The following is a 57,671-nucleotide window of genomic DNA, read 5'->3' as shown; positions in this document are numbered from 1 at the left end:
CCGCTGTCTTTGCTCGGGCCCGATGAAGCGCCTTACCTCGGGAAGTATGATGAGTTCATTCCCCATGATCTGCTGCGCAAAGCCTTTTCACTGGACGGGCTGGATGTTCCCGGACTGCTGAGTGTCTTGAAGGGGTGGCAGCGGGGACAATAACAATAGCATTAACTATTTCACTGGGTTAGTTATACGTATGAACTGTAGGGTTTGGTTCCGATTGTTAGAGGTGGTTTTATTGGATGATTGCACTTCGTGCAATAGATTTCTCAATAAATCGGAGACAAATCACTTGTAGGAACGGTAGCGTCCGCCTAAAAGCTTTTCGAAGGAAAGCTACCATCGAAAGCATAAGCACTTCACACTTTCCAACCGCTATTTAGCGGTTCAAATCAAGGAATCAGTGAATAACAGCGGCTGGAACAAACTTAACAGTTTCACACATGGAAATCACATGGCAGAAGCGGTAGCTATAAAGGGGCTTTCCCTGTTGGCTGCCGCTGTTTTGCATTCTTTAAATTTTGGATGCAGCCGAAATATCTGCGCAACGGTTTTTCGAAGTTTTTATTTTATATATAGAAAAAACAAACCTTTATTCTGTAGTTCGCACCTTGTTGGAAGCGCTTAATCAGATGATAATAAGCCTATCACGAGTTAGGGGGCATTAAACAAATGGTCAAAACAAAAATGCAAAAGTCATTTGCCATCGGATTAACCGCAGTGATGGCACTCAGCCTGGCAGCTTGCGGCAACTCGGACAACAAGAGCAATGAAGGCGCAGCCACTAACGCACCGAAGAGCACTGACAGCGGCAACACGGCTACAGCAACTACGGACAGCGGCAAAAAGGTAACGATCACCTTCCAGAACATCTATCCTGACCCTGCGACACCCGCTTACAAAATGATTCATGAACTGACTAACCAGTACATGAAGGAACATCCAAATGTGAAAATTGAGCTGGATACCCTGAATACTGACCAGCAAAAAGTGAAACTCAAAACACAGGCGGCTTCCAAAGAAGTACCCGATATTACGATTGTTAACCCGGCTGCACAAATGAAGCCTTTCGTTGACGCCGGATTGTTCGCACCGCTGAACGATATGCTTGACCAGGACGGCCTGAAGGACACTTATCAGGAAGGTCTGCTGGACTACTACAGCTTTGACAACAATGTGTACGCGCTTCCTGACGGTAACAATATCGAAGTAGTGTACTACAACAAGGAACTCTTCGAGCAAGCCGGAATTAAGAACACACCAACTACCTTCGAAGAATTGCTGCAGGATGTCAAAATCCTGAAAGATAAAGGTATTACCCCAATGGCCATCGGTGAAAAGGATTCCTGGACCGGTTCATTCCTGTTCATGAATATTCTGCTCCGTACCAACGGCGGCCCCGGATTCCTGAAGGATGTGCTTGACGGCAAGAAAACCTTTGAAGATCCTGCTTTCGTTGAAGCAGTAGACGCGTTCCAGCAGCTTGTTCAGGCAGGCGCATTCCCGGACGGTGCAACTTCCATTGACGCCAATGCCGGAGGTAACATCTTCAAAACCGGTAAAGCCGCCATGTGGTCGATCGGATCTTGGGAAACAGGCGCAATCGATGCTTCTTCTGTAGCTGGTAAAGTTGGAGCCTTCCAGTTCCCTACCGTTAATGGCAAGGGTGACCCTAATGAATTCATGCTGGCACCAGGCAGTGCATTTGCCGTATCGGCTAACAGCGAGCACCTGCAGGAAACCAAGGATTTCCTCCACTTCTTCGCTTCGGAATATCCTAAGAAACAATTTGAACTTAAGAATGCTGTAGGTATCGGTCAAAAGGTAGACGGCGATTTGAAAGCTGCCGGTTACTCGGATCTGGCTGTAAACATTGCCGGTCTGTTCAACCAGGTTAAGGGCGGAGATCTGGCATTCGATAACACCATGAATCCGGCCACAGCTCAAGTACACCTTAGCAGTATCCAAAACCTGTTCGTCCAAAAAGTCGATTCCGCGGCTGTAGCTAAAGAACACCAAACCGCTTTTGAAGCAAATAAAGAATAGTTTCTAATAAATACAGCTACCATTACCGGTGCGAAGTGAGCCCCAAAAAGGCTGCTTCGCACCGGGTTCTAATGGATATAGACAAAGAATCTGCTTGTTTAGGAGGCGGGAAAGATGAAAGTACTTAAGGTGCCAGCGCGTACAATAGCCGTCTTCGTATTGCCATGTCTGCTCTTGTATGTGTGCCTTGTGTTTGTTCCCATTATAGTGTCCGTATACACAGGTCTGCTCAAATGGGATGGCTTAACGGCTTCAACCTTTATTGGCCTCGGCAATTTCAAGGATATGTTCTTTAATGATCCGGTGTTCTGGCCGTCCGTAAGAAGAACCCTGCTATATGCGGTTGCTTCTATGATCGAAATTCCGCTATGTCTGTTCATGGCGATTTTGCTTAACCGTTATTTGAGAAAAGGAAATACCCTGGTGTCTATTTACTTTACACCGGTCATTCTGTCCGTCGTTATTATTGGACAATTGTGGAAAACTGTGTACAACCCTACATCGATGGGCGGTATGCTTAACGGCGTATTGGTCTCCCTGGGACTGGACAGCTGGACACATAACTGGCTGACTGAGCCCAAAATTGCGATGTTCGCGCTCTATTTTGTATCCCTGTGGCAGTACTTCGGTTATCATTTGCTGATTCAGTATACCGGGGTACAGAATATTCCGGATGAGCTCTATGAGGCGGCAAAAATAGACGGGGCAGACGGCTTCAAAGCGGACCGTTACATTACCCTCCCGCTGATTGTCCCGATCTTTAAAATATCTATTGTACTTGCATTTATCGGTTCCCTGCAGGCATTTGATCTGGTGATGGTTATGACCGGCGGCGGTCCGGCACATGCAACGGATGTAATCTCCACACACATGTACACCAGCTCATTCGGCTCCTTCAAGTACGGCTATGGCAGTGCGATTGCGACCTTCCTGGTTGTGGTCTGCCTGGTCTTTACCGGATTCATCAATACGATCTTTAACCGGATTGAACGAAAGTTTAATTAGAAAAGGAGTGCGCGGTCATGCAAAAATTTAAAAAAGGAATCGTGTATCTTCTTTTCGCCATTCCTGTAGTCACCCAGCTGTACCCTCTGTTATGGTTAGTACTCTACTCCCTGAAGACTAACGAAGAAATTATGGACGGCAGCTTCTTTTCCTTGCCGAAATCATTCCAATGGCATAACTACAGTGAGGCTTACACATCCGGCAGTTATCTGAAATACTTGAGCAACAGCATATTTGTTACCGCAACAACGATGGTATGCGTCATTGTGCTGGCTTCGATGGTGGCTTATGCGATCTCACGGTTCCGCTGGAAATACGGTAATCTCGTGATGACAATTTTCCTGATGGGGATGATGATCCCGATGCAGGCCACACTGCTGCCGCTGATGATTATTTTCAAACATATTCATGTGCTGAACACGCATTGGTCGCTGATTCTGCCGTACATTGCGTTCTCCACTCCAATCGCCGTCTTTATTCTCTCAGGCTTCATGCGGGACATTCCCCACGAAATTGAGGAATCCGCCTTCATTGACGGGGCCAGTGTATACCGGATTTTCCGCAGCATTATTCTTCCGGTGTCAATTCCTCCGGTAATGACGGTATGCATCCTGACCTTCATCAATATCTGGAACGAGTATATTCTCGCAGCCACCTTCATCTCATCCGAGAAGCTGAAAACATTGCCATTCGGGGTGTATACCTTCGTTAGCCAGTATTCAGTCAACTACGGGGATATCGGCGCATTTCTCGTCATGGGCGCGCTACCGGTTATCCTGATCTACTTCTTCCTGTCTAACCGGATTACGAAGGGCATGGTAGCAGGGGCGGTCAAGGGTTAATTGGCGTTGCTTTTAAAAAAGCATTGGATTTATAATAGGGAACGGCAGGACAGGGTGCTAAGAAGGAGGAGAGTCCTATGCGAAACGGCTTTCATTCCATCCATCATCGGTTGTTTCTGCTGTTTCTTTTTTGCATGTCCAGCATTCTGCTCATAGTCAGCCTGCTGTACTATAATCGGACTACGGTTCAATTGCATGAAAAGATCAGCGATTTGTCGCAGAAGAATGTGGCTCAAACGGCGGGGCTGTTCACCTTGCTTTATAAAGGGTATGACGCCTTGTCGAAATCACTAAGCAATAACTTTGAGATGATTCGCCTGCTCAATGAAACAACGGATGAACCGGCAGTGGCATTTATCAATGAACAGACCATCACGAATATAATCGGCTCTATCTTTTATTCACGCGATGATCTGGTTGGGATTCATGTCATTACCGATAAGGGGAAAATCTATAATTACGGCAACTATATGAATGTGGTGGACCCGGATTACAAGACAGAGGACTGGTACAAACAGCTGCGTGCTTCTTCAGGAAAAATGGTCTGGCTGGGGGTATACGAGCATTCGCTGATCGACCAGGTCGAGGACAGTCCTGTATTCGCTTTCGGGCGGCAAATCTTTGACCTCAATGAGCATAAACCGATTGGTATTGTCCTCTATGAGACTAATCCCCAGCCGGTTCTGGACGCATTAGACAACCTGAAGCTCGGTGCGCACAGCCAGGTCTATTTGATGTCACAGGACGGCCGGTTTGTCTCATCCGCTACGGATCCGTCACCGGTGGTTGAGAATCTGCCTTCCCTGCAGACCTCAGAGGACGTAATGGTCCAGCAGGAAGCAGACCGCCTGATCGTCGCCTCCAAGCTCTCCTTCTCGGGCTGGTGGGTTATGAGTATTACGCCGGACAAAGATCTGAATGTGGAACTGATTGAGATGAAGAGATATCTGCTGATTGTTATATCGATTCTGATTATTGTATCCACGCTGATCGCTTTCATTGTATCGCGGAGTATATCCTCCCCTTTGAAGAAGATGATACGCGAAATGCGGCAGGTAGAAATCGGTAATTTCCGGGGCATGGTGAATGTCTCCTCATATCAGGAGATCAACATCCTCGTCGCTTCGTTTAACCGGATGGTGCGGCGGATCGAAGAGCTGATCGAACGGGTGAAGCTGTCGTCGGTCAGCGAGAAGAACGCGGAGCTGCATGCACTCCAGTCTCAGGTAAATCCGCATTTCCTGTACAATACCCTAGACATGATCTACTGGATGCTCGATGAGGAAGGGAATGAGCAGCTGGGTGAGCTGGTGTTGTCACTGTCTTCCATGTTCCGTTACAGCAGTCAATGGGAGGACGGGGCAGAGGTCGCGCTTGAGGAAGAGCTGGAGCAGATCGGCCACTACTTGAAGATTATTTCGATCCGGCTGGAAGGCAGGCTGCAGATTGTTACAGGCATCGATGAACAATGGCTGCCTATCCGGGTTCCCAAGATGACAGTGCAGCCGGTCATAGAAAATGCGGTCAAACATGGTTTGGAATCTCTTGGCCGCCAGGGGATCCTTAAGGTGTATACCCGCGAGGAAGGGAATATTCTGAAATTAATCGTGGAAGACAACGGGAACGGAATGGATGAAGTACAGCTTCAGCGGCTGCTTCATTCTCTCGAGGGCAGAAGCCCGAAGGAAGCCGGCAAAAGCGGCATCGGACTTCAGAATCTGCACCGCCGTCTGCAGCATATGTTCGGTGAGACGTATGGCCTGCAAATCCAGAGCTTTCCCGGAGTAGGAACGCAGGTTGCGATCCTGCTGCCGATTAATGTGGAAGGAGACACGCTTACGTGAACATTCTCATCGCCGATGATGAACGGGTAATCCGCGAAGGCATCATGCGCACAATCGAGAATATATACCCTGAATATCAGGTTTATGTTGCAGCCAGAGCCGAGGAGGCGGTTAAGGTGATGGAGGAGCAGCATATCCACATTGTCCTGACGGATATCCTCATGCCGGGTATGAACGGACTGGAATTTATGAAGATTTCAAAGCGCAGATATCCGTATGTGAAATGGGTTGTGATCTCAGCACACAGCGAGTTTTCATATGCGCAGGAGGCGGTTCGCCTCGGGGCGAAGGATTATCTGCTGAAGCCTATCGGCAAGAACAAGCTGCAGGAGATTATACACAATCTCACTGACGAGATTCAGAAGGACAGTGACATTTCCAGGCAAGGGGAGCGGCTGAGGGCAAGCCTGCGGTTTTTGCGTGAGGGAGTGTTCCAGCGGCTGGCATCAGGGCTTGATATCGGCAATCTCGACATTGGCCCCTTTATCGAAGACTTCAGTAATTATTATCTGGTGATGGTGCAGATGGATCCCGGGGACAGAAGCGTCAGGCTGGAGCACTTTATTGTGGAAAATGTGCTGTCCGAACTGGTCGAGCGTCATGGACGGGGCTTTGTGGTCAGCTATGACCGGCAGAGTCTGCTGGGTCTGGTAACTTTGCGGGAGAACGCGGTGATCGAGGAGTTTCAGCAGGAGGTCCGTGAGCATCTTATCCATTATCTGAAAGTCCCTTTTCAGATCCTGCATTCCGGCCTAAGCTACGACTTCAGTACGGTTCCCCAGGTGGTAAAACGGATGAGGGAGGCTTCGGCCTCTCAGGCTTTTGAGCTGGAGCCGCTTAAGGGAAGCGGTGAGAAGGCGATCGATGTCGCCCTGCATTATATTAAGGAGCACTACGCCGAGGATTTGTCGCTTGAGAAAATGGCCTCGGTGGTATTCCTCAATCCGGCGTATTTCAGCCAGCTGTTCAAGCACAAAACCGGCCAGGGATATAAGGAGTATGTCACCTCCCTGCGGCTGGAGCAGGCGAAGCTGCTGCTGCTGAATCCGAAGCTGAAGCTGGCAGAGATTGCTGAGCGTGTGGGGTATCAGGATATGAAGCATTTCACGCAGATGTTCCGTAAGAAGTTCCTGCTCACTCCTACGGAATACCGCCAAGCGGAGAATATCAACATTCTGATGTCCAAAGGGACCCCGCCGCAGTAAACAAAAGGAAGCTGATACCGGATATCGAAACCGGTGTCAGCTTCCTTTTGTTAAGAGGAAAATTCAGTTCTATCCTCATCAGCCGGACGATTAGATGTTGTTCGTGCTGAAGTTGAAGGTGTTGATTGCATCGTTGCCCGCTCCGGCAGCAAATAAAATAATAATAATAAATAGCAAAATTAGCAGTGCATAGATAATCGTTCCGATAATGCCGCAGACCAGCCCTGCGATGGCCAGCCCTCTGCCTCCTTCATAACGGTTGCGGATCTCTTTCAGGGAGATGGCTGACATAATAATGGCAATGATCCCGAATAAGAGGCCAATATAAGGGGTTACGATTGAAAGTATCCCCAGTACCAGTGCAGCAATGGATTTACCATTGGTGTGAGCCGGCGGGGAAGGAGGAGGCGGGTAATAATCTTGTTGTCCAAAGGGTTGATAGCTCATGAGTAAACTCCTTTAAGTGTATTGTTGTCGCTGAACATCTTACAAGCTCATACGAACATTATATTATAGAAGTTCCACATATAGGAGAAGCGCTTTAACTTATTTCGGCTGAACACTGTAATTCATCCAGTGCTCAAGCTTCACAGCAAGAGTTAGACCCACTGCTTCAGCCAGCCGGATGGAGGCCGTATTGGTATCCTGTACCTGATATCGTGGGATGTAGCCTCTTTGCAGTGTGTGATGTAAGGCTGTGCGGACTACACGTGCTGCCAGCCCCTTTCTCCGGCCTGCTTCGGCTGTATGTACAGCTCCGATCTCCCAGATCTGTTCCTCGTTACGGAATATGATACAAGTGCTGAGCGGATTATGTCCATCATACAGGGCCACTGAAAATGCTCCATCTTGAAAATAATGCCTGATTTCTTCCTGGGTATAACCGTTACTGTACCATAACGGAAGCAGCCGCTCATCAATCTGATCACTTAGTACGGCGGCTTCATCCGGAATGAAGCTTTGGCCCGGCACGCTAGAGTAGGAATAGAAGCAGCGGACCGGATGCAGCGGGAAATATTCCTGAATGGCTATCCGCGCTTCCTGCTGCAGCTTGAATACCAGCTTAGCTTCTCTTGGAATACGTTCTACGATTGCCGGTACCACTTCCGTACTGCTGTAATCCATCAGCACAATTACATCGGCTTCGGGATAGGTCTTCTGATCAAAAGAATAGCTGCAAGCCGGTAATAACAGCAGAATTCCCCATTGCTCCCCTTGTTCGATCAGGCAGCTGTCTATTACCTCATGATAGGCGGTCATCATTTTGAGTGGAGTAACATTTTTCAGCGGATTGCTGCGCAAGCGGCGCATAATGGCATCATAGTGGCTCAATGCTTAATCACTCCTGTTCGCTCTTCATCCTTCTTGTTTCCCAATGCAAATTAGTTTACTACAAAACCAGCGGCCAGACTTCATTTATATTTACGGATATGTTCAAGCTTAACAACAGAAACGAGTCCGAATAGACTTAGCAGCAGACCCGCGGTGAACATTACCGAAGCTACACCAAACTCATCTGCACCAGCCGAAAATAGCGCCAGCCCCAAAGGCGGGGCCACACTCATCAGTGAACCGAGCACACCGAACATCCGGCCCTGCAGCTCCTCCGGTACCTCCAGCCTTAGGATAATATTGATAAGAAGCGTACTGAAAGAGAAGGTGAACCCGATCACCAGAATGATAGGGAGTGCAGCATTCATTGATTCGGTGACGGAGAGGAGCATGTATAACGGGCCTAACAGCAGCAGGCTTGCAGAGACCACAAGGCCGCGGTGTTTGATCCGGCTTCCGGCGAGGAGGATCATCCCTGAGCCCAGCATATACCCCAGCGGAATACTCCCTTCGAGCAGTCCAAACTGAAAGGGAGCCGCCTTCCATACTTGTACAGCCATCACTTGGGTAAGCATTAGGGAGGAAAGGAAAAATAAGGCGAGCACGGGTAGCAGGATCGTAATCGCTCTGGCAAAAGAGTGGCCCCAGATGTAGCGGAAGCCGCCGGCAACGTCTTGTTTGAATGATTTGGCCGGTTTCCCAGCCGCGGATTTACTTGACCAGGAGCCGGCAACCAGAATCAGCAGGAAGGCCATAAGAAAGGTCATTCCGTCCACAAATACCGCCCAGGCTCCGCCTACAGCAGCGACAAATATACCGCCGAGGGCATAGCCCAGCGTACGTGAGATATTCTCGGACAAAGTCATCCAGCCTGCAGCCTGCTGAATATGTTCCTTGCCGACAATCGTGAGCAGCGAAGCCTGAAATGCCGGAGCCTGAAATTGGCCGGCAGCCGTAACAACTCCGGTAAGGCAAACGATGAGGAGAAAGGAGGGAGAGGACTGTGTCAGCGTGAAAGCAATGCTCAGTACCGTGAGACTCTGAACGAAATAGGAGCACAGAATCAGTGTTCTGCGGTTGGCACGATCGGCAAGGGTACCGGTAACGCTGCCCAGCAGGGAACACAGGATCAGGTTACTGATCGTCATGATACTCATCATTTTTGCGCTGCCGGTGGACTGCAGCACCCAGAGGCTTAACGCCAGACTGTGAAAAGCATTTCCCAGAATGGACAAGGTACTTGCTGAGAACAACAGCAGGAATACTCTGTTTTTGTGCAGACTCGGATACTTCGAAGGAGCCGCAGACAACGGCTTATCAGCACCGGCAGTAGTAGGAATCATCGTAACAGCCTCCTAATCTAACTAAACTTAAACGTTTAAGTTATTATAGAAAATTTACGGGAGAACTTCAACCAAAAATTGATTGCCGGCCAAAATCCTTGGATCCTCCTGAATATGCTTCAGTGACATCATCAATTCAAAGGCCGTCTCCGCCCGGTTGTTCTGAAATCGGATGACTCGGGTGCCGGAATCGACAATCTCGGGTATGCCGCAGGTACACAGTGCTGTAATGGAGGAGGCGAGTCCGGTATGCTCAACCGATTTTGCCAGAAATTCATTCATTACAATGACATGCTTACCACGGTTCTGCTGCAAGAAATCCTCCAGTGTGCCCGGTGCTCCTGCGGGATCAGCAGCAATGTAGATATTCTCTTTACTCAATCCGGAGCTGTCTGTAATCCAGGTTGTAAGCGCCTGGTTGTGAAAGCTCTCCATCACCAGACAGGAAGGCGCGTCAGCGGCAGATACAGCGGATTTTAGGGCAAGCGGATAATTATAGTTCACCTGATTAAACATCCGGTCATCGATCAGGCTGTCGATCAGAATCAGCGGCACGCCATCTACGAAATTAGCAGAAATCCGGTAAAACATCTTCTCCATGACATCCACAACGAAGACGGCATCCAGCTTCCGTTCGCGGATCACATCCATCGCCGGATTCTGGGGATCCAGACTGATCAGCAGCGTATGGTACCCGGACTCCGTAAGCTTTGATTCAAGACTGTCCACCAGCGTCATATAGCTCTGCCGCTTCCAGAAGGGGAGCCGGGGAGATTTGTTGATTAATATGCCGACCATTCCTGTCCGCTGAACAACCAAGGAACGCGCAGCGAGATTCGGGACATAATTCAGCTCCTTGGCGATCTGCAGAATGCTCTGGCGGGTGGGATCGGGAATCGTCTGGTTTTTGACATTATTCAGTACATAGCTGACCGTAGCTACAGATACATTCGCCAGGCGGGCGATATCCTTCATCGTTGCTTTTTTCATCCTGAATTCTCCTTTATTTGACCCTAGAAGAACAGACTATCATCCGCAGCCCGGACAAGTCAATCCGCTGCAGATTCAATATCTAAAAAGGCTGCTCTTGTCCTGATTAGACAAAGAGCAGCCCGGCGGCAATGATATTATGTTTCGTTTTTGGTAACCCCGTTCAGACTCGGGACATAATCGGCAGCTTTATCATTCGTCAGCATTTGCGGTTCTTCAGTAATGGAAGCGTGATTCTGCTGATTGTGTTTCTTGTCTGCATGATTATTGTCTCGGTCGTGCTTGGGATCGGCACTGTTTTTAGGCATAGATTTCACCTCCGTTTGCTTAGGGATAGTATGAGACGGCTGGTAGCATTTTATCCCAGTGGACGGGTTTTGCTATAATATAGCTGACAACCGGAAGGAGACTTTTCAGTGAAGAAGGTTGATGTTATCGCAAATTCCGTTATCCCAGTTGAAGTGGTTCCCTATAACCCCGGATGGAAAACAGAGTTTAACAAGATTAAAGAGCGGATGCTGGAGATGGTCGGCGATCTGATCCTCTCTGTGGAACATGTTGGAAGTACTTCTGTTGAAGGCTTATCCGCCAAACCGATCATTGATCTGGATCTGGTGATGGAGAGCTATACCGTATTGCCGGAAATCATTGAACGGTTTCAGCAGTATGGTTATAGGCATCGCGGAAATCAGGGAATCGAAGGCAGGGAGGTTTTTGAGCGCACGGCGGATGACGGATTCATGAACTACCATCTCTATGTATGCCCGCAGGACGGTAAAGGCTATCTGGAGCATATCGCCTTTCGTGACTATCTTCGGACCCATCCTTCTGCGGTGGAAGAATACGAACAGGTAAAGCTCTCCCTGGCACGGCAATACCGATATGACAGAGAGGCCTACACAGAAGGTAAAACGGAGTTTGTCCGTTCTATTTTAGACAAAGCAATGCATTAAAGAGCTTGGGATTTTGTCCCCGGATTGTCTGTTTATTCTGTCGATACAAAACCCCTGCGGAAGTCCGGCAGGGGTTTTGTGTTCAGGGAATCCGCCGCTTAATTGTTGCTCCGCAGGGCTGCCCGGTATTCACTTGGCGGTATGCCGAAATATTTACGGAACTGCTTGGAGAAATATAGGGCGTCGTTAAAGCCGACAGAGGAAGCGACCTGATCGATGCTTAGCGTACCTTCTAGCAGCCCTTTCGCTTTGTCCATCCGCATTTTGAGCAAATACTGCTTAGGAGACAGGCCAGTCCTTTGCTTAAAAGCCTTGGATAGATGTGCCCGGTGGTAACCGAGTGTTACGGCGATCTGGTCGATGCTGATCTGCTGGTGGAATTGCAGCGAGATCCAGCGGATAGCCTGGTCAATCTGCCGGTCAATCATCTCCGGCATCTCTTGAGGGCGGGCCGGCAGCACCTCCAGATTGCTGAGCCCGAATTGATGGAGCAGCAGGCGTGCCCAGCCTGAAGCCTCCAGGCTCTCCAGACGCGGATAGGGGGATTGCTGGAAGGACTGGCGGGTCCGTTCGTATAGACTGGTCAGTTCATCTACATTCTCAGCATGCAGCAGCGGCCGTTCCTTGGTAATTCCGGCATCGGAGAGCAGAGCGGCTACGGAGTTGCCTTGCAGGGCAATCCAGACATAGTGCCAAGGTACAGTGTCATCCGCCTGGTAGCTGAACAGAGCACCTGGGAAAATGACAAAGGTGTCGCCACTGCGGCATTTTTGCGAGATATTACCGCACTGAAAGAAGCCCTCTCCTGCCAATACCGTATGGATCAGATAGTAATCATGCACCGCCGGTCCCATTTTATGCCCCGGGTAAGGTTTACCTTCCCCGCTGAACAGTACAGCGAGATCAAGCTCATCCGGTACCGAATTGAATCCTGCGGCGAAATAATAATGCTCAAAATTCATGAGCGCCTCCTGTGAAAACATGCTTTGCCCAAAAATAACTACTATCACGCTACAATAGTCCGCAAGGAAAAGCAAGATACGGATTAGTTCAATCTCTTTCCAGGTATCGGGAGATGTGTGGGACAAAAATCACATACTATTTCATTCGCGCTTGCAGTGATTCTGATCCTTGTTGTATCGAACTTCTGGGGAGGACTGAATCTGCCCTCCGGTGTGGTCAGCCATGAGGGAAGTACGCTGGCAGTAATTCTTAGCGGGCTGCGTTTGCTGAGATGATATAACAACCAATAACCCCCCTCAGGTACTCTGCGGGGGTTATTGGTCTAATAACTAATGGTCTCCGTTACTTTAATCAAGAAGCTGCTGTCTCGGCTGCGCCCAAATCAGATGAACCATGCCCATCCAGTAGCTGTCCACCTTATGAATGATGAGACCTGACTCTTGAATCAGTCCGACAATATTTCTTGTATGGTGACATCCATAAACACGGTATAAAAGCGGATTAAATACTTTTTGAACAGTAGATACTGCAGGATTCGAGCTGACCCCATGTTCCAGGAAAAGGATTTGCCCATCCGGTTTACACCAGCGGCTGATTTTTTCCAACACCATTAATGGGTGATTATAACTGCAAAAGGATAATGTTGAAACAATTGTATCGAATGATTGATCCGGAAAGCTCATTTCTTCAATATCCGAACAGATGAAATCACTATCTATCTGATAATGTTTTGCCGCCTGTTTTGCTTTTTCCAGCATCGCTTCGCTGAAATCAGTTGCGGTAACCTTAATCCCCCGGGGATAGTATGGGAAATTTGCGCCTGCTCCTACAGCAAGCTCAAGCACCTCGCCCTTTGCATGACTTATAAGATGCTGGCGCCAACGCTTCTGATTGGCATCTTCTCTTTTTTTCTCATATTGGTTTGCTTGCTTATCAAAGATACGGATTAACTTTTGCTTCTCCATGTGTCCCCCGCCTTAAGAGTAAGTGAATTTCAAACTACATCATCCCTCTACTACAATAATAAATCCTAATGTCTAATTTACGGAATTTTGGAATTGTAGGAGCGTAGCGTTGGCTTTATAGATTTCCAAGTGAGAGAAGACAGACCAGATTGATTGATGGAATGCACAATGTCATAGGCGCTATGCCTTAAATATGATATTTTTATGCAAATTTCATCACAAGGGGGATAATCTATGATTACATCTGATAATCTGGAAGAGTATTACATAAGGATCGGCAGGTTGAAGCAGCGTTATTTGCCGGAGCGCTTTGAGCAGGATCTCCCTAAGTTTAGTTCCCATCCGGAGGCAGCGGACTGGTTCCGCACATTGTTCCTGGATAACTTTATCTTTGTCGAGGTGATGGAAGCAGCGGGCACCGAAAACTATTACCAGTACGACATTATTCATGACCGGGAGATCTGGGAACGCCGGCAAAGGGATATCCGTGAAAAAGGGACAGCGAACGGGCTAGGGATGCTGCTCTGCGCGCAAAGAGTGGATATCTACGAGGATGGATCCGTGCATCTGGCGGTATAGCTGGATTTAACAATAAAAAGGCGGCAGGATGGACGAAACTTTTCGTCTGGTCCTGCCGCATTTGTAATGGAGAAATACTCCAGCTTATTTGGCGTAATAACCGCCATCGATCGGCAGTTCAACACCTGTAATGTATGAGGAATCATCTGAAGCCAGGAACAGTACACCTTTGGCGATATCATCCGCTGTACCTAGCCGCATCAACGGAGTCTGTGCGTAGAACCACTGCTTCATTGTCTCATCCTTCAGCAGATCCTCAGTCATTGGCGTTTCAATATAACCGGGATGGATCGAGTTCGCGCGGATGTTATGCTTAGCATAGTCGACTGCCGTAGCTTTGGTCAGCATACGGACAGCACCTTTGCTGGCAGTGTAAGGTCCTGCACCGCTGCCGCCGGTCAGTCCGGCGATCGAAGAGATGTTAACAATGGAGCCGCCTCCGGCTGCGATCATGTGCGGGATCACCGCTTTTTGACCGATGAAAATACTGGTAACATTAATACTCATCGTCCGCTCCCAGCGCTCTACGGTCTGGTCCATGAATGTTGTAGGGTCGGAGACGCCGGCATTGTTGACCAGAATATTGATCTGGCCGTAAGCGCGAAGTGTTTCCTCTACGACCAGGGCCCAATCCTCTTCAGAGGTGACATTTTGCTTCAGCCCGATGGCCTTGCCACCGTTAGCCCTAATCTCCGACACGACCTCCTGAAGCTTCACTTCCTGAAGGTCTGTAACGACAACCTTAGCGCCTTCTTTGGCGAATAGCAGGGCGTCTGCTTTCCCCATACCGCCAGCTGCTCCAGTGATAATTGCTACCTTATGTTCTAATCTTCCCATGACATTATTCCCCCTGAGGTTGTAATTTGGTTCCATTTATCGTGTGTTCCAGATGCGCAATCATCTTTTGATAGGAGCTAATCATCAGATCCAGTTCTGTTTCATTCAATTCATCCCATAACCCTGCGGTCAGCTGACGGTAGCGGTCCATCATGCTCTGTTCGACTTCACGGCCTTGTTCGGTAATCTTCAGCAGTACCTGGCGCCTGTCCGTTTCAGAAATGACCCGCTCAATATAACCTTTCTGAACCAGCTTGCTGCTTAGGTTGGTAATGGCTGAGAGGGTTACATCCAGTGCTCCGGCAAAATAGGAGCTGGTCTGCAGATCTTGCTTCGCCAGTGTCTGCAGAATGAAATACTGCGGGGCTGTCAGGTTGTTATCCAGCAGCTTCGCGTAGCTTGCCACCAGTGTCATCATGTGCCGGCTGATTAAATCAGAGAGCTGATCGTGTTTATCCAGTAGGTATCACCTCAGTAATTATAAAAAATACTTTAAATATTTTAATGGTTAATACATATTAACAATTTAAATTTAAACTTTAATGCAGGAACAGTCAACCCATGGAGTGTTGGTTAGTATTTCCATTCTTCGGAAAGATTATATGCAACAGCCCAAAAAGAGCCGCAGGTATGGCGGCTCTTTCGTTAAGATGTGAAAATTAAATTCTAAATTTTGAGGACAACTCCTGCAATTCTTCGGCCATCCCCGAAAGTGACTTCACAGCACCTTCTACCTCTAACATCGTCGCCAGCTGCTGCTCGGAAGCGGCTGCGACATTTTGCGTTTTATTTAAGGAAGAACCTGCGATTTCACTAGTGACCTGAAGGGAGGCGCTAACTTCTTCAGAGCTTGCTGAGATTTGCTGGGAAGCGGCTGATACTTCCTCTAGCTGCTGGTTTAATTCCTGAATGTAGCCGACAATCTGCTCAAACGTCTGCTTCGCTTCGTGCATGCCCGTAAGACCTGCCTGGATCTCTGTGCTTTCCTTGTCCATCATTTGGGCGGCTTCCAGTACCAGCGTCTGAATTTCCGTCAAAATAGAGGCAATTTGACCAGAGGATTGATTAGACTGTTCAGCTAATTTACGCACTTCTGTAGCCACAACAGCAAACCCACGTCCATGCTCTCCGGCGCGTGCAGCTTCAATGGAAGCATTAAGCGCCAGGAGATTCGTCTGCCCAGCAATCCCGCTGATCAGGCCCACGATTGTACCGATCTCCTGTGAATGACTATCCAATTTCTTGATCACGGCCGCAGATGCCTGGGAGGTGCTCAGAATGGTGTCCAGCTGGCCGCTGACCGTGGTGATTTTCCCGCTGCCCAGCACGGCCTGTTCAGTGGTATAGCTGGCAATGCTGGAAACATCAGATGCGGATTCGGCAACCCGTTGAATTCCGGTAGCAACCTCATCCATGGCCCGGCTGCATTCCTGTGAACCGCTGAGCTGCATAACCGAGCCATCTGCTACCGCTTGAATTTCTTCAGCGATATGGCTGCTGGCGGCACTGGTCTGCATGGAGCTGGCGAGCAGCTCCTCAGAGCTTGCCGAGAGCATCTGGGAATGTTCGCCGATCCTCGCTATAATTGCCCGGAGTCCGGCAATCATATCATTGAAGCCGATAGTCAACACGCCAATCTCATCCGTGGATTTATAGCTGCCTTTTACAGAAAGATTCCCGTTCTGGGCGTCCTGCATCAGCGATTTCAGTCTGTTCAAGGGGCGGGTAATCATGCGGGAGAGCAGCAAACTAATGGTTCCGCATACCGCTACAGATGCAGCCAACAGTACGAACAAATTGAGTTGACTCGCTGAAGCATCATTTTTATTGTTATGATTAAGCTCGGCAGCAGAGGCCTGATTCAGCTTCTTGATGGATATTAGGATATTCATAATGTCGGTGCGGATAGGTGACAACTGCTTAGCAAATACAGTGTAAGCCTCTGCCGTCTGGTTAGCTTCAAGCTTGCCCAACATCTGATCGCGGGCTTCGTTGCTCTTGGCAATCATGCCTTTGAAGGTATCATATTGCTGCTTCACATCGCCAGCCATACCGATGCCTTCAATCTGCTTCTGGGCGGCAATACTGCCGGTGATGATGGAGCCAATCGAGTCATTGATTTCCTTTTGCCTGGCGACAGTTTGGTTAGAGGGTATCATCAGTTCCAGCTGTAGAGCGTTAATCTGGGCGTTGTTGATAATAATCTGATTTAGCAGCTCATTTGGAACCATATAGTGCTGGTACATCTGCTTTGCGTTACCATTAATCTTATTAAGGTAGTGAAGTCCTGAATATCCGATCAGAATCATAAAAAAAATCGACAACCCGACTAAACCCATAATTTTCACTGATACTTTCTGATTCGCCAAGTAGCTCATCACGACAACAACTCTCTCTCATCTCTGGATGTTTAAAATCTACGTTATTTATATCGTAAATTATAAGGCTAATCTAAAGAGACAAATTAAAATTTGAACAAATATCCGGAAAAGAGATAATAGATTGCTCAGTAATCCTTCTGCACAAAGACGATGTTGTGATTTTATTGCAAAGAACATGGGAATACCTATCTTTTTCGTAGAAATACCTCTTATAGCCGGGACTGATCAGTCTCTATAATGAGTGTGTATTTCATGGAAAGGAGGATCGGTAGTTACTTCTAACCCATTACTATCCATACATTGCTGAGGAGGATTATAATGCGCAACAAGTATGTCGTATGGTCTCTAATAGCGGCTATGCTGATCTCAAGCTTGTATCTCGCTGCCGGAACCTTCGGAAACGTGTTTGCAGCCGGCGGGCCGAATCTGACACTGGGTAAAAGTATCACTGCAAGCGGCCAATCACAGACGTATGAACCGAATAATGTAAAAGACGGTAATCAAGGCACCTACTGGGAGAGTACGAACAGCGCGTTTCCCCAGTGGATTCAGGTTGATCTGGGAGCGAATACAAGCATCGACCAGATCGTATTAAAGCTGCCGGCCGCCTGGGAATCGCGGACACAAACACTGGCAGTTCAAGGCAGTACAGACGGCTCGTCTTTCACCAATATTGTCGGCAGCTCAGCCTACGTGTTTAACCCTTCGGTTGGAGGGAACACCGTCACCATTAATTTCAGCGCAGCAAGCACCCGCTATGTCCGGCTGAACGTGACAGCCAATACAGGCTGGCCGGCGGCGCAGTTCTCTGAAATTGAGATCTATGGTACTTCCGCAGCGACACCGACACCAGTGCCGACAGCAACTCCGACAGCCACTCCAACGGTAACTCCAACTCCAACAACGGCTCCATCCCCGACACCGACTGCAACTGTCACACCGACACCTTCGGCATCTCCAACAGCTTCACCAGGCGGAAACATCGCTATCGGCGCTACTATCACAGCTTCCTCGTATACTCAGACCTACGTCGCCACGAACGCGAATGACAACAACACCGCCACTTATTGGGAGGGCAGTGCAAACCCAAGTACGTTACTCCTTGATTTTGGGGCCAATCAGAATATTTCATCCATAGTCCTGAAGCTGAATCCGGCAACCGAATGGGGAACGCGTACTCAAACCATTCAAGTGCTCGGCCATAACCAGACGACAACAACCTTTAGCAATCTGGTATCCGCACAGGTGTATACCTTTAATCCGGGCACTGGCAACACAGTTACTATTCCGGTAACGGCAACTGTGAAACGACTGCAGCTGAACATTACTTCGAACAGCGGGGCTCCGGCCGGCCAAATCGCCGAATTCCAGGTTTATGGCACCCCGGCATCCAATCCTGACTTGACGATTACCGGGATGTCCTGGACACCGTCAGCTCCGGATGAATCCAGTGCAATGACGCTGAATGCAGTTGTCAAAAATAGCGGTAGCGCAGCATCTCCAGCGACCACCGTTAATTTCTACTTGAACAGTGAACTCGCAGGCTCGGCTTCCGTGGGCACACTTGCTGCCGGGGCATCTGCAACGGTATCGCTGAATGCCGGGACTAAAGCCGCAGCCAGCTATTCGATCACTGCCAAGGTGGATGAGAACAACTCGGTTATCGAACAGAACGATGCCAATAACAGCTACAACCACACCTCTTCGCTAGTAGTGAGTCCGGTAGCAAGCTCCGATCTGGTGGGGACAACATCCTGGAGCCCCGGGACCCCGGTGGCCAATAACAGTGTAAGCTTTACGGTAAACCTCAAAAATCAGGGTACCGTTGCCTCTGCCGGCGGTGCTCATGCCATTACTGTAGTCCTTAAAAATTCTGCGGGAACAGTCCTGCAGACATTTAACGGTGCATATAACGGTACAATTGCAGCGGGTGCATCGGTTAACGTTGCTATCCCTGGAACATGGACAGCGGTGAATGGGAACTACACGGTGACTACGACCGTTACAGCAGATACCAACGAAGTAGCCTCAAAACAGAGCAATAATGTAAATACCACAAATCTGGTGGTCTACGCTTTGCGTGGAGCAAGTGTGCCTTACAGCCGGTATGATACCGATGATGCCGTAAGAGGCGGAGCGGCAACACTCCGAACAGCACCCACCTTCGACCAGTCACTGACCGCTTCGGAAGCTTCCGGGCAGAAGTATATCGCGCTCCCGTCAAACGGCGCTTACGCTGAATGGACGGTAAGATCCGGTCAGGGCGGGGCAGGGGTTACCATGCGCTACACGATGCCGGATTCGGCAGACGGAATGGGCCTGAATGGTTCGCTGGATGTGTATGTTAACGGCAGTAAGGTTAAAACCGTATCTCTGACTTCATACTACAGCTGGCAGTATTTCTCGGGCGATATGCCGGGTGATGCTCCAAGTGCCGGACGTCCGCTGTTCCGTTTTGATGAAATACACTTCAAGCTGGATACTGCACTCAAAGCCGGCGATACCATCCGCATCCAGAAGAACAATGGGGACAGCAACGAATATGGGGTAGATTTCCTGGAGATCGAACCGGTTCCTGCGGCAACTGTCCGTCCGGCAAATTCGGTATCCGTGACTGACCACGGTGCTGTTGCGAACGATGGACAGGATGATCTGGCTGCCTTCAGAGCAGCCGTTACTGCAGCGGTTGCAGCCGGTAAAAGTCTTTATATCCCGGAGGGCACCTTCAACTTAAGCGGCATGTGGGAAATCGGCTCGGTCAGCAATAAAATCAATAACATCACAATTACCGGAGCCGGGTTTTGGCACACCAATATTCAATTTACAAATCCTAATGCGGCGGGTGGAGGTATCTCACTGCGGGTTACCGGCAAGCTGGATTTCAGCAACGTCTACATGAACTCGAACCTACGTTCCCGTTACGGACAAAATGCAATCTATAAAGGCTTTATGGACAATTTCGGGACCAATTCGGTTATCCATGATGTCTGGGTGGAGCATTTTGAATGTGGAATGTGGGTCGGGGACTATGCGCATACCCCGGCGATTTATGCCAGCGGGTTGGTTGTTGAGAACAGCCGTATCCGTAATAATCTGGCCGACGGCATCAACTTTTCCCAGGGTACCAGCAACTCGGTTGTGCGTAACAGCAGCATCCGTAACAATGGAGATGATGGGCTTGCAGTTTGGACCAGTAACACTAACGGTGCACCGGCGGGAGTAAACAACATATTTTCGTATAACACGATTGAAAATAACTGGCGTGCAGCAGCCATAGCTTTTTTTGGCGGAAGCGGCCACAAGGCAGACCATAACTACATTATTGATACGGTAGGCGGTTCCGGCATCCGGATGAACACGGTCTTCCCGGGCTATCATTTCCAGAATAATACCGGTGTTGTGTTCTCGGATACGACGATCATAAACAGCGGCACCAGCAAGGACCTGTACGGCGGTGAACGCGGTGCGATAGACCTGGAAGCTTCCAATGATGCCATCAAAAATGTAACCTTCAGCAATATTGATATCATCAATACCCAGCGTGATGCAATTCAGTTCGGATACGGAGGCGGTTTTGAGAATATTGTATTTAACAACATTAATATTAATGGTACAGGACTTGACGGTATCACCACATCACGTTTCTCCGGGCCGCATAAAGGTGCCGCTATCTACACCTACACCGGAAATGGATCAGCTGCCTTTAATAATCTCATCACCAGCAACATTGCTTATCCGGGTCTGAATTACATTCAGTCAGGGTTTAGTCTGACGATCAACAATTGATTTGCTTGGGCGTTAAATAGGAAGAACGGAGGGGTTCAATAGAACTCCTCTTTTAGTTAAATGACAAGGATTATAACGTTATATTGCTATATACCAGACGACTATTTTCTGCGGAAATGTATGTACTTCAAAGTTTTTCTGAAAAAAACAGGAAACCGGTTTCTACGTGCCTAATCATTAGAATGAGTGAGTATTATCTAGATAAATAATTGTGATTATAGCTCAAAAGATCCATTGACCGGGAAAAGGCGGGAGACTATAATCAGAATCAAGAAAAATTCATTGGACAAGATGAAGCGTCTTATCACCTTATGTAAATCTTGTTTTGTAAACGCATACAATGAATCTTTTCCGTCGGACCCTGGGGGTGGTTATACTACAACGTCAATGCGTAATTGTTCTTTTGTTCTTATTTTTGCAAACGTTTGCGCAATTAAAATCGATTCACATTCGATGAGGAGGTAGTTTATTTGGTGAGAAATAAAACGAGGCGGTTTCTTTCTTGGTTGATTATTTTTGCACTGTGCTTCGGCTTGTTCGGGACATCCGGAGGAGCTTCGGCCAATAATACTAATTATACAGTCACATACACCAATACCACAGCAACTGCTGTAACTTTGCATTGGACTACAAGCAACTGGACGACGCTTACGGATACAGTCATGACCAAGAGCGGGACAACCTTCACGGCCAACATCACTGTTGCCGAAGGTGCTACATTAACGTATTGCTATCATATTACTGCTCCGACTGACAGCTGGGACAATAACAGCGGGAAGAACTGGTCTGTCATTATCCCTTCCGCCGGGAAGTACGAAGCGGAAAGTGCAGCTCTGTCAGGCGGCGCCAAAGTAAATACTAATCATACCGGTTATTCCGGAACCGGCTTTGTGGACGGATACACAGCAAGCGGAGCGTCTTCCACCTTCAATGTGCAGGCTTCAGCAGCAGGAGTATATAATGCAACCCTGCACTACGCTAACGCTTCTGGCAGTGCCAGGACTCTATCTGTTTATGTTAACGGCACAAAGGTAAAACAAACCACCTTGGCTAATCTGGCCAATTGGGATACCTGGTCTGACCAGACGGAAGCACTTACCCTGCTGGCAGGCAATAATACGATTGCCTATAAATACGATACTGCCGACAGCGGAAATATTAATATTGATTATGTAATTGTTCTGCCCGGAACTTCTCCAACACCTACACCAACAGCAACTGTAACTCCAACTGTAACTCCTACACCTACACCCACAATCACACCAACTGTAACTCCAACAGCCACTCCAACAGCCACACCAACTGCGACACCTACTGTGACACCGACAGCTACCGTATCACCGACGCCAACATCCACGGCGACCGGCATTACGGTTCATTTTAAAAAGCCTTCAACATGGAATTCAGCGGTCCGCATTCATTACTGGAATTTGAATCCGGCAACGGTGCCGGTCAGTGGGGCATGGCCGGGAATTCTCATGAATGTAGACGGAAATGACTGGTACAGCTACACGATAGCCGGCGCAGCAGGCACAAGCCTAATTTTCAACGACAGCAATGGCAAACAGACAGCCGACTTGGCGCGGACGATTAAGGAGAGCTGGTATTACACAGATAATGTCTGGTATGACACCAATCCGGAAGCGCCTAAGATACCGGTAATTACAGTTTCACCTGCTCCAAAAACATACGATTCCGCACAAACGGTTGCACTTTCCAGCAGCAACAGCGGAGATAAAATATACTATACAACCGATGGTACTACCCCGACGACAGCATCAGCTTTGTACACAGCACCTATTCAAGTGTCCTCCTCCTTGACGATCAAGGCTTTTGGGGTGAATATCAGTGGCCAAGCAGGCAGCGTGGCGTCTTTTGCCTATGTAATTGATCTGAATGCCGACCTGCAGGCTCCAACCATTACAGCGAATTTGCCGGTAGGGCAATCCACCTCAGCAGTTACCGTCTCTTTCAATATCAAAGACAACAAAGCTGCCACTACTACAGCATATTATACTGATAATGGTACAGAACCGACTTCGGGCTCTAAAGTATATATTTCCGGGAATGCGTTGGCTGGTTTGACCGGACCATCAATTCTGATTTCCAAGACCACAACCTTAAAGTTCCTTGTAATCGACGCAGCCGGTAACCGTACCAACCAAAGCTTTGTGTACAGTATCGGCAATAAAGGGGACTTCCGGGAAGATTCCATTTACTTCGTGATCACTTCCCGCTTCTACGATGGTGATACCAGTAATAACGTACATGCCTGGGATGATGCCAAAGCAGGGAATCCGGATTCGGATCCGGCCTGGAGAGGGGATTTCAAAGGGCTGATTCAAAAGCTCGATTACATCAAAGCGCTCGGCTTCAGCGCCATATGGATTACTCCGGTAGTTCAGAATGCCAGCGGTTATGATTATCATGGCTACCATGCGATCAATTTTGCCAAAGTCGATCCAAGATATGAGTCGGCCGGAGCGTCCTACCAGGATCTGATCACCGCCGCCCATGCCCGAGGAATTAAGGTCATCCAGGACATTGTCGTCAATCATACCGGTAACTTCGGAGAAGAGAATCTGTTCCCGATGTTCAAGAAGGATGCCACTAAGGCAGATACGATCGCTAATCTGCTCAAAATTACGGATAAGCTGCCGGCCAATTACGACACTATGACACCCGACCAGCAGTATCAGGCGAGACTAGCACTTATGAAAACGGCAGAGGCCAACAATAACATCTACCACACCGAGAAAAGCCTCTCCTGGGAATCATATACGGTACAGACCGGGCAGATTGCTGGTGACTGTGTGGATCTCAACACCGAGAACCCTGTTGTAAATCAGTATCTGATCGACAGCTATAACCAGTATATCGACATGGGCGTAGATGCCTTCCGCGTGGATACCGTGAAGCATGTAAGCCGTTATATATTCAATAAGTATTTCGTACCTGCCTGGAAAGCCAGAGGCGGTTCCAACTTCTTCATCTTCGGTGAAGTGGCTACCCGGTATAGAGATGTCTGGAACAGTGGAATTCCGGCGATTTCAACGCCATTCTATACCTGGAAATCTGCGAAATCGTACCCTGGCGACGGTCAAAATGATTACGCTTCCAACAAGCTGTCTGTCGAGCAGGAATGGGCGGACAATTCAACAACCGCAGGGCAGCCAATCTCAAACAATGCTTTTCTGATCGGCAATATGTATCATGCTCCGGATTTTTCCATGAAATCAGGCATGGATGTCATAGATTTCCCGATGCACTGGGCATTCAAGTCTGCGCAGGAAGCCTTCAGTATGCGGAGCGGTGATCAATATTATAACGATGCTACCTGGAATGTGACCTATGTGGACTCCCATGACTATGCACCTGACCAGGCACCGGAGAATCAAAGATTCGCCGGAACGCAGGACACTTGGGCCGAGAATCTGGCGCTGATGTTCACCTTCCGGGGCATCCCGGCCATATTCTATGGATCCGAAATCGAATTCCAGAAAGGTAAAGTTATTGATCCTGGCCCGAATGCGCCGCTCAGCACAACCGGCCGTGCATACTATGGCGACCACATTGAAGGCAGTGTGACGGTACAGGATTTCGGAAAATTCACAAACGCAACTGGTACGCTAGCTGAATCGCTCAATTATCCGCTGGCCAAGCACATCCGGCAGCTTAATCTGATCCGTAGAGCCGTGCCGGCGCTGCAAAAGGGCCAATATTCCACGGAGAACGTTAGTGGTGAATTAGCTTTTAAAAGAAGATATACAGATACCTCCAAAGGTATAGACAGCTTTGCGCTTGTTACCATTTCGGGCAATGCCACATTTAGCGGTATTCCGAACGGAACCTATGTGGATGCAGTGACAGGTGACAGTAAGACGGTTACCAACGGCACAATTACATTGACCTGCTCCGGAAAAGGGAATGCACGGGTGTATGTTCTAAATGGCAGCGGCGGAATAGGTGAGACCGGAACGTATTTGAAATAAGGGTAATACAATAAGAGAGACAGCAAAGCAGCAATCACTCTGCCTATCAGGGTATTTGCTGCTTTGACTACTTTAGGCACTGAAAATGGTACAGACAACAGCAACATGTTAAAATAGAACACACAACATATAGAGAAGAGTGAAATGATGCGGATAGGATTTTTTGATTCCGGGATCGGTGGAATTACTGTACTTCATCAAGCGTTGCAGCTCCTGCCTAATGAGGATTACATCTTTTATGCAGATACCGTGCATCTGCCTTATGGGGAGAAACCCAAGGAAGAAGTAAAAGATTATATATTTAATGCTGTTGATTTTATTGCTGCGCAGGGTGTAAAGGCTCAGGTGATTGCTTGTAATACTGCGACCAGTATTGCGATAGAGGAGCTCCGTGAGAAATATGACTTTCCGATTCTGGGTATAGAGCCTGCCGTCAAACCCGCTGTGCAAAAGTGGGAGCTTAACCGGAAAAAAGTGCTGGTACTGGCAACGAACCTTACACTGAAAGAGGAGAAATTCAATAATCTGGTGAAGCGTCTGGATCATCAGGATATCGTCGACTGTCTGGCACTTCCGGGGCTGGTAGAGTTTGCTGAGAAATATGAGTTTAACGAAGAGCAGGTTATCGGCTATCTAAAGGATGAATTATCCAGGTTTGAATTATGCCAGTACGGGACTGTTGTATTAGGCTGTACGCATTTTCCGTATTTCACCAATGAACTTATAAAACTGTTTCCTGAGAATACAGATTTTATTTCAGGCAGTGTTGGAACCGCAAAGAACCTGAAACGGATCCTTGAAGCGAACGATCAGCTGGATCATGGCACGGGGGATATCATATTTTATAAATCCGGTTTTAGAGTAGAAGATAAGGAGACCATAGATCAATACCAGAAGCTGCTGGGGATGCTGGATGGATTGTCCACTTAAATTGCGGTATGAAAGTCTATTGTTCACTAAAAAAACGGGTACACTCCTATGTAAGGACAATGTATCCGTTTTTGTTTGAAGCATTATGCTTTGCATTTCACGTTTATGCTCCCGGTTTCTTGGAGTTCATGACATTGCCGCGAACCATATCACCCCACTGATGCTGTTTGCCGCGTATCCCTTGGAACAGTCCCTTAAAACGCCAGGCTGTCATGAGGGGGCGGAACCAAAATGCCTCAGAGAGGGCATAAATGAACATGCGGAATAAATCAGCGACCTTATTGTACCGGCCAACGATCCACTGCTCAAATAAGACAGCCCCGACGGATAACAGCGAGCCGTAAATTACCATCACCAGGAACAAAGCCAGACTAATTTGGGTGTTAACTACATGGAGAAAAATACCCAGCACTACTGTAAGCATTCCGAGCACCTCAACCACCGGACCCAGCAATTCAACGAATACAAAATACGGCATGGCGACCATTCCGATTCTTCCGTAGCGCGGATTCAAAAGCATCACTTTGTGCTTCCACAGGCTTTCAAAAAGGCCCCTGTGCCAGCGTGTACGCTGGCGGTGAAGAACCTTAACGCTCTCCGGTGCTTCCGTCCAGCAGACGGGGTCCGGTACATATACGATTCTTGCTTTACTTTTCTTCTCCTTAATACGCCGGTGCAGCCGAACAATCAGCTCCATATCTTCACCGATCGTCCCCGGTTCATAGCCGCCAGCTTCAATGACCCAGTCTTTCTTGAATACGCCAAAAGCACCGGAAACGATAAGCAGAAGGTTGAACCGGCTTAGTCCGACCCGACCCATTAAAAAAGCCCGCAAATATTCGATAACCTGCATGATAACCAGCGGTTTCCTGGAAAGAAGGACATTATCGCTGCTGAGATGCCCGCTGTCGACATAACTCCCGTTAGCAATGCCGACGCTGCCTCCGGTGGCGACTATTTCTTCTCCCGGGAGTGCGTCCATCACTGGCTTCATTATCTTGATGAAGGCATCTGTATCCAGCACGGTATCGCCGTCCAGGGATGCAAAATACGGATATTGGCATACATTGATGCCCACATTGAGAGCATCCGCCTTTCCGCCGTTTTCCTTGTCGACAAGCACCAGATTATGATGCTGGAGGGAACGGTAGATGCCGCGGATAGGCTTGGTTTCCCGTCCGAGGCCTGACCACTGCACCTTGCTTTTAACTTCCACCATTTGAAATTCTGAGATTAAGCTTTGTGCCGTTGAATCCTTAGAACCATCATTAATGACAATGATTTCAAACTGCTTGTAATTTATTCCGAGGAGTGACCGGACGCTCCAGACAATATTTAATTCTTCGTTATAAGCGGGAACCAGGATGGAAAGGGGAGGCGCCAGCTCGCTGCTTAGAAGCTTGTCGTATTGTATCGGCTTGATATCTTTCTCCCGGAACAGCTTTCCAGCGGCTATAAAAAACAGTGTGATGTAGACCAGGGTTATAAAAGCAACATAGAACACCAGCCCGTAGGATAAGCTGTCCAGCATTTTATAAACTACCTCAATGAAAGACTCCTTCATATCGTTTCCTTTCCAGCGTTTCTTCCGCCATTTCTCTCGCAAAACGGTCCGGATGATGAAGAGCGGCGCTCTGCAGCTGTTCTTCTCCTGATTTGTAACGGGAAAGCGAATCACTGGCCGTCTGCCGGACAGGATACGACTCATCACCCAGGAACTTCAGCAGAATCGGAATAAAATGTTCCTCGCGAATGCTGCCCATCAGCCGGGCCAGCGCTTGCCGCTCATTCCAGGAATAATCGGTTTGCGGTTGCAGGATAGACGCTACCAGCTTGCTTTCGCTTTCAGGACTAATGTATCCAAAGTTCGCAATCGCATTGATTGCACGCAGGCGAAGGGTAGGCTCCTCACTGCCGAGTAGTGACTCCAGAAGAGTAAGTACCGGAGCCGAGCGCTCATTACGCAGACGAAGAGCATCAACCATGGCACACTGCAATCTTAAGGGATAAGCCGAGAATTCAGTCAGGATTACTTCTTGCATAGAGGACTGAAGCGGTAAAAGCAGCTGAAGCAGCTGCGACTCCGACAAGGAAGAAGCTTCATCTTGTAGAAAGGGCAGAAGCTCTTTCATCTGAAAGCTGGCGAAAATCCGCAGGATCAGAAATTTCTCGGTATCTGAAAGCTTTCGTTTGCCTAGCAGCTCCACAAGCTCTTCCCGCAGGGAATCCATGCGAAAGAGCTCCAGCTCCAGCAGTGCGTTGACACGTGTACTCCACCGGCGCTTCTTCAGCAGTATTGCATAATAATCATGAAAATGATTGCGTGCGTATTCGTAAATCCGGGATCTTTCAAGCTCCGTTCTGCTTATGGACAGGCGTACACGCAGCGCTTCGAAAATAGGTGAGCGGCGGTTCACACTGACATTAAGCAGGCGAGGTTCTACACCCGTTTCCAGAAAAACCTGCAAGCCAGAATCTGTTCCCAGCAGTTGTTGAAGACGGCGGTTATAACGGGCGTTATGCTTGTTATTCATTGCTTTGCGTATGGATAAGTACATTAGTAGACCAACCAGTATGATTAAAAGCACGAGTCCGGTAATTTGAATAAACTGGAGGAGATAACTAAAACGGCCGTTCATCACTTCTTCCCCCGCAAAAGCCTAACAACGCGGGCTTCAAGTTCTACAAGACTGAAGGGCTTGGTCAAATAATCATCTGTCCCGGCCTGAATTGCTTCGGCAATCTCGCGTTCCTCATTTACACCGGTCAGCATTAGTATCGTATATTCGCCTCGGCCCGCACCGCTGCGAAGTTTGCGCAGAACCTCCATGCCATTCATCCGCGGCATCATCCGGTCCAGCACAAGGAGATACCGGCCTCCCATGGAATGCCAGGGATCACTGAAAAATTCTTCTCCGTCCTTGAATTTGCGGATCTCCATATTATGGTTCCCGGAGAGATCGGATAGCTGTTTTGTCAGCAGGTTGCGGATCAGATCATCATCGTCAATCACCGCAAGACGCAGCGGCTGTTCCTGCACGATGCCTGATTGGTCTTCGGTATATCGGGTACAAATTCCCCCGCCGGCAGCCTTGGAGGCCGCAATGGCCATAGCTGCCTGTTCTAGAATTTTTTCGCTGGGCACCCCGCTGCTGACTGCCGTCACACCGGCTGAGTAGGTCGCGGCAAGGGGCAGCTGCGGGTCCTTTTGATACTGAAATCCGGCAAACTGTTGAACCAGACGCTGAGCCACATGCTCGGCTTCCTCTTCTGTCAGACCAGGCTGCAGCAGCAAAAAACGGTCAGCACGTTCTCTTGCCCAGATATCCTGATCCCGCAGATGGGAGCGGATATAAGAAGAGAACAACCGGAGAAGCTGGTCCCCTTCATCATAATTGCCGTCGGCGTTCCATTTACGGAACTGATCGATATCGAGAACCGCCAGACTAAGTGGCGAACCTGTAGTTGATGAAGCACTGCGCCAGCGCTCCAGCTCCTGTCTGAAGAAACGGCTGTTATACGCCCCTGTAAGCTCATCGAGCATGAGCATGGAAGTCAACTTTAGCCTTCTGGAGAGCTGCCGGCCGATGCGTGCCGCGAATTCGTCAAGTTCGAACGGTTTGGATATGAAATCATCCGCTCCTGAGGCATAGCTCCTCATCCGCGTTGCTTTGTCGTTTCTGGCGCTCATGAGCAGGGTGGGAATCAGTCGCTCCTCGCAGCGGCTGCGAATATTGTCCAGTAATTCAAAACCGCTGCTGTTCTCCAGAACGATATCTAAAACCACACAATCCGGCTCCAGATCATAACACCATTCCAGTGCTTTAGAGGGCAGGGGGGTGGCCAGAACCATCCAGCCATAATCTTCTAACGTTTCTTTAAGCACTCTGAGCATTCCCGGGTCGTCATCTACAATCACAATTAAGCTTTTTTTCATTGGATCACTGGAGGTCGACTCATGAAAAGTAGGCTCAACCAGCTTTATATCCATTTCTTCTGCTACACCGTCAGCTTCAGCTTCGTCATCGGGTAGAAGGGTGTATAAAGGCTGGAGATACACTTCCAGTTCGGCATCTGACCAATCACGTACCGAATCATCCCTCAGCTGTCCGATCAACTGCTCTGCGGCATCTGACCATTCTGAGAGTCCAATCGTTCCGGCTGTACCTTTGATTGAATGAATCAGACGGTAGATTTCGCCTTCAGGTACAAGCGGGGCGGAAGCTAATACCCCAAGTTTTTCTTTCATATTCCTTAAAAATAATTGTTGAAACTTGTCCATGCTAAAAATCGTTCTCCTCTCTTTCTGTGTTACCCTTGGTAACGGGTCCAAGATCCACCTTTATAAAGTCCTCCGAGGTGTTCAACTCAGCAACTTCAATCCCGTTCTGCTCCAGGGAAGCCTTGACTTCTTCTTCGTTATGGACAGGCAGGATCAGCCGGGGCGAGCCGTTAGATTGCTTAATCAGCTGCTCCCCAAGCTCGAGAAGCCGTTCAACGGTAAACGGCTTCTGGAGATAAGCCCCATATTGATATTCCGAGTAGCTGATGTCCGGCCGCTCCAACACCGAGGAGACAATGACAGGTGTAGAACGGAAGAACTCATGATTCAGCAGACCCGAAACGAAGTCCCAGCCGGATTTCTCGCCTTTAAGCTGCACATCTACGATGCACAGAAGAGGAGGGAGGCCTACTGTATAATTCAGATGCAGCAGGGCCTCTTCGGCCGTATCCATAAGATACACTTCATAATTCCGTTCCTCGAAAGGTGCGGCAATCAGCTTGCCCAAGGTATCGTCATCTTCCACCACTACAATTTTTCCGCTAAGCGGTACCAGCTGGAAGGTGTTGAAGCTGACACTGAACGTGCTGCCTTGGCCGAGTTTGGATTGGAAGGATACGGCTCCGCCCATACCTTCTACCATTTCCTTGACGATTGCCAAACCCAGACCCGTTCCGCCAATCTGCCGCCGGTCGGAGTTGTCAACCCGATAGAATTTGTTAAACAACTGATCCTTGGACTCATCGGGGATGCCGAGGCCGTAATCCTGTATATCTATCACCCAATCCCCATTCTCCGGGCGAATCCGCAGATTGACGAGATCTGCACCAGGTGAATATTTAACTGCATTACTGATCAAATTGTGCAGGACCTGAATGATACGGTCAGTATCTCCTTTTATATAACATGGCTCGTCAGGGAAGTCGGTAACAATGCGATGAGTTTGCGTATTTTTCCACTGAGCCGCGACTTTGTCCGCAACGTTCCGCAGGTCCAGTGGTATAGGAATATAATTCTGCTTTCCTGACTCCATGCGCTGCAGATCAAGAAAAGTGGTAATCAGGCTCGACAGACGGATGGATTCATTGTGAATTGTTTCCAGATACTTTATCCGTTTGGCGGGCTGAACTTCTCTTTTCAATAGAATTTCTACAAACCCCATGATACTCGCGAGAGGAGTCCGAAGTTCGTGGGATACAATGCTTACGAATTCATTTTTCAAGCGATCCGCAGCCTCTTCCTCCGTGCGGTCACGGAAGACGAATAAAAATTGATCTTTTTCGTTCAGCTCATTCAAATTATTAAGATAAATTTCAAAATGCTTGTCACTGCCGATGGAGAAAAATTCCCGGAATTCCCGGAAGTCACTCATTGAACCGCCCAAAGCAAGTGTAATCTGATTGCGCAGCACTGTCCGGACGGAGAAATTAATATCGGGATTCTCATACAACCATTCTATATTGGAACCGACTTTGACCTCCTCGGATAGAAGCTTGGTAATCGGTTTGTTAACAAAAGATATTTCCCCTGAATAATCACAAATTATAATCCCCTCATGCAGTGAATCGACAATCCGGCGGAAACGGTCCCGTTGCTCACCCAGAAGCATCTTTTCCCTACCAAGCTGTTTGTTCAGAATTTCAAGCTCCTCGGCCTGTTTCCGCCGTTTCTCATTAGCGACCTGAGCGACAAACGCAAGAAAGAATTGATTGACAAGACCTTCGGCTGTATCCAGACTGCCTTGCGAGGGCTCTTTAACACCATAGGTGGTCAGCAGCAGGAAGCCCTCGATCTCTTGTGTGTCATCATACAAGGGATAATACTGGTCGCAAGCGTATTCATATCCACCGTGAACCCCGCGTTCTGTTCCGGATAAAGGTCTTGTTCTTACGATTGGTTTTTTTTCATGTATAACACGCCGGGCGGGGCCAAATAACTGGTCACTCATGATCTGGTTTCTCGGCTTAGGGTAACCCAGCGTGTAGAGGCATTCATAGGTATCATTGCTTATGCCCATCATCAGCTGTACAGCATCGAGACGCAGTGCCTTAACTAAGGAGGTGAGGGAATTGTTCAGGAATGTATCTATTTCCGCAAACCCGGTCAGATGCTCTTGATAAGAGGTGATCGTCTCAAGCTTCGCTTCCCGTTCTGTCAATAAATCAAGTGTACGCTGGCGTTCCATTTGCTGGGTCATGATTTCTTCATTCAAGGCTTCCAGTTCATCATGCTGCTCGGATAATTTACTCAGATGATGATCCAGCTCCTCCTGACGGTTCTGCAGCTGTGAGATCATGATATTGATCCCTGTGACTAGCCGCCCGACTTCGTCCTTACGCCCGCTTTCCTCCAGGTAATTGAACTGACCTCCGCCAATCTCCCGGACCACAGACTCCATCTCCTGAATAGGGGATATGACTGTTCTGCGCAGATGATTCCGGAGCCTATAGACGAATAAAACAGCTGCAGCCAGCATAATGAGAGGAGCCCACAGCAGCAGCGTATTCAATCTCTTGTTTTTATCTGTCAGCTTTGTGAGGTTCTCCCGCTCTGAATGAACCAATGTCTCAAACTGTTTATCGATTGTCTCTACCAGTGGAGTGATTTTGGTGATAGAAAGTTCATTGATCTGTGCCATCTGATTGGCCTGCTTAAGCGAAAGACCGGTTTCCAGAAGATTAAAGTATTCGTCACCGAGGGTATGGAGATCAGTGTATTTCCCTGAACCCTGTGATTCAATTGAGCTGTCGGTGATCAGCTGTGACAGATAATCATGATACCGGGTCTTGTACGTCTGTATATCAACAAGAAATTCATCTCTTCCGTAAGCCAAATGAGCTCTAAAGCTGGAAACAACCGAGCGGAAGTTCGTTTCTGCATCCTGCAGCCGGTTTAGCTCATCCAGCTTATGCTCCATGGAAGCTCCATTTTGCTGGACTTGATAATTAACGAATAAGCTGGTGGATATCATTATAAATGCTAAAGTGTACACTAAGCGGTATACTGCCCGGGTTAGGTTGACAGCTAATCCTTTTTCCATAGACCTTTTCATCATACGTCTATACCAGTCACTTCCGGCATCATATAATCCAGGATGACAAGATCAAAGGAAGTTTCATTAATCACTTGAATTGCTTCTTTACCGTCAGACGCTTCAGTAATGGTATAACCTTCATTTTCCAGTGTTTCACTTATCAAAAAGCGGAGAACGGCTTCGTCGTCAGCGATCAGAAGGTGGGGTTCAGTCATGGTTGTCAGCTCCCAGTTTGCAGATTGTAAATTTTTAACTCCACTATACGACAAAAGGCGATTTTATACATGTGTATTCGTGCCTATTTGCTATAAATAATAGAAAATATGAAAACTTCCGAGCCGAAACTTAATGGATATCTACTCGTTTTTGAAGAGCTCCTGAATTACATAATATGATTGCTTCAGTCTTTCTTTCGACTGTGGAAGATCCCAGGATTCCCATTGGTACCGGGACATGCTGGCGAGTTTGCCGCTCATATCGGCTGCCGGAAAAGAGTCTGCCACCCGCAATGTGCCGGAAGAAGTCTCCAGAGGTGCCGCATTCCCGTCAGAGCCGGGCTTATAAGTGATCACAGCAATATCTATGCCATCAATAAGGCTGCTGCTCTGCATTCCTCCATTCCAGACATCTCCATGAATTTCGCGAGTGCTCGGGTCCTTGATATTAAGCAGGGACCAGGGCAGCCGCAGCTCGATCATAGCCTTATCCCGGTTCACATAGAAATCAGCCAGTGAATTATAATCCTCAGCCTCCGGGTTACCGTTGCCGTACATAAGCTTTCCTGTCTCGTAGAAGGTGAACGGCAACTCTTGCCCGTTGGAGGGAATGGTTGTTTTTTTATTCAGCGGGAGCCGGATCGGGTGGAAGCGGCCGCTATTTTTCGCAATAGGGTAAGATAGCGCCTCAGTGAGCTGGTCTCCATACTGGAACTGGAACAGATCATAGTAACTGTCAACAACAATCCGTGATGAATCTTCCCCTTGAAACTGAACCACGAAGTCTATGCCTTCTTCAGCCCTGGCTCCGGTATGCTTCGGCAGATCCATGTTACCTTGCCCTTGAAGAGTATTGAATGCGATCATTGTATTCATAGCCTTAAAGGGATTGTCTTTATCCATATCCTTGTAATCCAGCCGTAAATAAAGATAACGTTCGTCATGAGCGGCGAATACCTTGCTTAATGTGCGCTGATCATCCTGTCCGTCACCACCTGATTGAATCGGTCCTGACTCCTTCTCATAAAGAGTTGCAGTTTCACTTGCTTCCCAATCCTCCGTGCTGCCGTCCACCAGGATTTTGAGCCTGTCGAAGCTTAATAGGCCGAATTGCTGCTCGTTTGTCTGCGCGTTGGACCAATAGGGCCGTCTGTCCGGGTTGTCCAAATCCATCGTGTTCCAGGTTCGCTTAAACCATTCATCCTGCCAGGTGAAGACCAGTCCGCCCATCATACCTGCGTAGACAATATCCTCATACAAGCCGGCATTGATTCTGCCCTGGTCATCTTCGGAGAGGAACCCCTGGTTCTTACCAAAGGGGTTCTCATGCGTTAACCCTCTGGAGCTTGGCACACCGAATTCGGCAATAAGGACGGGAAGAGAGTTGGCGTTCTTGAGATTTTTCAGGTAAGCTGCGTAATTATTCAGTTCCCCGCGGTGATCTTTGTATTTCAGATAAGCAGGCTCATAGTTCATAAATTCCGGATAATACGGATACACATGATAGGAAGCGAACTGGCCGGTATGAATGTCCTCTTTTAAATGAATCACATCGGGGTTCACCGACACCATATCCTCTGTGTCAGAGGGCTCAGCCGGATGATCCAGAGGATCTGTCGTCACCCAGTTGGTGAAGCTAATGGGCCGCTGCCAATGATAATTAGCCAGTTCATAATCCAAAGTATGATCAAATATACTAGCCAGCCAGTTTTCAAAAGGAGCTGCACGCTCCGTATAAACATATTTCCCCGCATAATCCCCGATACTTGCATTCACAAGATTCGTTTGGTTTACCATGGCAGGATCCCACTCGATTCCCAGGATCCAGGCGGCCACATAGGGAGATATATCAGCCTTATAGCTGCCGCTCGCGTGTCCGGGTCTGGGCGGAAGCTCCGCATTTCCATGGATCACATGAATAACATTTTCGATTTCTTGTTTAAAAGGCTCCAGACTGTCCGGCTGGAAGGCATCCATTGTGGAATTCAGCGTTTCTTCATCTATCCATACACCCTGCATCACATATAGCTTCGACTCATGCGAGTCATTAAACCGTTTCAGGGCGTTATAAAATCCGGGAGGATGCAGTGTATATACCCGTATCACGTTGGCGTTCATAGCTGAGATCATTTCCAGCCAGCGGTAATATTCCTCCTCCGTAATTCCGCCTTCGCCGGGCCATGTTCCGGGCTTGGCCATCCCGATATTGACTCCTTTGATCTGCATATCCTTCCAAGCATTCTTTTCATAAACCTGGAGACGGTTACCAGTAATTTGGGCAGTGTAGAAGTTACCTGCATTCTTATAAGGTGTGATTACTTGCATATTATCGTTGGTATCCTCCATCACGGTTGTTTTTCTGTCGCGCATAAGCACAAAGGCTACAACGATAATGAGCAGAAGGAGTGTTCCCGCTACTGCTAGTTTTTTCAATTTTCATAATCCCTCCCAAAATTCAACAATATCAGTATAAAACTAACATGATAATACTTGGCCAGCAACAACTACACGATAATAAAAGGCAGGTTCAATCTCTTAACCGCATGTTTATACTCCAAAATGTGCAAACTTTGTACAATATGAATTCATATGAGGAGAAATGAAGGATGAGCGAATCATTAATTATGGAATCTATACACCAGCTGGCTATACCCTTTGGAACCCAAGAATCGATGGACAAGCTGATTATGCATGCGGAAAAAGCCAAGTATGTGCTATTAGGTGAAGCTTCGCATGGAACCTCGGAGTTTTATTCAGTCCGCGCAGAGCTGTCAAAACGCCTGATTGCAGAGCACGGATTCCGTTTCATTGCAGTAGAAGGGGATTGGCCTTCCTGTTACACCTTAAACCGTTATATCAAAGGTTATCCCGATGCCGCAGATGATGCGAGAGCAGCACTGAACGACTTTAACCGCTGGCCAACCTGGATGTGGGCTAACAAGGAGATTCAGGAGCTTGCCGAGTGGCTTCGTGATTTCAATAAGGATAAACCTGATAAGGAAAAGGTCGGTTTTTACGGGATTGATGTATACAGCCTGTGGGAGTCCATGGATGAAATTCTGAAATATCTGGCTACACAGGACCAAGCAGATCTTGAAGCAGCCCGGAAGGCTTTTGAGTGCTTCGAACCTTTTAGCAGAGATGAGCAATCTTACGGGATTTCTGCTTCCTTGTATGGGGAGGGCTGTGAGGATGATGTCATTACCCTGCTTGGCAAGCTACAGGACAAATGGAAGGAAGCTCATCCGGATGATCAGGAGAATGCGCTTAGTGCCGAATTAAATGCAATGGCTGTAAAAGGTGCGGAATCGTATTATCGTACAATGATCCGCCACGACTCAGATTCCTGGAATATCCGTGACCGGCACATGGTGTCGGCACTGGAGAAGCTGATGGATTTTCACGGGGAGAATGCGCGGGTGCTGGTCTGGGAGCACAATACACATATCGGAGATGCCCGGGCAACGGATATGGCGAGTGAAGGTATGGTGAATGTTGGACAGCTTCTGCGGGAACAATATGGCAGCCAAGTGTACGCTATCGGTTTCGGAACTTATGAGGGGACTGTCATTGCCGGCAAAAGCTGGGGTGCACCCATGGAGGAAATGAAGGTGCCACCCGCAATCAAGAACAGCTGGGAAGAACTTCTGCATAGAAATGGAGCTCGGGATCAGCTGCTATTAATGGACGCGGAGAATCATGCGCTTGATGAGATGATGGTAGGGCATCGTGCTATCGGTGTGGTGTATCATCCTGAACGGGAAAGAGGTAACTATGTACCAACAGTGATCTCAAAGCGTTATGACGCTTTCATCTACTTAAATCACACCAAAGCATTGAGACCCTTAACCCTAGAATTATCAGGTGGAATTGAACGGGGCAGCCGATGAAGCTAAACCGAGTATTAGTGATTCGATTCGATTGCTGAAACGATTAATTCAGCAATCTTTGGGCGTTGTTTGGAATTTTCGGAAAAAAATACGCCGGCAATGGTTCACCACTTGCAACAACCGCCATAACAATGGCAGTAGGTGTCGTGTTCTTTCTGCCTTACTCTTCTTTTTCAACGGGGGAAGCCACTTCAACTAAGATCATGGAAGCCTGGCTAGCTGTGATTTTCATGGCTTTATTTGCTCAGTACTGCCTTATTTATGGTGGAATCAAGGTATATCTCTTAGCGGTGCTAATAAAACGTCTTTATTCTTTAATATCGTTCCCATATCAGCGATGGCTATATCTGCCTTATCAGGGGAAAGCATAGTATGGCTCAATTCGTTGGCGCTCTTGTGACTATATCTGGAATTATTTGGTCGACTGGGACTTCAAATGTACGACGATCCGAATGTTTCTCGCGAAACAGTCATGAATGAGAAGAGTCATGTATAGAGGAGACGAAACGGATGCAGCTAGCAGAATCCTCTAAACTGTAGTTATAACTATAAAATATCATCTAGAATACCACAAGTTATAATAAGCCCGAGCTGGTTAACGGAGAATATGGAATATTATAGCCTGATGAATGAACGGATTAATTGAATCTTGCTGTGTAGATCAAATAAGTGTAGATTTCATGCATCAAATCCAAATCAAGCAGCTGGAGCTACAGGATCAAGATAAATCAATTCCGGAGACATTCATTGGATGATTCAAGCGATTCAAGGTACAAAGCCAAGAAAAAGTCTTTTACAAAATTCAAAAGAATAATTATATGAACGAAATAATTAGAGAAAAAGAGCAGAAAATATCATTAAATATAATTACAAGCAAAAGAAACGAATTATCCGAAAAAAGGCTTGAGTTAGGCTATTCAAGTTTATTCACCCGGTTCTTCTTCACAAAACCCGTATTTTGTACATATGTATGTAGCTCGAAATCCACCCTTGTATTTGGATAAAGTTTTGTTGTCGGAGGACAAGAACATATATCCTTAAAGGACAAGAACATGTATCTATTGTCGTAAGTATGCCACCTTGCAGATGAACAAGGCCTGTATAGCCGTTTTTCAGTAGAATTCTTGCCGCATTCTTGCTTCTTATCCCACTACGGCAGTATAGAAAAACATCTTTTTCCTTAGGGATTTCCCCTAAGCGACCCGACAGTTGGGATAATGGGATGTTCTTCGCCCCGCTGATATATCCAGTCTTATACTCTCCCGGCTCCCGTACATCTATGAGCATCCGTTTCTCAGTGCTCTCCAGCACATTTTGGAAATCGTTAGTGCCCAGTGCCTTTAATCCTTTGGCCGGTCTTACACGGGAATAGACAAACCAGAGCAACAATATAATCACTGCTATATTAATGATTGAACCTGTGTTCACAATGCCTTCCTCCTTTTGAGGGTGTTTTTTGAAAGCATGCTTGTGTAGACAAAACATCACCTTGTATTGCATATAGACTACGGAATCCATGCTTACGGAGGATTCTTGCTGCTTTGTTGTTTTGGTACCAATTGTTGGACAGAATTAGTACATTATCATCAGGAAATAGATCTTGTTGCCATACATAAAGAAGACGCCCTAAAGATATATTTATCGACCCGGAAATATGTCCTTCCAAATAATCCGAAGCATCCCTGACATCGAGCATTTTCAAATTTAAACTTTCCTTAGCTTGGACCCAGTGGTGAACATTTATATAGGAAAGTGAACGAACGGGCCACAACTGGCGCAATAACCATAAGATCACTGCTCCAGTCAAAAAGTACAAAAGTGTTATCATGTTGTCCTGTCCTTTCAATAGCGCTGCAGCTGCTGATTATGCCTCCAGTTACTGCAGTACTGTCCTGTAAGGCTTTATTCACAAACCAATACATCCGTCCAGGCATTAAGCCCACCGGTCATATTCACGACATTATATCCTTTTTCATTTAGCAGTTCGCAAGCCAGACCGCTCCGGCTTCCGCTTCGACAGATGACAATGGTTTCTTGTGCAGGATCCAGCTCCTGTTGCCGTTCCAAAAGCTGTCCAAGCGGAATATGCTTGGCAGCGGCGATGTGTCCCTCTGCCCATTCTCCTAGTTCGCGAACATCCAGCATAATAAGGGACTCCCCTTTCTTGAGCTGCGCTGCTACCTTCTGGGGTGTGATTTCTTTTGAAATTTTGAATGCCATGTTAATCTCTCCTTTATTCTTTTTATTATTAATGTTAAAGCTATCCGTTAATGACTTTTGACTAAAAGCGCGATGGCTTCCTTGACCATTTTCTCGGTATTTTGGTTACCCTCAGCTTGTTTAGCTAAAATACATTGATGCAGATTCTCCGCGACGATTTGGGCAATAGCTTTATCGGATGCATTGCGTACGGCAGACAATTGAGCGACAACTTCTTTGCACGACTTTCCTTCTTCCATCATTCGCAGCACACCCCGAACCTGGCCCTCGATTCTGCGTAAACGTGATTTCATTTCATTCAGATAATTGTAATCCATTATTAAGATCACCCTTCTAATTTGATACTTATACCCCTATAGGTATTATAACGCGAAAAATCATTAAAACAACACTCTTTAAGGAAATTCACTGAATACTATAAAATGGAAGACCAGATTTTTACTGCCGTGAGGGCAATTAAGATGACTAATCCGTAACGCAACACATTAACATTAATTTTGGAGCTTATCCTGGATCCAAGAGGTGCTCCCAGTAGACTTCCGATTACAGTATAGATTGTAGGTTCCAGAGGAATACCCCCAGCCGAGATTTTACCGATTAACCCACCGATTGCTGATATAAAGACGATAGCAAGCGAGGAGGCTATGTTTGTACGAGTGGGTATTTTGAGAACGGTAAGCATAATAGGAATAAGAATAAATGCGCCGCCTGCTCCTACGATTCCTGAAACGATCCCTACCAATATAGCCGCGCCTATTGCAATGACTTTATTGAATGTTAGATGATCCGACTGTTCTTCGAGACTGACTTCATGTATAACCCACCGTCTTTTCATTAGGATTTGCTTTTAATTTATGGAAAAAAAGATCGGTTATGACGGAAAATGCAATGGACTGCATAAGAAAAGGCCAATCAGTCTTAAACTGATTAGCCTCTCGTTGATATTGTTTAGTTCCCTGCATATTTCGTAATAGCTGCCGTAAACCGTTCTAGCGGTTGTACCCCGACGAAGGTTTCAACTTCGGTTCCGTTATGAAACAGCTTTAAGGTCGGGATCCCCTGGATTCTATACTTCGTTGCTCCAACCGGATTCTCATCCACGTTCAGCTTCGCAATAATGGCTTGATCTCCAACCTTTTCGGCTAAATTCTCCAATATGGGTGCAATCATTCGGCACGGTCCACACCAAGGTGCCCAAAAATCAACTAGAACCAGATTGTTATTCTGAATAACCTGTTCCATTGTACCGTCAGTCACTTTCATTGTTGCCATGCGGTTCTCCTCCTCTATTTTAAACTTATACCCCTATAGGTATATATTATGATTACCGGAGCTCTTTGTCAATTGCCAATTTTAACTTCATAGTGTGCGGATAAACTGAAGATTTACTTTCTGGATTCCGAAGTGTCCTAAAGTGTATAACACCGCTATTTGCATTTTCTCGACTGCCATCGATGAACCAGAGCTGTGCACTTGAATTTTTATAGTTGCCTTGTGATCTGCGAAGTCAATTTCCAGTAACTCTGAATTTGGAGGAAAAGGATTCTCTAGTCCCTCCTTCTTTGCGGCCAGCAATTGACGTATCGCTGTAATTCTTGGTGCGACCACTGCCGTCTTATTGGTATATGTCATTTCGACCGGAACAGGTTTGTTTCCTTTAAACAGATAAACCGTATATCTTTCCTGCCTTACTAGCGCGTTCTGTATATTATGTGTTGCAGTTAACTCTCCCGAATCAATATGTTGAATGATATCGATGATTTTTTGCGTCTCTTTAAAGCCTTCCACCCGATAACACTCCCTCTCCTGTTCATCCAAGAAAACAAGAGTCGGATTATGAGTGACACCATATTGATTCGTGATTTCTTCCTGGACATCAGCATACACCAGCTTATATTCCATCCTCTCCATCTGGTTTACGACCTCTTGAACCACCGTCTTCATAGATCTCCCCATTGGGCAAGCCGTCACAGTGAACAGGAGTAAATTACGAACAGACTGTCTCATCCTGATTTCCCTTCCTTCTAAAAAGCATCAACCGTCTTTTGCATGATCTCGTAATTGATAGCTCCACGGAATACTTCACGAATAACGCCTTGTTCATCGAGGACATAGGTGGTGGGATAGGCTATCACCATATAGTCTGTCATAAGAGTCCCTTCTTCATCCATAACGATGGGGAAGGTTAATCCAAACTCTTCGATAAACGGTTTAACGTCTTTGGGGCTATCTTCGGTGGCTGTCAAATTAACTCCTAAAATGACGGTGTCTTTCTGGTAGTCTTCATAAAACTGTTGCATATGCGGCATCTCTGCACGGCACGGCGGACACCATGTAGCCCAGAAGTTAATCAGGACCTTTTTCCCGCGGTAATCTGCCAATTGAATCGGATTCCCGTTTAAGTCGTTTAATGTAAAATTCGGTGCCCGTTGTCCTTTTTCAATTCCAATAGGTTGATTTTCGTTCGAAGCCGACGTTTGCTCCTTTTTTGATTCTTTCGTAGTCCCGGTTACGTAGTCATAAACCCCATAACCAACAAGTCCAATTAGAACAAGGAGTGCCAACCAGTTTTTCTTCATCCACTTATCCCCTCTTTATAGTGTAATATCGAATAGTGTGTATTTGGCGAGCCATGCGCTGATCTTCTGAAGTTGACCCGTAAATAGCAGCAAGCCAAGCCCCAGGAATATTAAGCCGTTGATTTTGGAAAGCACAGGAACATACTTATTCATTTTCTTCATAATGCCGGTTGAATAAGTCAGCACCCATGAGATAATAAGGAACGGGATGCCAAGTCCTAAAGAATAAATAGCCAGCATCCATATCCCTATTCCGAGCGTTTCCGACGAACCGGCCATCAGAAGTATGGAAGACAAAGCGAGTCCAACGCAGGGGGTCCAGCCGGAACCAAAGGCTAGTCCCGTTAGGAAGGATCGCACCATGCCGCCATTCGATCGAATCTTTCCTGTATCCCAGGACTTATTCGACATAAACCAACGAAGCTGCAGCCATCCGATCATCTGCATCCCGAACAAGATGATTAGAAGCCCGCTCACCTTTTGTATCAGTTCCCTCTGTTCCGCAAAAATCCGACCAACCATACTCGCCGACGCTCCCATCGCGATAAAGACAACACTGAAACCGATGATGAAACTGATGGAGCGAACCAACAAAAGCTTTCGGTTAACCTCCATTTTGTTATTCTGAATAGATGACCCGGTGATATGGGAGATATAAGCTGGAATGAGTGGAAACACGCAGGGCGAGAGAAAGGATAAGGCTCCTGCTGCGAGAGCGATAAACATCGTCAACAGATCCACTTAGAGGTCCCTCCTTTTCAATAACGATAAAATAAGATATAGCCCTCCTGCAGCGGCAATCCCTGCGATTTGGAGGAAGTCGAAGGACAGGAATACGGATACTCTGTTGGAATTCAGGAATCCAATCGCTACTAAACCGATACACAGCCATAACCCTCTCTCTACTAATCCCGTCCAAAGAATCTGTCCTTCAGCTAATAGGAAGGAGAGCACGATCAAGATGGACAAGGCAGAAGTGGCCAGGAGTGTCAGTTTTTGCTCCGGTACAAACCATGACAATCCAAGATCGTAAACCGTTAACCCGCCCAACAGATAAATCGTAGCTGCTTCTGCAACCATAAGAAAAGACATTTTCCTCTTGATCAGGTGATAAAAAAGATATCCTATAACGGATAAAGACGCAGCCCACCGTCCCTTGACTCCACCGTCAAAATAAACTAACGATAAAGGTTGCTGGATCACCGACGCTGGCTCCCATAATAGGAGACTTCCTTTCCAAACCAACAACCAGATCAGGAACGCTTGAAAAGAAATGGCCCCCAGTTCATATTTCCATTTCATTTTTCGCTCATAACTCCGCAGAGCAGCCCATCCTGCCATACCAAAAGCGAAAAACAGCAATATTTGCCCATTCAATACGAATGATCCAACCTGAATCGTATACAAAGTGTCCCCTCCTCGCTTTAACGGTCATATTATCGATCCTATGTTAAGAAATGATAAAGAAAAAAATAGAACGAAAGGACTTAAGGTCCCTTTCGTTCTCTCTTATACACCCTATAAAATTTCTTGATGATCAGCTGGTGTGAATTTCGACATGGAATAGCTGCGATAACCGCCTGTCACGTTCTTCACTTGGAAGCCCTTTTGGTTCAGGATTCGTGAAGCGATGTATCCTCTCATCCCAACGGCGCAGTAAGCAAAGATCTCTTTATTTGGATCAAGTTCGTTGCTTCTTGCCCGCAATTCATCGACCGGGATATGCAGTGCTCCTTCAATATGTCCTTGATCATATTCTGCCTTTGTTCTTACATCCAGCAGGATTTGGTCTTCCGGATTGATGTTCTCTACCTCATTTAACGTCGCCACCTCAGTCCGTCCAGCTAATACATTTTGTGCCAGGTATCCTGCCATATTAACCGGATCCTTCGCAGAAGAGAACGGAGGCGCATACGTCAGTTCTAACTCGGCAAGATCGTTCACAGTTCCCTTCAATCGAAGGACGGTAGCGATCACATCAATCCGTTTATCTACACCTTCCTCCCCGAATGCTTGCGCGCCAAGGATAGTGCCTTTATCATTAAATAGCAGTTTCAGGGCAATTGGCTTCGCTCCAGGATAATACGTGGCATGGGAACTTGGATGAACATAGACCGTTCGATAAGGTGTATTCAATTTTGTGAGCATCCGCTCGTTACTTCCCGTACTTGCACCGGTCAAACCGAAGATCTTGATAATAGCGGTGCCTTGAGACCCCTTGTAAACTGATGGCAGTCCGCAAATGTGATCGGCTGCTATTCGTCCCTGTTTGTTTGCCGGTCCTGCTAAAGGGACTGCCGCTTGTTGTCCGGATACAAAGTCCGAGATTTCAACCGCATCCCCTACAGCGTATACGCCGTCGCAGTTGGTTTGCATCGATTCGTTTACCAGGATATGGCCTCTAGCTCCAAATTTAATGCCTGAATCCTTCAAGAAACCGGTATCTGGAGCAACACCAATGGCTAGAATCACCAAGTTTGCACAGACTTTTCTTCCACTCTGCAAGGTAACGGAAATTTTCCCGTCCTTCTCTTCGAAAGATTGAACCCCGTCTCCAAGCAGCAATCGCACTCCGTTGTCCTCAAGCTCCTTCTCAGCGAACGTCACCATGTCAGAATCGAATGGCGCCAAGATATGCGGTGCTGCTTCAACTAAAGTCACTTCCAGACCCCGGTGTCTAAGATTTTCGGCCATTTCGACACCGATATAACCACCACCGATGACAATCGCACTTTGGATCCCTTCCCGATCGACATGAGCTTTAATTCGATCCGTATCCGGAATAGTTCTAAGCGTATATATCAAGTTGCTTTCAATCCCTGGAATCGGCGGCTTGAGCGGTTTTGCACCGGGAGACAGGATTAAATAATCATAGCTCTCTTTGTAAATGCCCTTTTCTTTGCTGTAAACAGTAACCGTCTTTTCATTCGTATCGATTCCGGTGACCTCACTATGAATGCGAACATCGAGATTAAACCGGGCTTTCATGCTCTCGGGAGTTTGTACCATCAGCTTCGAGCGATCTTGTATCGTTTCACCCACATAATACGGAAGGCCGCAATTGGCGAAAGAAATGTGTGCATCCCGCTCAAACATGATGATTTCCGCATTTTCGTCCAATCGTCTAAGTCGAGCAGCGGCCGACGCTCCGCCTGCTACTCCGCCAACAATGAGCACTTTCTTTTTCATTAGGGTCCACCTTTCTAATTAATCATAAGCCATACCCAGTATGGTATACGTGATGTCAATCACATGTCAAACAATTATACATAATTTTCCATGTTCTAGAGCATCTTAAATAAAAACGTTCTAGAAAGGAAATTGAACATGACCCAACTCACCATTATTCAGCAAAACGACACTTAGTCTCATGCAGAGTATTTCTGGAAAGCTGGAATGCCTGAATATCGTCAAACTGTCGGGTTCGCTCGTATTGCCCATGCTGTAAAGAAAATAAGAAAGAACAACCCGAATGTATTGTTCGTGGACGGAGGAGATTTTATGCATGGAACGGGTCTCGCTGTACTTTCACAAGGCAGCGTTATCATTCCCCTTCTAAATGCATGGCCGTACCTGGAAACTGGGAATTTGCTTATAGGTATGAATTAATCACGAAACTCCAAGAACGGTTCACATTTCCGATTACTTCTCTTAATCTGAAAGATACAAGAAATCATCAGTATGTATTCAATCCTTACATCATCAAAGAGATTGATTCCTTGCGCCTTGGTATTATCGGCTCAATCTATCCCTACGTACAGGAAACCATGCCGTCTTCCTTCTCCCAAAACCGTTCGTTCTCTTTAGGAACAGAGGAATTGTCGACAGTGATTCAGAAACTGAAAGATGAAGAGCGAGCAGATCTTATTGTCGTCGTCAGTCATATGGGTTTACCTCTGGATGTGAAGCTGGCATCTCAAATTCACGGTATCGATATTCTACTTAGCGGTCATAGTCATGATCGAATTAGCCGTCTGATCATCCAGAACGCCTGTATCATTATGCAATCCGGGGCGAGCTCTTCATTCCTTGGAAAGCTTGACTTAACCGTTAAACAAGGGGAAGTTACAAATTTCTCACACGAGCTTATCCCTCTTTATTCGGAAATTTACGAAGAAGATGCTGAAATTAAAAGCATGATTGATGAATTATTACTTCCCTATCGAGACCAGTTAACGGTACCGAATGGAACGATCCGGACTCTACTTCACAGTATGACACTTCAGGAAGCACGGATCGACCGCCTTATCACCGACGCCTATTTAGCCTATACGGACGCCGATTTTTCCTTCTCCCATGATGGAGGTACGGAGCTCCTGTATTACCCGGAGTAGTAACTATGAACGTTCTATACAATACCATTCCAACGAATCCCGAACTATTTATCCTAGAAATGGAGGGGATTCCCTTCTATCGGCCTTGGAACGCAACTTAGAGCAAGTATTCGCTGCCGATCCCTATAAACAAAAAGGAGGTTATATTTTACGCTCCTCGAACCTTATGATGGCTTATAAACCTTACAATCCATCAGGTCACCGTATTCAGCATGCGGAAATCAGAGGAAAATCCATTCAAGAAGATCAAATTTACCGCATTGCCGGGGATGGCTAACAGTTGTTTATGAAACATATAAGCGGTCGAAAGATGCTAAGCGTTGACGAACACGAGGTTCTTAAATCCTATTTTGACCGAAAAGGTGAAGTTATGGTCATGAATCAACCTCATCCATCATTTCTATATAATTCGAACATCAAAAAAGACAGTCCCCCCCTGTCTTTTTGAAGTTACTTCGACTGACGAGCAATGATCATGTAATACTGTTCGGAAGGAAAGAGGATATCCTTCAGGACAAAACCTTGCCTTCTCTCTAAAGAGCCCCAATGGTATTTTGCATGATCTCGTAGTTAATTGCTCCACGGAATATCTCACGAATAACCCCTTGTTCATTGATGAAATAGGTAGTGGGATAGGCTATAACACCATAGTCCATCATTGTGTCTCCTTCTTCGTCCAATACAATAGTGAAGGTTAATCCGAACTCTTCGATAAATGGCCTAATATCTTCGATCTTCTCTTCGGTTGATGTCAAATTAACCCCTAAAATGACCGTATCTTTCTGGAAGTCTTCGTAAAACTGTTTGGTTCTAATTCTAAAAACACTTATTATCTGCCGTAGTGAATTTTGAAATTGAATAGCTTCGATAGCCACCCTCTGTGTATACACCATTTTCTTTGCTATTTACGGTAACGGTTTTCTCGTTCACATTAATTCCCGATACCTCACTATGAATACGAACATCGAGATTAAATTTCCGCCTCTTCATCCAAGCGTCTAAGCCGGGCAGCTGCCGAAGCTCCGTCTGCAACACCGCCAACAATCAGCACTTTCTCTTTCATTATAGTCACCCTTCTTATTGAGTCATTTCATACCCCGCAGGGTATATGAAGTATAATGTTAAATTTGTATAGCTGTTTGAGATATGAGTTACACTCCAGACACTATACATAAAGTGCCGCGATTTGAACATCTTATGTATAACTGTTCAGAAAAGGGAGGTTCAAAAAATGACTCAACTAACCATTATTCAGCAAAACGATACGCATGGGTATATAGAATCCCATGAGGAGTTTTTTTGGAAAGGAGATGCTCCTGAATATCGTCAAGCCGGGGGTTTTGCTCGGATTGCCCGAATTGTAAAAGAAATCAGAAAAAACAATTCAAATGTATTATTCGTTGATAGTGGAGATTTTCTTCATGGAACGGGCCCTTCTGTACTTACGCGAGGCAGCACCATTGTGCCTCTACTCAACGCATTGGAGATTGATGCAGCAGTACCTGGAAATTGGGATTTTGCATATGGTTCCGAACGGCTCCTGCAACTTCAGCAACGATTGGCCTTTCCAATGATTGCTTTCAATCTGAAACACAAAGATAATAATAGTTATGTGTTTAAGCCTTATATCATAAAGGAAACGGATTCCTTGCGACTTGGTATTATCGGGCTAACATACCCATACGTGCATGAAACAATGCCCCCCTCCTTTTCTGGTCTTTTATCATTTTCTTTAGGAACAGAGGACTTGCCTGCAGTGATTCAGAAACTAAAAAAAGAAGAACGAGTGGATCTGATTATTGTCGTTAGCCATTTGGGCTTGCCCTTGGATGTGAAGTTAGCCTCTCAGGTTCCTGGCATAGATATTATATTAAGCGGTCATAGTCATGATCGGCTTAGCCAGCCTATCATCCATAAAGGCTGCATCATTATTCAGTCGGGGGCAAGCGGTTCATTTCTTGGAAAGCTTGTAGTAAGCATTGAACAAGGAAAACTAACGGACTATAAGCATGAACTTATTCCTATTTATGCGGATCGTTACGAAGAAGACGCTGAAATGAAGTTCATGATCGATGAATCATTATTTCCATTTCGAGACCAGTTATCAGAAGCGGTTGGAACAATCCGTACTCCGCTGCATAGAATGACGCTTCAGGAAGCACCTATGGACCGCCTTATCACCGACGCGTATTTAGCCCACATGGACGCCGACGTATCCTTCTCCCACGGATGGAGATATGGGGCGCCTGTATTACCAGGGATCGTAACAATGAATGATTTATACAATATGATTCCCACGAATCCTGAACTCTTTATTCTGGAGATGGATGGTGCATCCCTTTTTTCAGCATTGGAACGAAATTTGGAGCAAGTATTCGCTGCCGATCCCTACCAACAGAAAGGTGGTTATATTTTACGCTCCTCGAACCTCATGATGGCCTATAAACCATACAATCCACAGGGACATCGGATACAACATATGGAGATAAAAGGAAAATTGGTTCAAGGAGATCGAATATACCGCATTGCCGGTGCAGGTGAACAATTATTTATGAAACATTCTGTCAGTCGTAAAATGCAAAATGTTCATGCTCATGATGTCCTGAAAGAATACTTTGCCCGCAAAGGAGAGATTACAATTAATGATAGCCCCTTTATTATCTCTATATAATTGAAAGCATTACAAAGGCAGGAAGTAATCATCCTGCCTTGCAAATGCCCTTTTGAACTAATAAACAAGAAAATTCGCTCTCAGTGATGATAAAAGTTATTAGGATATCGGCAAAGTAAACCAGAAGGTATATTTGCTATTGTCACTTTGTAGGCCAACTTCCCCATTGTGCTGCTCAACAATTTCCTTAACAATTGCGAGACCGAGCCCGGTTCCTGTGATATCACCCTTACGCGGTCTAAAAGGATCGCCTTTCACAAAACGTTCAAAAAGGAATGGTTGTGCCTCTTCCGAAATAGGTCTCCCATAATTTGCAATTGAAAATTTGTAAATTCCGTTTGCAACCGATCCTTGTATCCATATTTCCTTCCCTATGTCATAAAGGACTGCGTTAGCTACCAAATTAGTGATAACTTGTTTGATCCCTTGCGGGTTTATTCTTATTTCGTAGGGTTCAATATCGTTGTGAAAGTGAATACCTTTCTTAGAAGCGTCCAAACAAAAACTTTGGACTACCTGGTTACATAGTTTTTCAATTTGGATATTCATCTTCTCCTGTTCCGTCAATTGTTTCGCTTCCCAAACAGAAAGGGAATGGAGTTGATCCACTAGTCGAGACAAATGCTGCGATTCTTCATATAGTGAACGGTATAATACCGGATCACCCACAATCACCCCCTCTGTAAGAGCTTCCAAATATCCATTTAAATTGCTTATAGGTGTCCGAAGCTCATGCGAAATGTTACTCATCCACCGTTTGCGATGCTGCTCTTCGCGATGCAGCACCGCTGACATATGATTAAAATGATGAATAAGCCTTCCTAATTCGTCTTCGCCCTGCTGGGTAATCGGTTCAGTCTGCTCTCCCTTCATTACTGACTGTATCGAATGGGTTAGTATATTCAGAGGAGTTAACAGTTTTCGCACGAAGAAAAAGTGAACAAGGCCTCCAACTACGATGGCTAAGAAGCTCGCTCTCCATAAGTAAAATTGCATGACCTGATTAAAGCTTCGAGTTGTTTCTAAACCAACGGTCTCGAATTGTCCTACAGTGACACACGCGAAGTCTTTGAGGGAGAAACCAGCAAGCCAGATCACGATTAGTACGACAATTCCGTTCACAAACATTAGTTTCCATGACAGATGACGTTTCCAGAAGAATAATTTATTCATATCCATTGAACCGATACCCCATTCCACGAATGGTATCAATCATATCTGACGATGCCCCTGCGCCATTAAGTTTCTCGCGCAACTTGCTGACATGAACGTCTATTGTCCGGTCAATAACCTGTTTTTCCTCATAGGGATATAATTCTTGCAGAATTTGATTTCGGTTCAAGACTTGATTGGGATGGCGCAAGAAAAAATACAATAATTGAAACTCGTGATTCGTAAGTGGAACAATCTTTCCGTCATATTTGGCTTCTCCCCGAAGCGGCTTCAAGGTAAGCCCCCTATAACTGATTTTGCTGCATCGGTTTGCGGTTCTTCTCAATATGGTCTCAACCCGGACAACGACCTCTTTGGGGCTAAAGGGTTTTGTAACATAATCGTCCGCGCCCATTTGTAATCCCCAAATCCGTTCTGATTCTTCTACCTTCGCAGTTAGGATCATTAACGGCACATCACTGTTTTGATCGGATCGGATCCATTGACAAATCTCCTCGCCACTCACGTGAGGAAGTATCAAATCAGTAATTACAAAGCAAGGATCCAGTTTCTCAAATACCTCCTTGCCCTCCCTTCCATCTTTTGCTTCAAATACCTCGTAACCCTCATTTTCTAGATAAAGCCTGATCAACTTTCGAATCTTAGCATCATCCTCTATAACCAGCACAGTTTTACCTTTCACAAGAACCTCCCTAATATGAACTTGACTTAACAGTATATATTATTGAAACATTATTAAGTTTCTATAAAGAAAAACCAATGAGTTCGAACTCATTGGTTTTGTTAAGTATACTGAGGTCTATTTTTGAGTCGGACCCTTCCAAGACATCATCCCGCCACGTAGTTCCGCTACACTGGAAAATCCTTTTCGTACAAGTATCTTTGCGGCTTGTTTGCTTCGAATCCCACTCTGACAATACACTAAAACCTTACAATCTTTTGGGATTTCGTCTATATGCTGCTGAAGCTGGCTGAGGGGAATATTTACGGCTCCTTTGATGTGGCCCCGCTTATATTCATGTATTTCCCGAACGTCGATCACCTTGTTTCCCTTGGCTTCGCTTTGAAACTGTTCCGGTGTAAGAGCACGCAGACCTTTCACTGGCGCGTACTGTTTGTATAAAATCCAGAGTACAACTAACGCTAGTATAATATAGAAAAAGTTATTCATTTTCCTTCACCTACCTGCAATCATATTCATAACATTCTCTCTCTCGATTCAGAGGAAGAAAACAATCCTTAACGGCGTATAGTCTGGTAAATCCCCTTCTCGCCAGAATCCTCGCCGCTTTTTTTCTTTGCAGCCAGTTGTGCGAGAATATAATCACTTCATCCTCTGCCGAAAGGTCTTTTTTCCATACAACGGGCAGCCGGCCAACAGAAATATTGATGGATCCGGGAATATGCCCCTCTCTGTACTCGTTCGTATCCCTAACGTCGAGTAATTTCGCTTTGGACCACCGATCTTCCAATAGAGACCATTCCTTGCGATTCACACAGGTAAGGAACGGAACTGGCAAAAGCTGAATCAATATCCACCACAACACCAATAGACTGGCTATATAGAAAATAATCATATGGATATCCCTTCTAATGAAACTCTTTTATCAATCCCGGACAAGTACGCTGTTCCATACGGTTAACCCACCCGTCATGTTAACTACTTTATATCCCTTTTCATACAGCAGCTCGCAAGCCAAACCGCTGCGATTTCCGCTTCGGCACATGATAATGAACTCCTGGCCACGATCTAATTCCTTGTGCCGTTCAATTAATTGGCCCAGCGGAATATGTTTGGCACCTTCAACATGCCCCTCTACCCACTCCGCCAATTCGCGAACATCCAATACATTCAGCGACTTTCCTTTTTGTATTTGTTCAGCTACTTCTTGTGGTGTGACGGCTTTAGGTATTTGAAATGCCATGTGGTTTTCTCTCCTTTTTATTATCGATAATGCATTTGAATTTAATACTAATACCCCTATGGGTATTATAGCCTGCCATTGATACTTTTTCAATGCTTCTTATTGGTAAACAATTTTTTTCGTTATGCAGAACTCTGCACATCCATGAATGAAACGCAGCAACTGCTGGAAACCTCAGTTGCTGCTGAATATCAATATATTCGTATTTATTCGCGAACCAGTTTGTCAGTCCAGGCAAGGAGACCGCCGGTCATATTGATAACCTTAAATCCCTTATCGTTTAGAAGCTCACAAGCCATTCCGCTGCGATTCCCGCTGCGGCAGATCACGATGGTTTCACGTGCAGGGTCAAGCTCGTTCAGTCTCAAATTCAGTTCACCGAGCGGAATATGCTTAGCGCCTGCAACGTGGCCTTCCTCCCATTCTTCGACTTCACGAACATCGAGTACCGATAACGACTCACCTTGGTTAAGACGGCTCGCTAGTTCACTAGGGGCCATTTCTTTATAAGCCATGCTGTATTCATCCTCCTGGTGTTTGTTTATCTGTAGTCTTTCCTCACTCATCTGCTTTTAACAAGCAATTCCACAGCTTCTTTGACCATTTTTCCCGGATCTGGATTACCGTTGGCTTGTTCTTCCAAAATACATTGCTGCAGATTCTCCGCCACAATTTGAGCAAGCGCTCTATCGGAGGCGTTGCGAATGGCAGACAACTGTGAAACGACCTCTTTGCAGGACTTACCTTCATCCATTAACCGCAGCACGCCGCGAATCTGTCCTTCGATTCTGCGCAAACGGGTTTTAATTTCATTGGGATAATTGTATTCCATATCTGTTCATCTCCTCTTATAAGCAATACCTGTATAGGTATAGTATAGAGCAAAACCATTCAATATACACGCTATATAAACAAGTTGACTTTTCCGTTTGATGCATCGCCGAGATAAGCGGCAACACCTGCATATTCGATACCGTCCATCAGTTCTTCCTGTTTTAGACCTAGAAGATCCATAGTCATCGTACAGGCAACAAGCTTGACTCCTTGCTCCTTTGCAAGCTCAATCAATTGTGGCAATGACAATGCATTATGCTTCTTCATGACATGCTTGATCATCTGGGGTCCAAGCCCGCCGAAATTCATTTTAGAAAGACCCAGCTTGTTAGCGCCGCGCGGCATCATCCAGCCGAATGCTTTTTCAAGAAAGCTCTTATTGGTTTGGATCACCTCATCTTTGCGAAGGGCATTCAATCCCCAGAAGGTAAAGAAAATCGTCACTTCATGATCATAAGCTGCAGCCCCGTTAGCTATTATAAAAGCGGCAATCGCCTTATCGAGTTCACCGCTAAAGAGCACAATTGTAGATTGTTCAGACATTTTTATTTAGACCCACCTTTTATATACAGTTACCCCTATGGGTATATAATGACGAATAAAGAACATTTTATAATCTTTCATACATGCTCCTCCTAAAGGATAGAGGACCAAATCTTAACAGAGGTTAAAGAGATAAGGATGATTAAAGCATATCTCAGCACCTTTACGTTCATTTTGGCGCTTATTTTTGAACCCAGCGGTGCACCGATCAAGCTGCCAATGACAGTAAATAGTGTCGGCCATAATGGAATAGCGCCTCCGGTAATTTTACCAACCACTCCGCCAATGGCTGAAATAAAGACAATTGCCAGTGAGGACGCAATGGTCGTACGGGCTGGAATGTGGAGCAGAGTGAGCATGACCGGAATCAGAATAAAAGCTCCTCCAGCTCCGACAATGCCTGAAACAATTCCGACTATAAACGCAGATACAATTGCAATGAAGGTATTAAATTGTAGATCCTTCCCCTTCTCTTCCGTTCCTTTGCCCGGTATCAGCATCAAGATCACGGCTAGAACAGCCAGGATGCCATAAATCAGGTTAATGATGTCCCCTTCAAGCATTCCTGAGACAAAACCTCCGATCAAACTGCCAGCCAATATGCTGGTGCCCATATATAAAACGAGCCGTTTGTTCACGAGAGAAGGCCCCGTTTTACTCTTTTTCCGGAAAGCCAACACTCCTGCTAATGAAGCAAAAAAGACCTGGAACATACTGATCGATGACACTTCATGCGCATTAAATTGGGCCGCTCCGAGAAGAGAGGGCACATAAAGCAGCAGTGGATAGTTAATAATTGCTCCTCCGATCCCAAGTAAACCTGAAAAGAAAGAGCCTATCAATCCAAGCGCAACCATGATGATCATTAGCAAGGGCTCCATAATCTGCCTCCTTATCGTGTGAATTTGTTGTATACGATCCGCAAAAGTCAGGTTATAATTAAAACATAGTTACCACATAGGAAATGAGGTATAAAAGTATGCTGATGGTATTAAAAAAATGGTTCACCGATACATGCCCTGTGTGCCAGGAAAGACTTCAGGCAGAAAGCAATTTCGCGTGCGCTACCAAATCCTGTCCCCAAGGTCATTATAGAGAAGAAGCCTACTGTACACTTGGAGTGAGGGTTACCTATAAAGGCTTGAAATAAGCGAACACATCAGGCGTGTTCGCTTATCCTGCTCTACACCTTTTTTACAAAAAATTTATAGATGCCGTTGTCTTCTTCATGCTTCAGAAGTTCGTGTTTCGTCTGCTTGACCCATGCTTGGAAATCGTTAATGGAGCCTTTATCTGTCGACTGAACTTCCATAACTTGCCCGGATTCCAATCCGTCCAAAGCCTTCTTTGCCTTTACAATAGGCAACGGGCATGCCATTCCTTTAGTATCCACTACAATGTCTGTTTTCATTTATATATTCCTCCTCTTATTTGTCATGAACCGCGCAGCGATTGGGACCGACTTCCATCTCCCGCTGCTCGTCTTCGCTAGGTGTTATTTTCCCCATATTGGTTTGACGAATTTCCTGATAGGCATTTGGCTGCGGAGGCAGATTTTCGGTGACTGTGCGGCGGAATTCTTCCTCGTGCTGAATGTTCAAGCCGGGGTTATTCTGATACAGCTCCGACAGTTTCGCCATCACCCGGCCGCCTGCCCCCAGTTCGGTAACCTTGCCAAAGTGTGCAGGCAGAACTATAAGATCTTGCGAAAGTTCTTTATAACGGCTATAGAGCGTATTGTGCAGATCGCCGACCCAGTCTTCCGCTTTACCGGCCAGATCGGGGCGTCCGATCGACTCGATGAACAGGATATCGCCTGTCAGCAAATATTGATCGTCTACAATAAAAGAGGTGCTCCCGATCGTATGACCGGGCGAATATACCGGTTGAATCCGGATGGTCGTAGATCCTACGGAAATATCACGGCCTTCCTCAAGTTTCTCATAAGCGAAGGTGACTTCTGTTGCATCTTTAGGAGGCAGCCAATACGTGGCGCCAGTTTGTTCCGCGAGTTTGCGTCCGCCGGAAATGTGGTCAGCATGCAGATGCGTATCAAGCGTATGTTTGATCACCGCTCCCTTTTCTTTCGCAAACTGTTCAAATACATCCGTCATCCGAAGGGTATCGATCATGGCAGCTTCCCCTTGGGATACGACCATGTAAGACAGGCAGCCTTTACCAATCCGGACAAACTGATACAAAGAGCCGCCATTTTTCAATTCACCAATTTCCACTGGTTCCAAATGTTCGCTCCAAGCTTTCATACCGCCTTCCAGATAGTGCACATTCGTCCGGCCGGCCTCTACAATCTGCTCGGCAACAAACTTGGAAGAACCCTCTTTTGCACATACAACGAGCAGTTTTTTGCCATCCGGAATTTGATCCAGAGCTTCGTCTACACCATCCAGAAGATCAAAGTAGGGGATATTGATGATATCCACGCTCTCGCCTTCAATTTTCCAATCATTAAAATCACTTTCGTTACGCACATCCAAAATAAACAATTCTTCTTTAGCCAGAACGATTCGAGTCAATTCTTTAGCATTCATGATTTTTATATTTGGTGCTGCATTCATGTTTGAATCCTCCTTTGGATTAGAATGTCAGACTTACGTTGGCATCTTTGGCAAAATCCAGGAAAGTTACGGCCCCGCCTACTTCAATGCCTTCGATAAAGTCCTCTTTCTTCAAGTTCATAACATCCATCGTCATCTGACAGGCAATGATCTTGACACCCAACTCCTGTGCCATCTCTACAAGCTGGGGAATCGATGGAATATTGGCATTCTTGAACCCCTCGGCGAAGTGTTCGGCTCCCGCCGGGAGCGGCAGTTGATGATGCGCCTGCTTGTGAATAAGGTTCAGCCCTTCAAAAGTGAAGAAGATCGCTACTTCCGCATCGGTTGCCGCAGAAGCCGTTGCGATGTTAAAGACTTTATAGGCATCAAACAAACCACCATTGCTTGCAATAATCGCTACTTTTGTACTCATGTTAATAACCTCCGTATAGTTAAGTTTGTAGATCTTTATTAGATGATTTACTTCTCTGCATTTTCCATAGGCCCCGTCCAACCCGACATCCCTGGCTCGACGTTCTTCACTTGTTTGAATCCTTTTTCGCTGAGCATACGGCAAGCCATATCGCTGCGGCTTCCCGTCCGGCAGACAACATAGATATTATCTTCCGGGTTCAACTCCTGGATACGATTCTCAAGCTCACCGAGCGGAATTGAAATGGCTCCGGGGATTCGGTTGAACGAATATTCAGCAGGCTCCCGGACATCAATAACGGTAATTTTATCGTTCGCTGCCAGTTTTTTGGATAAATCTTCATTGGAAACGATATGAGGATGCTTTTTTTCTTCTTTTACTTCAGTGGGTCTGGATTTACGGATGAAGTGTCTAAACACATCCCCTTCTTCTACAGTACCGAGATAATGATGGCCTGTATTCTTAGCCCAACCTTGAATGTCAGCAAGAGATCCTTTATCTGTGGCCTGGACTTCAATGACTTGACCAGCCTCCAGTTGATCAATCGCTTTTTTGGTCTTTACAATAGGCATTGGACATGCGAGCCCTTTGCAATCAAGGGTCATGTTTGTTTTAATTTCCGGCAATGTAGGATCCTCCTTGTATTGGGTTATAGATACACATTTAAGTGCAGTCACGGTTAGTCTGTCCTAAACCGGATGATAACTTTCGACTTTTAAAACAACGAATGCGCGGTAATGATATGATTTTTATCACAATACCGATACCCGTATTAGTATACTACGATCTTGAGTGTTTATTGTCAACATCTGTTCGAGCTTATACGGATAATAAAATTTTCCTTTGGTCTCCAGAAACTAAAACTCTATGTGGACATTCTGTTTATATAGCTCATTCACTTTCTTTATAGATTTTCTAAATAAAAAAGAGAATGCGCATCTTATTAAGCGACGACATTCTCGATCTACTTACAATTCCTCCATGGTTTTAGTA

At 46.4% G+C, this 57,671-nt stretch carries 57 protein-coding genes and 1 pseudogene (1 of these 58 only partly in view); 17 read left to right on the top strand and 41 right to left on the bottom strand.

What is annotated here, in order from left to right; genetic code table 11:
• From JRJ22_RS14330 to JRJ22_RS14305, 6 genes are all read left to right on the top strand, one after another.
• On the top strand, window positions 1–153 hold the 3' portion of the coding sequence (locus JRJ22_RS14330; protein ID WP_206100206.1) for a DEAD/DEAH box helicase. It extends 2,046 nt beyond the left edge of the window; the window shows 153 of its 2,199 coding nt (coding positions 2,047–2,199); the start codon falls outside the window, past its left edge; the stop codon is at window positions 151–153.
• A 513-nt stretch (window positions 154–666) separates the two neighbouring features.
• Window positions 667–2,040 (top strand): extracellular solute-binding protein, encoded by a 1,374-nt coding sequence (locus JRJ22_RS14325; RefSeq protein WP_206100205.1) that lies wholly within the window; start codon window positions 667–669, stop codon window positions 2,038–2,040.
• A gap of 114 nt (window positions 2,041–2,154) precedes the next feature.
• Entirely contained in the window at window positions 2,155–3,045 is an 891-nt protein-coding gene (locus JRJ22_RS14320) for a carbohydrate ABC transporter permease (protein WP_206100204.1), read from the top strand.
• 17 nt (window positions 3,046–3,062) lie between these two features.
• Window positions 3,063–3,887 carry a carbohydrate ABC transporter permease gene (locus JRJ22_RS14315; protein ID WP_206100203.1) on the top strand — a complete coding sequence of 275 codons (825 nt, stop codon included), beginning with the start codon at window positions 3,063–3,065 and terminating at the stop codon, window positions 3,885–3,887.
• A 77-nt stretch (window positions 3,888–3,964) separates the two neighbouring features.
• The gene (locus tag JRJ22_RS14310; protein WP_206100202.1) at window positions 3,965–5,731 is read left to right on the top strand and encodes a cache domain-containing sensor histidine kinase; all 1,767 of its coding nucleotides are present in this window, start codon (window positions 3,965–3,967) and stop codon (window positions 5,729–5,731) included.
• On the top strand, window positions 5,728–6,936 hold the full coding sequence (locus JRJ22_RS14305) for a response regulator (protein WP_206100201.1): 1,209 nt from the start codon (window positions 5,728–5,730) through the stop codon (window positions 6,934–6,936). Before JRJ22_RS14310 ends, JRJ22_RS14305 begins: the two co-directional genes overlap by 4 nt.
• A gap of 90 nt (window positions 6,937–7,026) precedes the next feature.
• Here JRJ22_RS14305 and JRJ22_RS14300 read toward each other — a convergent pair whose 3' ends face one another.
• From JRJ22_RS14300 to JRJ22_RS14280, 5 genes are all read right to left on the bottom strand, one after another.
• The gene (locus JRJ22_RS14300) at window positions 7,027–7,383 is read right to left on the bottom strand and encodes a DUF4190 domain-containing protein (protein WP_206100200.1); all 357 of its coding nucleotides are present in this window, start codon (window positions 7,381–7,383) and stop codon (window positions 7,027–7,029) included.
• 99 nt (window positions 7,384–7,482) lie between these two features.
• The gene (locus JRJ22_RS14295; protein ID WP_206100199.1) at window positions 7,483–8,268 is read right to left on the bottom strand and encodes a GNAT family N-acetyltransferase; all 786 of its coding nucleotides are present in this window, start codon (window positions 8,266–8,268) and stop codon (window positions 7,483–7,485) included.
• Window positions 8,269–8,348: 80 nt separating this feature from the next.
• A complete protein-coding gene (locus JRJ22_RS14290) occupies window positions 8,349–9,611 on the bottom strand; it encodes an MFS transporter (protein WP_206100198.1) in 1,263 nt (420 codons plus the stop codon).
• Between the two features lie 54 nt (window positions 9,612–9,665).
• Window positions 9,666–10,601: a LacI family DNA-binding transcriptional regulator gene (locus JRJ22_RS14285; RefSeq protein WP_206100197.1), complete on the bottom strand. Its 936-nt coding sequence runs from the start codon at window positions 10,599–10,601 to the stop codon at window positions 9,666–9,668.
• Between the two features lie 137 nt (window positions 10,602–10,738).
• On the bottom strand, window positions 10,739–10,909 hold the full coding sequence (locus tag JRJ22_RS14280; protein WP_206100196.1) for a hypothetical protein: 171 nt from the start codon (window positions 10,907–10,909) through the stop codon (window positions 10,739–10,741).
• A gap of 108 nt (window positions 10,910–11,017) precedes the next feature.
• Between JRJ22_RS14280 and JRJ22_RS14275 the strand changes: the two genes are divergently transcribed.
• Entirely contained in the window at window positions 11,018–11,554 is a 537-nt protein-coding gene (locus tag JRJ22_RS14275; protein ID WP_232380843.1) for a GrpB family protein, read from the top strand.
• Window positions 11,555–11,652: 98 nt separating this feature from the next.
• Here JRJ22_RS14275 and JRJ22_RS14270 read toward each other — a convergent pair whose 3' ends face one another.
• Window positions 11,653–12,516 (bottom strand): AraC family transcriptional regulator, encoded by an 864-nt coding sequence (locus JRJ22_RS14270; protein ID WP_206100195.1) that lies wholly within the window; start codon window positions 12,514–12,516, stop codon window positions 11,653–11,655.
• Between the two features lie 117 nt (window positions 12,517–12,633).
• Here JRJ22_RS14270 and JRJ22_RS14265 point away from each other — a divergent pair, with 117 nt between their 5' ends.
• Window positions 12,634–12,792 (top strand): hypothetical protein, encoded by a 159-nt coding sequence (locus JRJ22_RS14265; RefSeq protein WP_206100194.1) that lies wholly within the window; start codon window positions 12,634–12,636, stop codon window positions 12,790–12,792.
• 72 nt (window positions 12,793–12,864) lie between these two features.
• Here JRJ22_RS14265 and JRJ22_RS14260 read toward each other — a convergent pair whose 3' ends face one another.
• Window positions 12,865–13,482 carry a class I SAM-dependent methyltransferase gene (locus JRJ22_RS14260; RefSeq protein ID WP_206100193.1) on the bottom strand — a complete coding sequence of 206 codons (618 nt, stop codon included), beginning with the start codon at window positions 13,480–13,482 and terminating at the stop codon, window positions 12,865–12,867.
• 234 nt (window positions 13,483–13,716) lie between these two features.
• Here JRJ22_RS14260 and JRJ22_RS14255 point away from each other — a divergent pair, with 234 nt between their 5' ends.
• Complete coding sequence (locus JRJ22_RS14255; RefSeq protein WP_206100192.1) at window positions 13,717–14,061, top strand: hypothetical protein; 345 nt, start codon at window positions 13,717–13,719, stop codon at window positions 14,059–14,061.
• Between the two features lie 84 nt (window positions 14,062–14,145).
• Here JRJ22_RS14255 and JRJ22_RS14250 read toward each other — a convergent pair whose 3' ends face one another.
• The 3 genes from JRJ22_RS14250 to JRJ22_RS14240 form a co-directional block, all read right to left on the bottom strand.
• Window positions 14,146–14,898 (bottom strand): SDR family NAD(P)-dependent oxidoreductase, encoded by a 753-nt coding sequence (locus JRJ22_RS14250; RefSeq protein WP_206100191.1) that lies wholly within the window; start codon window positions 14,896–14,898, stop codon window positions 14,146–14,148.
• Between the two features lie 4 nt (window positions 14,899–14,902).
• On the bottom strand, window positions 14,903–15,316 hold the full coding sequence (locus JRJ22_RS14245; RefSeq protein WP_206100190.1) for a MarR family winged helix-turn-helix transcriptional regulator: 414 nt from the start codon (window positions 15,314–15,316) through the stop codon (window positions 14,903–14,905).
• Between the two features lie 241 nt (window positions 15,317–15,557).
• The gene (locus JRJ22_RS14240) at window positions 15,558–17,276 is read right to left on the bottom strand and encodes a methyl-accepting chemotaxis protein (protein WP_232381193.1); all 1,719 of its coding nucleotides are present in this window, start codon (window positions 17,274–17,276) and stop codon (window positions 15,558–15,560) included.
• A 321-nt stretch (window positions 17,277–17,597) separates the two neighbouring features.
• On the opposite strand from JRJ22_RS14240, the gene JRJ22_RS14235 reads away from it, so the two are divergent.
• The 3 genes from JRJ22_RS14235 to murI all read left to right on the top strand — a co-directional run bounded on the left by JRJ22_RS14235 (window position 17,598) and on the right by murI (window position 25,987).
• The gene (locus JRJ22_RS14235) at window positions 17,598–21,065 is read left to right on the top strand and encodes a discoidin domain-containing protein (protein ID WP_206100188.1); all 3,468 of its coding nucleotides are present in this window, start codon (window positions 17,598–17,600) and stop codon (window positions 21,063–21,065) included.
• 470 nt (window positions 21,066–21,535) lie between these two features.
• On the top strand, window positions 21,536–25,057 hold the full coding sequence (locus JRJ22_RS14230) for an alpha-amylase family glycosyl hydrolase (protein ID WP_206100187.1): 3,522 nt from the start codon (window positions 21,536–21,538) through the stop codon (window positions 25,055–25,057).
• A gap of 147 nt (window positions 25,058–25,204) precedes the next feature.
• On the top strand, window positions 25,205–25,987 hold the full coding sequence (gene murI, locus JRJ22_RS14225) for a glutamate racemase (RefSeq protein ID WP_206105135.1): 783 nt from the start codon (window positions 25,205–25,207) through the stop codon (window positions 25,985–25,987).
• Between the two features lie 103 nt (window positions 25,988–26,090).
• Here the strand turns inward: murI and JRJ22_RS14220 are convergent, their stop codons facing one another.
• The 6 genes from JRJ22_RS14220 to JRJ22_RS14195 all read right to left on the bottom strand — a co-directional run bounded on the left by JRJ22_RS14220 (window position 26,091) and on the right by JRJ22_RS14195 (window position 35,951).
• Window positions 26,091–27,551, bottom strand: coding sequence for a glycosyltransferase family 2 protein (locus tag JRJ22_RS14220; protein WP_232380842.1), 1,461 nt, complete (start codon window positions 27,549–27,551; stop codon window positions 26,091–26,093).
• Entirely contained in the window at window positions 27,532–28,626 is a 1,095-nt protein-coding gene (locus JRJ22_RS14215) for a HEAT repeat domain-containing protein (RefSeq protein WP_206100186.1), read from the bottom strand. Before JRJ22_RS14215 ends, JRJ22_RS14220 begins: the two co-directional genes overlap by 20 nt.
• Window positions 28,626–30,269 carry a response regulator gene (locus JRJ22_RS14210; protein ID WP_332461331.1) on the bottom strand — a complete coding sequence of 548 codons (1,644 nt, stop codon included), beginning with the start codon at window positions 30,267–30,269 and terminating at the stop codon, window positions 28,626–28,628. The genes JRJ22_RS14215 and JRJ22_RS14210 overlap by 1 nt, the downstream gene beginning before the upstream one ends.
• A 1-nt stretch (window position 30,270) precedes the next feature.
• Window positions 30,271–33,186 (bottom strand): ATP-binding protein, encoded by a 2,916-nt coding sequence (locus tag JRJ22_RS14205; protein WP_206100184.1) that lies wholly within the window; start codon window positions 33,184–33,186, stop codon window positions 30,271–30,273.
• Between the two features lie 134 nt (window positions 33,187–33,320).
• Window positions 33,321–33,518, bottom strand: a complete 198-nt coding sequence (locus tag JRJ22_RS14200; RefSeq protein ID WP_206100183.1) for a response regulator — start codon at window positions 33,516–33,518, stop codon at window positions 33,321–33,323.
• Between the two features lie 141 nt (window positions 33,519–33,659).
• Window positions 33,660–35,951, bottom strand: a complete 2,292-nt coding sequence (locus tag JRJ22_RS14195) for a hypothetical protein (protein WP_206100182.1) — start codon at window positions 35,949–35,951, stop codon at window positions 33,660–33,662.
• A 173-nt stretch (window positions 35,952–36,124) separates the two neighbouring features.
• Here JRJ22_RS14195 and JRJ22_RS14190 point away from each other — a divergent pair, with 173 nt between their 5' ends.
• Window positions 36,125–37,408: an erythromycin esterase family protein gene (locus tag JRJ22_RS14190; protein ID WP_206100181.1), complete on the top strand. Its 1,284-nt coding sequence runs from the start codon at window positions 36,125–36,127 to the stop codon at window positions 37,406–37,408.
• Between the two features lie 65 nt (window positions 37,409–37,473).
• Complete coding sequence (locus tag JRJ22_RS29850) at window positions 37,474–37,779, top strand: hypothetical protein (RefSeq protein WP_232380841.1); 306 nt, start codon at window positions 37,474–37,476, stop codon at window positions 37,777–37,779.
• 571 nt (window positions 37,780–38,350) lie between these two features.
• Here the strand turns inward: JRJ22_RS29850 and JRJ22_RS29565 are convergent.
• The 11 genes and pseudogenes from JRJ22_RS29565 to JRJ22_RS14130 all read right to left on the bottom strand — a co-directional run bounded on the left by JRJ22_RS29565 (window position 38,351) and on the right by JRJ22_RS14130 (window position 45,396).
• Window positions 38,351–38,926, bottom strand: coding sequence for a rhodanese-like domain-containing protein (locus tag JRJ22_RS29565; protein WP_332461330.1), 576 nt, complete (start codon window positions 38,924–38,926; stop codon window positions 38,351–38,353).
• Entirely contained in the window at window positions 38,814–39,104 is a 291-nt protein-coding gene (locus tag JRJ22_RS29755; protein WP_408637899.1) for a rhodanese-like domain-containing protein, read from the bottom strand. Before JRJ22_RS29755 ends, JRJ22_RS29565 begins: the two co-directional genes overlap by 113 nt.
• A 206-nt stretch (window positions 39,105–39,310) precedes the next feature.
• Complete coding sequence (locus JRJ22_RS14170) at window positions 39,311–39,628, bottom strand: rhodanese-like domain-containing protein (protein ID WP_038696195.1); 318 nt, start codon at window positions 39,626–39,628, stop codon at window positions 39,311–39,313.
• Window positions 39,629–39,675: 47 nt separating this feature from the next.
• A complete protein-coding gene (locus JRJ22_RS14165) occupies window positions 39,676–39,945 on the bottom strand; it encodes a metal-sensitive transcriptional regulator (RefSeq protein WP_038696191.1) in 270 nt (89 codons plus the stop codon).
• Window positions 39,946–40,043: 98 nt separating this feature from the next.
• Window positions 40,044–40,409 (bottom strand): annotated as a pseudogene (locus JRJ22_RS14160) (sulfite exporter TauE/SafE family protein); the annotation flags it as partial.
• 167 nt (window positions 40,410–40,576) lie between these two features.
• Window positions 40,577–40,900, bottom strand: a complete 324-nt coding sequence (gene trxA / locus JRJ22_RS14155) for a thioredoxin (protein WP_206100179.1) — start codon at window positions 40,898–40,900, stop codon at window positions 40,577–40,579.
• Window positions 40,901–40,987: 87 nt separating this feature from the next.
• Entirely contained in the window at window positions 40,988–41,635 is a 648-nt protein-coding gene (locus tag JRJ22_RS14150) for a thioredoxin domain-containing protein (RefSeq protein WP_206100178.1), read from the bottom strand.
• Window positions 41,636–41,652: 17 nt separating this feature from the next.
• Window positions 41,653–42,207: a TlpA family protein disulfide reductase gene (locus tag JRJ22_RS14145; RefSeq protein ID WP_038696183.1), complete on the bottom strand. Its 555-nt coding sequence runs from the start codon at window positions 42,205–42,207 to the stop codon at window positions 41,653–41,655.
• A gap of 15 nt (window positions 42,208–42,222) precedes the next feature.
• Window positions 42,223–42,948, bottom strand: a complete 726-nt coding sequence (locus JRJ22_RS14140; protein WP_082451809.1) for a cytochrome c biogenesis CcdA family protein — start codon at window positions 42,946–42,948, stop codon at window positions 42,223–42,225.
• Window positions 42,949–43,614 (bottom strand): hypothetical protein, encoded by a 666-nt coding sequence (locus JRJ22_RS14135; RefSeq protein WP_038696181.1) that lies wholly within the window; start codon window positions 43,612–43,614, stop codon window positions 42,949–42,951.
• A gap of 111 nt (window positions 43,615–43,725) precedes the next feature.
• Window positions 43,726–45,396 (bottom strand): FAD-dependent oxidoreductase, encoded by a 1,671-nt coding sequence (locus JRJ22_RS14130; protein ID WP_052098483.1) that lies wholly within the window; start codon window positions 45,394–45,396, stop codon window positions 43,726–43,728.
• Between the two features lie 374 nt (window positions 45,397–45,770).
• On the opposite strand from JRJ22_RS14130, the gene JRJ22_RS14125 reads away from it, so the two are divergent.
• Together JRJ22_RS14125 and JRJ22_RS29560 are read left to right on the top strand one after the other, a co-directional pair.
• On the top strand, window positions 45,771–46,541 hold the full coding sequence (locus JRJ22_RS14125) for a bifunctional metallophosphatase/5'-nucleotidase (protein ID WP_052098482.1): 771 nt from the start codon (window positions 45,771–45,773) through the stop codon (window positions 46,539–46,541).
• A complete protein-coding gene (locus JRJ22_RS29560) occupies window positions 46,504–46,818 on the top strand; it encodes a 5'-nucleotidase C-terminal domain-containing protein (RefSeq protein WP_332461329.1) in 315 nt (104 codons plus the stop codon). The genes JRJ22_RS14125 and JRJ22_RS29560 overlap by 38 nt, the downstream gene beginning before the upstream one ends.
• Window positions 46,819–47,074: 256 nt before the next feature.
• Here the strand turns inward: JRJ22_RS29560 and JRJ22_RS14115 are convergent, their stop codons facing one another.
• On the bottom strand, window positions 47,075–47,416 hold the full coding sequence (locus tag JRJ22_RS14115; RefSeq protein ID WP_159067746.1) for a TlpA disulfide reductase family protein: 342 nt from the start codon (window positions 47,414–47,416) through the stop codon (window positions 47,075–47,077).
• Between the two features lie 356 nt (window positions 47,417–47,772).
• Between JRJ22_RS14115 and JRJ22_RS14110 the strand changes: the two genes are divergently transcribed.
• Window positions 47,773–49,212, top strand: a complete 1,440-nt coding sequence (locus tag JRJ22_RS14110; protein WP_206100177.1) for a bifunctional metallophosphatase/5'-nucleotidase — start codon at window positions 47,773–47,775, stop codon at window positions 49,210–49,212.
• A gap of 99 nt (window positions 49,213–49,311) precedes the next feature.
• On the opposite strand, the gene JRJ22_RS14105 is transcribed toward JRJ22_RS14110, so the two are convergent.
• From JRJ22_RS14105 to JRJ22_RS14045, 13 genes are all read right to left on the bottom strand, one after another.
• Window positions 49,312–50,391 (bottom strand): sensor histidine kinase, encoded by a 1,080-nt coding sequence (locus JRJ22_RS14105; RefSeq protein ID WP_052098479.1) that lies wholly within the window; start codon window positions 50,389–50,391, stop codon window positions 49,312–49,314.
• A complete protein-coding gene (locus JRJ22_RS14100; RefSeq protein ID WP_232380839.1) occupies window positions 50,378–51,067 on the bottom strand; it encodes a response regulator transcription factor in 690 nt (229 codons plus the stop codon). Before JRJ22_RS14100 ends, JRJ22_RS14105 begins: the two co-directional genes overlap by 14 nt.
• Window positions 51,068–51,184: 117 nt before the next feature.
• On the bottom strand, window positions 51,185–51,556 hold the full coding sequence (locus JRJ22_RS14095) for a rhodanese-like domain-containing protein (protein WP_038696174.1): 372 nt from the start codon (window positions 51,554–51,556) through the stop codon (window positions 51,185–51,187).
• Between the two features lie 10 nt (window positions 51,557–51,566).
• Complete coding sequence (locus JRJ22_RS14090) at window positions 51,567–51,962, bottom strand: rhodanese-like domain-containing protein (RefSeq protein ID WP_052098478.1); 396 nt, start codon at window positions 51,960–51,962, stop codon at window positions 51,567–51,569.
• Between the two features lie 30 nt (window positions 51,963–51,992).
• Entirely contained in the window at window positions 51,993–52,310 is a 318-nt protein-coding gene (locus JRJ22_RS14085) for a rhodanese-like domain-containing protein (protein ID WP_038696173.1), read from the bottom strand.
• Window positions 52,311–52,516: 206 nt separating this feature from the next.
• The gene (locus JRJ22_RS14080; protein ID WP_038696172.1) at window positions 52,517–52,825 is read right to left on the bottom strand and encodes a rhodanese-like domain-containing protein; all 309 of its coding nucleotides are present in this window, start codon (window positions 52,823–52,825) and stop codon (window positions 52,517–52,519) included.
• A 47-nt stretch (window positions 52,826–52,872) separates the two neighbouring features.
• Window positions 52,873–53,142, bottom strand: a complete 270-nt coding sequence (locus tag JRJ22_RS14075; RefSeq protein WP_038696171.1) for a metal-sensitive transcriptional regulator — start codon at window positions 53,140–53,142, stop codon at window positions 52,873–52,875.
• 71 nt (window positions 53,143–53,213) lie between these two features.
• Entirely contained in the window at window positions 53,214–53,687 is a 474-nt protein-coding gene (locus JRJ22_RS14070) for a DsrE/DsrF/DrsH-like family protein (RefSeq protein ID WP_038696170.1), read from the bottom strand.
• Window positions 53,688–53,779: 92 nt separating this feature from the next.
• Window positions 53,780–54,568, bottom strand: coding sequence for a sulfite exporter TauE/SafE family protein (locus JRJ22_RS14065; RefSeq protein WP_206100176.1), 789 nt, complete (start codon window positions 54,566–54,568; stop codon window positions 53,780–53,782).
• 302 nt (window positions 54,569–54,870) lie between these two features.
• Window positions 54,871–55,098, bottom strand: a complete 228-nt coding sequence (locus JRJ22_RS14060; RefSeq protein WP_038696166.1) for a sulfurtransferase TusA family protein — start codon at window positions 55,096–55,098, stop codon at window positions 54,871–54,873.
• Window positions 55,099–55,114: 16 nt separating this feature from the next.
• Window positions 55,115–56,263, bottom strand: a complete 1,149-nt coding sequence (locus tag JRJ22_RS14055) for an MBL fold metallo-hydrolase (RefSeq protein WP_038696164.1) — start codon at window positions 56,261–56,263, stop codon at window positions 55,115–55,117.
• Window positions 56,264–56,282: 19 nt separating this feature from the next.
• Window positions 56,283–56,678: a DsrE/DsrF/DrsH-like family protein gene (locus JRJ22_RS14050; RefSeq protein ID WP_038696162.1), complete on the bottom strand. Its 396-nt coding sequence runs from the start codon at window positions 56,676–56,678 to the stop codon at window positions 56,283–56,285.
• Between the two features lie 47 nt (window positions 56,679–56,725).
• A complete protein-coding gene (locus tag JRJ22_RS14045; RefSeq protein WP_206105131.1) occupies window positions 56,726–57,283 on the bottom strand; it encodes a sulfurtransferase TusA family protein in 558 nt (185 codons plus the stop codon).
• Window positions 57,284–57,671: the final 388 nt, after the last annotated feature.

It is taken from the genome of Paenibacillus tianjinensis, assembly GCF_017086365.1.
Taxonomy (GTDB): Bacteria; Bacillota; Bacilli; order Paenibacillales; family Paenibacillaceae; genus Paenibacillus_AQ; species Paenibacillus_AQ tianjinensis.
The sequence above is the reverse complement of the archived record's forward strand: the minus strand, read 5'-3'. Positions and strand labels throughout refer to the sequence as shown.

Bases quoted from the DNA above. Each gene is read 5' to 3' on its own strand.
- JRJ22_RS14215 (WP_206100186.1), bottom strand. From the start codon at position 28,626: ATGAACGGCCGTTTTAGTTATCTCCTCCAGTTTATTCAAATTACCGGA.
- JRJ22_RS14110 (WP_206100177.1), top strand. From the start codon at position 47,773: ATGACTCAACTAACCATTATTCAGCAAAACGATACGCATGGGTATATA.
- JRJ22_RS14280 (WP_206100196.1), bottom strand. From the start codon at position 10,909: ATGCCTAAAAACAGTGCCGATCCCAAGCACGACCGAGACAATAATCAT.
- JRJ22_RS29755 (WP_408637899.1), bottom strand. From the start codon at position 39,104: ATGCTCGATGTCAGGGATGCTTCGGATTATTTGGAAGGACATATTTCC.
- JRJ22_RS14165 (WP_038696191.1), bottom strand. From the start codon at position 39,945: ATGGATTACAATTATCTGAATGAAATGAAATCACGTTTACGCAGAATC.
- JRJ22_RS14055 (WP_038696164.1), bottom strand. From the start codon at position 56,263: ATGAATGCAGCACCAAATATAAAAATCATGAATGCTAAAGAATTGACT.
- JRJ22_RS14325 (WP_206100205.1), top strand. From the start codon at position 667: ATGGTCAAAACAAAAATGCAAAAGTCATTTGCCATCGGATTAACCGCA.
- JRJ22_RS14190 (WP_206100181.1), top strand. From the start codon at position 36,125: ATGAGCGAATCATTAATTATGGAATCTATACACCAGCTGGCTATACCC.
- JRJ22_RS14045 (WP_206105131.1), bottom strand. From the start codon at position 57,283: ATGACCCTTGATTGCAAAGGGCTCGCATGTCCAATGCCTATTGTAAAG.
- JRJ22_RS14125 (WP_052098482.1), top strand. From the start codon at position 45,771: ATGGCCGTACCTGGAAACTGGGAATTTGCTTATAGGTATGAATTAATC.
- JRJ22_RS14300 (WP_206100200.1), bottom strand. From the start codon at position 7,383: ATGAGCTATCAACCCTTTGGACAACAAGATTATTACCCGCCTCCTCCT.
- JRJ22_RS14205 (WP_206100184.1), bottom strand. From the start codon at position 33,186: ATGGAGCATAAGCTGGATGAGCTAAACCGGCTGCAGGATGCAGAAACG.
- JRJ22_RS14235 (WP_206100188.1), top strand. From the start codon at position 17,598: ATGCGCAACAAGTATGTCGTATGGTCTCTAATAGCGGCTATGCTGATC.
- JRJ22_RS14145 (WP_038696183.1), bottom strand. From the start codon at position 42,207: ATGAAGAAAAACTGGTTGGCACTCCTTGTTCTAATTGGACTTGTTGGT.
- JRJ22_RS14085 (WP_038696173.1), bottom strand. From the start codon at position 52,310: ATGGCATTTCAAATACCTAAAGCCGTCACACCACAAGAAGTAGCTGAA.
- JRJ22_RS14210 (WP_332461331.1), bottom strand. From the start codon at position 30,269: ATGGACAAGTTTCAACAATTATTTTTAAGGAATATGAAAGAAAAACTT.
- JRJ22_RS14070 (WP_038696170.1), bottom strand. From the start codon at position 53,687: ATGTCTGAACAATCTACAATTGTGCTCTTTAGCGGTGAACTCGATAAG.
- JRJ22_RS29565 (WP_332461330.1), bottom strand. From the start codon at position 38,926: ATGGATTCCGTAGTCTATATGCAATACAAGGTGATGTTTTGTCTACAC.
- JRJ22_RS14285 (WP_206100197.1), bottom strand. From the start codon at position 10,601: ATGAAAAAAGCAACGATGAAGGATATCGCCCGCCTGGCGAATGTATCT.
- JRJ22_RS14200 (WP_206100183.1), bottom strand. From the start codon at position 33,518: ATGACTGAACCCCACCTTCTGATCGCTGACGACGAAGCCGTTCTCCGC.
- JRJ22_RS14150 (WP_206100178.1), bottom strand. From the start codon at position 41,635: ATGAGACAGTCTGTTCGTAATTTACTCCTGTTCACTGTGACGGCTTGC.
- JRJ22_RS14080 (WP_038696172.1), bottom strand. From the start codon at position 52,825: ATGGCTTATAAAGAAATGGCCCCTAGTGAACTAGCGAGCCGTCTTAAC.
- JRJ22_RS29560 (WP_332461329.1), top strand. From the start codon at position 46,504: ATGATGGAGGTACGGAGCTCCTGTATTACCCGGAGTAGTAACTATGAA.
- JRJ22_RS14170 (WP_038696195.1), bottom strand. From the start codon at position 39,628: ATGGCATTCAAAATTTCAAAAGAAATCACACCCCAGAAGGTAGCAGCG.
- JRJ22_RS14250 (WP_206100191.1), bottom strand. From the start codon at position 14,898: ATGGGAAGATTAGAACATAAGGTAGCAATTATCACTGGAGCAGCTGGC.
- JRJ22_RS14065 (WP_206100176.1), bottom strand. From the start codon at position 54,568: ATGGAGCCCTTGCTAATGATCATCATGGTTGCGCTTGGATTGATAGGC.
- JRJ22_RS14050 (WP_038696162.1), bottom strand. From the start codon at position 56,678: ATGAGTACAAAAGTAGCGATTATTGCAAGCAATGGTGGTTTGTTTGAT.
- JRJ22_RS14320 (WP_206100204.1), top strand. From the start codon at position 2,155: ATGAAAGTACTTAAGGTGCCAGCGCGTACAATAGCCGTCTTCGTATTG.
- JRJ22_RS14240 (WP_232381193.1), bottom strand. From the start codon at position 17,276: ATGAGCTACTTGGCGAATCAGAAAGTATCAGTGAAAATTATGGGTTTA.
- JRJ22_RS14220 (WP_232380842.1), bottom strand. From the start codon at position 27,551: ATGAAGGAGTCTTTCATTGAGGTAGTTTATAAAATGCTGGACAGCTTA.
- JRJ22_RS14310 (WP_206100202.1), top strand. From the start codon at position 3,965: ATGCGAAACGGCTTTCATTCCATCCATCATCGGTTGTTTCTGCTGTTT.
- trxA (WP_206100179.1), bottom strand. From the start codon at position 40,900: ATGGCAACAATGAAAGTGACTGACGGTACAATGGAACAGGTTATTCAG.
- JRJ22_RS14245 (WP_206100190.1), bottom strand. From the start codon at position 15,316: ATGATGACACTGGTGGCAAGCTACGCGAAGCTGCTGGATAACAACCTG.
- JRJ22_RS14090 (WP_052098478.1), bottom strand. From the start codon at position 51,962: ATGATTATTTTCTATATAGCCAGTCTATTGGTGTTGTGGTGGATATTG.
- JRJ22_RS14060 (WP_038696166.1), bottom strand. From the start codon at position 55,098: ATGAAAACAGACATTGTAGTGGATACTAAAGGAATGGCATGCCCGTTG.
- JRJ22_RS14255 (WP_206100192.1), top strand. From the start codon at position 13,717: ATGATTACATCTGATAATCTGGAAGAGTATTACATAAGGATCGGCAGG.
- JRJ22_RS14095 (WP_038696174.1), bottom strand. From the start codon at position 51,556: ATGAATAACTTTTTCTATATTATACTAGCGTTAGTTGTACTCTGGATT.
- JRJ22_RS14130 (WP_052098483.1), bottom strand. From the start codon at position 45,396: ATGAAAAAGAAAGTGCTCATTGTTGGCGGAGTAGCAGGCGGAGCGTCG.
- JRJ22_RS14270 (WP_206100195.1), bottom strand. From the start codon at position 12,516: ATGAATTTTGAGCATTATTATTTCGCCGCAGGATTCAATTCGGTACCG.
- JRJ22_RS14260 (WP_206100193.1), bottom strand. From the start codon at position 13,482: ATGGAGAAGCAAAAGTTAATCCGTATCTTTGATAAGCAAGCAAACCAA.
- murI (WP_206105135.1), top strand. From the start codon at position 25,205: ATGCGGATAGGATTTTTTGATTCCGGGATCGGTGGAATTACTGTACTT.
- JRJ22_RS14105 (WP_052098479.1), bottom strand. From the start codon at position 50,391: ATGGATATGAATAAATTATTCTTCTGGAAACGTCATCTGTCATGGAAA.
- JRJ22_RS14290 (WP_206100198.1), bottom strand. From the start codon at position 9,611: ATGATTCCTACTACTGCCGGTGCTGATAAGCCGTTGTCTGCGGCTCCT.
- JRJ22_RS14075 (WP_038696171.1), bottom strand. From the start codon at position 53,142: ATGGAATACAATTATCCCAATGAAATTAAAACCCGTTTGCGCAGAATC.
- JRJ22_RS14315 (WP_206100203.1), top strand. From the start codon at position 3,063: ATGCAAAAATTTAAAAAAGGAATCGTGTATCTTCTTTTCGCCATTCCT.